53 protein-coding genes and 3 pseudogenes (1 of these 56 running past the window's edge) are annotated in these 56,726 nt (G+C 69.6%); 31 read left to right on the top strand and 25 right to left on the bottom strand.

The genetic code is table 11. The annotated features are described in order from the left end of the window. The 4 genes from NMK44_RS25490 to NMK44_RS25475 all read right to left on the bottom strand — a co-directional run. Nucleotides 1–670 carry the 5' portion of a glycosyltransferase gene (locus NMK44_RS25490; RefSeq protein ID WP_254747053.1) on the bottom strand. It extends 569 nt beyond the left edge of the window, so only the first 670 of its 1,239 coding nucleotides appear in the window; the start codon lies at nt 668–670; its stop codon lies off the left edge, out of view. Nucleotides 671–699: 29 nt separating this feature from the next. Beyond that, on the bottom strand, nt 700–9,036 hold the full coding sequence (locus NMK44_RS25485; protein WP_254747051.1) for a type I polyketide synthase: 8,337 nt from the start codon (nt 9,034–9,036) through the stop codon (nt 700–702). A gap of 206 nt (nt 9,037–9,242) precedes the next feature. Continuing rightward, entirely contained in the window at nt 9,243–9,911 is a 669-nt protein-coding gene (locus tag NMK44_RS25480; protein WP_254747049.1) for a DUF4232 domain-containing protein, read from the bottom strand. 194 nt (nt 9,912–10,105) lie between these two features. Beyond that, entirely contained in the window at nt 10,106–10,561 is a 456-nt protein-coding gene (locus NMK44_RS25475) for a GNAT family N-acetyltransferase (protein WP_254747047.1), read from the bottom strand. A 430-nt stretch (nt 10,562–10,991) separates the two neighbouring features. Between NMK44_RS25475 and NMK44_RS25470 the strand changes: the two genes are divergently transcribed. The 16 genes from NMK44_RS25470 (at nt 10,992) to NMK44_RS25400 (ending at nt 26,100) form a co-directional block, all read left to right on the top strand. Continuing rightward, complete coding sequence (locus NMK44_RS25470; RefSeq protein WP_254747045.1) at nt 10,992–11,540, top strand: GNAT family N-acetyltransferase; 549 nt, start codon at nt 10,992–10,994, stop codon at nt 11,538–11,540. A 178-nt stretch (nt 11,541–11,718) separates the two neighbouring features. Beyond that, a complete protein-coding gene (locus NMK44_RS25465) occupies nt 11,719–12,279 on the top strand; it encodes a DinB family protein (protein ID WP_254747035.1) in 561 nt (186 codons plus the stop codon). 157 nt (nt 12,280–12,436) lie between these two features. Further along, nucleotides 12,437–13,495 (top strand): hypothetical protein, encoded by a 1,059-nt coding sequence (locus NMK44_RS25460; protein WP_254747033.1) that lies wholly within the window; start codon nt 12,437–12,439, stop codon nt 13,493–13,495. Nucleotides 13,496–13,741: 246 nt separating this feature from the next. After that, a complete protein-coding gene (locus NMK44_RS25455) occupies nt 13,742–14,839 on the top strand; it encodes an RICIN domain-containing protein (protein ID WP_254747032.1) in 1,098 nt (365 codons plus the stop codon). Nucleotides 14,840–15,243: 404 nt separating this feature from the next. Beyond that, nucleotides 15,244–15,369, top strand: a complete 126-nt coding sequence (locus NMK44_RS42130; RefSeq protein ID WP_302888615.1) for a hypothetical protein — start codon at nt 15,244–15,246, stop codon at nt 15,367–15,369. A 274-nt stretch (nt 15,370–15,643) separates the two neighbouring features. Then, complete coding sequence (locus NMK44_RS25450; RefSeq protein ID WP_254747030.1) at nt 15,644–16,426, top strand: SagB/ThcOx family dehydrogenase; 783 nt, start codon at nt 15,644–15,646, stop codon at nt 16,424–16,426. Nucleotides 16,427–16,435: 9 nt separating this feature from the next. Then, nucleotides 16,436–17,524 carry a hypothetical protein gene (locus NMK44_RS25445; protein WP_254747028.1) on the top strand — a complete coding sequence of 363 codons (1,089 nt, stop codon included), beginning with the start codon at nt 16,436–16,438 and terminating at the stop codon, nt 17,522–17,524. After that, complete coding sequence (locus NMK44_RS25440; RefSeq protein WP_254747027.1) at nt 17,521–18,885, top strand: YcaO-like family protein; 1,365 nt, start codon at nt 17,521–17,523, stop codon at nt 18,883–18,885. The genes NMK44_RS25445 and NMK44_RS25440 overlap by 4 nt, the downstream gene beginning before the upstream one ends. After that, entirely contained in the window at nt 18,860–19,537 is a 678-nt protein-coding gene (locus tag NMK44_RS25435; protein WP_254747025.1) for a CPBP family intramembrane glutamic endopeptidase, read from the top strand. The genes NMK44_RS25440 and NMK44_RS25435 overlap by 26 nt, the downstream gene beginning before the upstream one ends. Beyond that, nucleotides 19,534–20,295, top strand: a complete 762-nt coding sequence (locus NMK44_RS42455; RefSeq protein WP_254747023.1) for a CPBP family glutamic-type intramembrane protease — start codon at nt 19,534–19,536, stop codon at nt 20,293–20,295. Before NMK44_RS25435 ends, NMK44_RS42455 begins: the two co-directional genes overlap by 4 nt. Continuing rightward, the gene (locus NMK44_RS42450; RefSeq protein WP_254747021.1) at nt 20,292–21,347 is read left to right on the top strand and encodes an ABC transporter ATP-binding protein; all 1,056 of its coding nucleotides are present in this window, start codon (nt 20,292–20,294) and stop codon (nt 21,345–21,347) included. The genes NMK44_RS42455 and NMK44_RS42450 overlap by 4 nt, the downstream gene beginning before the upstream one ends. 3 nt (nt 21,348–21,350) lie before the next feature. Next, nucleotides 21,351–22,100 carry an ABC transporter permease gene (locus NMK44_RS25420; RefSeq protein WP_302888613.1) on the top strand — a complete coding sequence of 250 codons (750 nt, stop codon included), beginning with the start codon at nt 21,351–21,353 and terminating at the stop codon, nt 22,098–22,100. A 3-nt stretch (nt 22,101–22,103) separates the two neighbouring features. Beyond that, nucleotides 22,104–22,898: a class I SAM-dependent methyltransferase gene (locus NMK44_RS25415; protein ID WP_254747017.1), complete on the top strand. Its 795-nt coding sequence runs from the start codon at nt 22,104–22,106 to the stop codon at nt 22,896–22,898. Nucleotides 22,899–23,194: 296 nt separating this feature from the next. Beyond that, on the top strand, nt 23,195–24,445 hold the full coding sequence (locus NMK44_RS42120) for an Ig-like domain-containing protein (RefSeq protein WP_302888623.1): 1,251 nt from the start codon (nt 23,195–23,197) through the stop codon (nt 24,443–24,445). A gap of 263 nt (nt 24,446–24,708) precedes the next feature. After that, nucleotides 24,709–24,966: a hypothetical protein gene (locus NMK44_RS25405; protein WP_254747014.1), complete on the top strand. Its 258-nt coding sequence runs from the start codon at nt 24,709–24,711 to the stop codon at nt 24,964–24,966. Nucleotides 24,967–25,194: 228 nt separating this feature from the next. After that, nucleotides 25,195–26,100: a universal stress protein gene (locus tag NMK44_RS25400; RefSeq protein ID WP_254747012.1), complete on the top strand. Its 906-nt coding sequence runs from the start codon at nt 25,195–25,197 to the stop codon at nt 26,098–26,100. A 65-nt stretch (nt 26,101–26,165) separates the two neighbouring features. Here the strand turns inward: NMK44_RS25400 and ppk2 are convergent, their stop codons facing one another. The 4 genes from ppk2 to NMK44_RS25380 all read right to left on the bottom strand — a co-directional run bounded on the left by ppk2 (nt 26,166) and on the right by NMK44_RS25380 (nt 29,102). Further along, nucleotides 26,166–27,044: a polyphosphate kinase 2 gene (ppk2, locus tag NMK44_RS25395; RefSeq protein WP_254747010.1), complete on the bottom strand. Its 879-nt coding sequence runs from the start codon at nt 27,042–27,044 to the stop codon at nt 26,166–26,168. Nucleotides 27,045–27,077: 33 nt separating this feature from the next. Then, the gene (locus tag NMK44_RS25390; protein WP_254747008.1) at nt 27,078–27,947 is read right to left on the bottom strand and encodes a universal stress protein; all 870 of its coding nucleotides are present in this window, start codon (nt 27,945–27,947) and stop codon (nt 27,078–27,080) included. After that, nucleotides 27,907–28,320 carry a universal stress protein gene (locus tag NMK44_RS25385; RefSeq protein WP_254747006.1) on the bottom strand — a complete coding sequence of 138 codons (414 nt, stop codon included), beginning with the start codon at nt 28,318–28,320 and terminating at the stop codon, nt 27,907–27,909. Before NMK44_RS25385 ends, NMK44_RS25390 begins: the two co-directional genes overlap by 41 nt. Nucleotides 28,321–28,430: 110 nt before the next feature. Beyond that, nucleotides 28,431–29,102 (bottom strand): CBS domain-containing protein, encoded by a 672-nt coding sequence (locus tag NMK44_RS25380; protein ID WP_254747271.1) that lies wholly within the window; start codon nt 29,100–29,102, stop codon nt 28,431–28,433. Between the two features lie 222 nt (nt 29,103–29,324). Between NMK44_RS25380 and NMK44_RS25375 the strand changes: the two are divergent. Together NMK44_RS25375 and NMK44_RS25370 are read left to right on the top strand one after the other, a co-directional pair. Beyond that, a pseudogene (locus NMK44_RS25375) lies at nt 29,325–29,486 on the top strand (DUF1918 domain-containing protein); the annotation flags it as partial. Between the two features lie 57 nt (nt 29,487–29,543). After that, on the top strand, nt 29,544–30,545 hold the full coding sequence (locus NMK44_RS25370) for an Acg family FMN-binding oxidoreductase (RefSeq protein ID WP_254747269.1): 1,002 nt from the start codon (nt 29,544–29,546) through the stop codon (nt 30,543–30,545). A 41-nt stretch (nt 30,546–30,586) separates the two neighbouring features. On the opposite strand, the gene NMK44_RS25365 is transcribed toward NMK44_RS25370, so the two are convergent. Both NMK44_RS25365 and NMK44_RS25360 read right to left on the bottom strand, forming a co-directional pair. After that, the gene (locus tag NMK44_RS25365) at nt 30,587–31,213 is read right to left on the bottom strand and encodes a cysteine peptidase family C39 domain-containing protein (RefSeq protein ID WP_254747004.1); all 627 of its coding nucleotides are present in this window, start codon (nt 31,211–31,213) and stop codon (nt 30,587–30,589) included. 95 nt (nt 31,214–31,308) lie between these two features. After that, a pseudogene (locus NMK44_RS25360) lies at nt 31,309–31,576 on the bottom strand (hypothetical protein). Nucleotides 31,577–32,069: 493 nt separating this feature from the next. On the opposite strand from NMK44_RS25360, the gene NMK44_RS25355 reads away from it, so the two are divergent. The 4 genes from NMK44_RS25355 to NMK44_RS25340 all read left to right on the top strand — a co-directional run bounded on the left by NMK44_RS25355 (nt 32,070) and on the right by NMK44_RS25340 (nt 35,378). Next, the gene (locus tag NMK44_RS25355; protein WP_254747002.1) at nt 32,070–32,411 is read left to right on the top strand and encodes a GYD domain-containing protein; all 342 of its coding nucleotides are present in this window, start codon (nt 32,070–32,072) and stop codon (nt 32,409–32,411) included. Nucleotides 32,412–33,098: 687 nt separating this feature from the next. Continuing rightward, on the top strand, nt 33,099–33,728 hold the full coding sequence (locus NMK44_RS25350; protein WP_254747001.1) for a DUF3159 domain-containing protein: 630 nt from the start codon (nt 33,099–33,101) through the stop codon (nt 33,726–33,728). Further along, nucleotides 33,725–34,591, top strand: coding sequence for an MBL fold metallo-hydrolase (locus NMK44_RS25345; protein ID WP_254746999.1), 867 nt, complete (start codon nt 33,725–33,727; stop codon nt 34,589–34,591). Before NMK44_RS25350 ends, NMK44_RS25345 begins: the two co-directional genes overlap by 4 nt. 154 nt (nt 34,592–34,745) lie before the next feature. Beyond that, the gene (locus tag NMK44_RS25340) at nt 34,746–35,378 is read left to right on the top strand and encodes a TetR/AcrR family transcriptional regulator (protein ID WP_254746997.1); all 633 of its coding nucleotides are present in this window, start codon (nt 34,746–34,748) and stop codon (nt 35,376–35,378) included. A gap of 64 nt (nt 35,379–35,442) precedes the next feature. On the opposite strand, the gene NMK44_RS25335 is transcribed toward NMK44_RS25340, so the two are convergent. Next, a complete protein-coding gene (locus NMK44_RS25335; protein ID WP_254746995.1) occupies nt 35,443–37,668 on the bottom strand; it encodes a serine/threonine protein kinase in 2,226 nt (741 codons plus the stop codon). A 301-nt stretch (nt 37,669–37,969) separates the two neighbouring features. On the opposite strand from NMK44_RS25335, the gene NMK44_RS25330 reads away from it, so the two are divergent. Continuing rightward, nucleotides 37,970–38,560 carry a TetR/AcrR family transcriptional regulator gene (locus NMK44_RS25330; protein WP_254746994.1) on the top strand — a complete coding sequence of 197 codons (591 nt, stop codon included), beginning with the start codon at nt 37,970–37,972 and terminating at the stop codon, nt 38,558–38,560. A gap of 55 nt (nt 38,561–38,615) precedes the next feature. On the opposite strand, the gene NMK44_RS25325 is transcribed toward NMK44_RS25330, so the two are convergent. Continuing rightward, nucleotides 38,616–39,248: a hypothetical protein gene (locus NMK44_RS25325; RefSeq protein WP_254746992.1), complete on the bottom strand. Its 633-nt coding sequence runs from the start codon at nt 39,246–39,248 to the stop codon at nt 38,616–38,618. Between the two features lie 25 nt (nt 39,249–39,273). Further along, nucleotides 39,274–40,197 carry an NAD(P)/FAD-dependent oxidoreductase gene (locus NMK44_RS25320; RefSeq protein ID WP_254746990.1) on the bottom strand — a complete coding sequence of 308 codons (924 nt, stop codon included), beginning with the start codon at nt 40,195–40,197 and terminating at the stop codon, nt 39,274–39,276. 97 nt (nt 40,198–40,294) lie between these two features. Here NMK44_RS25320 and NMK44_RS25315 point away from each other — a divergent pair, with 97 nt between their 5' ends. Genes NMK44_RS25315 through NMK44_RS25305 form a run of 3 tightly spaced genes read left to right on the top strand, consistent with a single transcriptional unit; the run spans nt 40,295 to nt 41,897 of the window. Continuing rightward, entirely contained in the window at nt 40,295–40,966 is a 672-nt protein-coding gene (locus tag NMK44_RS25315) for an SAM-dependent methyltransferase (RefSeq protein WP_254746988.1), read from the top strand. A 37-nt stretch (nt 40,967–41,003) separates the two neighbouring features. Further along, entirely contained in the window at nt 41,004–41,603 is a 600-nt protein-coding gene (locus NMK44_RS25310; protein ID WP_254746986.1) for a TetR/AcrR family transcriptional regulator, read from the top strand. Between the two features lie 39 nt (nt 41,604–41,642). Continuing rightward, the gene (locus NMK44_RS25305; RefSeq protein ID WP_254746984.1) at nt 41,643–41,897 is read left to right on the top strand and encodes a hypothetical protein; all 255 of its coding nucleotides are present in this window, start codon (nt 41,643–41,645) and stop codon (nt 41,895–41,897) included. On the opposite strand, the gene NMK44_RS25300 is transcribed toward NMK44_RS25305, so the two are convergent. The 4 genes from NMK44_RS25300 to NMK44_RS25285 form a co-directional block, all read right to left on the bottom strand. After that, entirely contained in the window at nt 41,887–42,384 is a 498-nt protein-coding gene (locus NMK44_RS25300) for a peptidylprolyl isomerase (protein WP_254746983.1), read from the bottom strand. The genes NMK44_RS25305 and NMK44_RS25300 overlap by 11 nt on opposite strands. Nucleotides 42,385–42,512: 128 nt before the next feature. Next, nucleotides 42,513–43,073, bottom strand: a complete 561-nt coding sequence (locus tag NMK44_RS25295; RefSeq protein ID WP_254746982.1) for a hypothetical protein — start codon at nt 43,071–43,073, stop codon at nt 42,513–42,515. A gap of 165 nt (nt 43,074–43,238) precedes the next feature. Further along, nucleotides 43,239–44,495 carry an FAD-dependent oxidoreductase gene (locus NMK44_RS25290; RefSeq protein WP_254746981.1) on the bottom strand — a complete coding sequence of 419 codons (1,257 nt, stop codon included), beginning with the start codon at nt 44,493–44,495 and terminating at the stop codon, nt 43,239–43,241. 37 nt (nt 44,496–44,532) lie between these two features. Beyond that, on the bottom strand, nt 44,533–44,820 hold the full coding sequence (locus NMK44_RS25285) for a putative quinol monooxygenase (RefSeq protein WP_254746979.1): 288 nt from the start codon (nt 44,818–44,820) through the stop codon (nt 44,533–44,535). A gap of 142 nt (nt 44,821–44,962) precedes the next feature. On the opposite strand from NMK44_RS25285, the gene NMK44_RS25280 reads away from it, so the two are divergent. After that, nucleotides 44,963–45,637, top strand: coding sequence for a TetR/AcrR family transcriptional regulator (locus tag NMK44_RS25280; protein ID WP_254746977.1), 675 nt, complete (start codon nt 44,963–44,965; stop codon nt 45,635–45,637). A gap of 202 nt (nt 45,638–45,839) precedes the next feature. Beyond that, a complete protein-coding gene (locus tag NMK44_RS25275; RefSeq protein WP_254746975.1) occupies nt 45,840–46,835 on the top strand; it encodes a fumarylacetoacetate hydrolase family protein in 996 nt (331 codons plus the stop codon). 134 nt (nt 46,836–46,969) lie between these two features. On the opposite strand, the gene NMK44_RS25270 is transcribed toward NMK44_RS25275, so the two are convergent. Together NMK44_RS25270 and NMK44_RS25265 are read right to left on the bottom strand one after the other, a co-directional pair. Beyond that, nucleotides 46,970–48,199 carry an FAD-dependent monooxygenase gene (locus NMK44_RS25270; RefSeq protein ID WP_254746973.1) on the bottom strand — a complete coding sequence of 410 codons (1,230 nt, stop codon included), beginning with the start codon at nt 48,197–48,199 and terminating at the stop codon, nt 46,970–46,972. After that, entirely contained in the window at nt 48,196–49,593 is a 1,398-nt protein-coding gene (locus NMK44_RS25265; protein WP_254747267.1) for an MFS transporter, read from the bottom strand. Before NMK44_RS25265 ends, NMK44_RS25270 begins: the two co-directional genes overlap by 4 nt. A 289-nt stretch (nt 49,594–49,882) precedes the next feature. Here NMK44_RS25265 and NMK44_RS25260 point away from each other — a divergent pair, with 289 nt between their 5' ends. Next, nucleotides 49,883–50,515, top strand: a complete 633-nt coding sequence (locus tag NMK44_RS25260; RefSeq protein WP_254746971.1) for a TetR/AcrR family transcriptional regulator — start codon at nt 49,883–49,885, stop codon at nt 50,513–50,515. A gap of 66 nt (nt 50,516–50,581) precedes the next feature. Further along, nucleotides 50,582–51,193 carry an SUKH-4 family immunity protein gene (locus NMK44_RS25255; RefSeq protein ID WP_254746969.1) on the top strand — a complete coding sequence of 204 codons (612 nt, stop codon included), beginning with the start codon at nt 50,582–50,584 and terminating at the stop codon, nt 51,191–51,193. A 109-nt stretch (nt 51,194–51,302) separates the two neighbouring features. Here the strand turns inward: NMK44_RS25255 and NMK44_RS25250 are convergent, their stop codons facing one another. Continuing rightward, nucleotides 51,303–51,668, bottom strand: a complete 366-nt coding sequence (locus tag NMK44_RS25250; RefSeq protein WP_254746967.1) for a darcynin family protein — start codon at nt 51,666–51,668, stop codon at nt 51,303–51,305. A gap of 28 nt (nt 51,669–51,696) precedes the next feature. Further along, nucleotides 51,697–52,590: an NAD(P)H-binding protein gene (locus NMK44_RS25245; protein ID WP_254746965.1), complete on the bottom strand. Its 894-nt coding sequence runs from the start codon at nt 52,588–52,590 to the stop codon at nt 51,697–51,699. A 102-nt stretch (nt 52,591–52,692) separates the two neighbouring features. Here NMK44_RS25245 and NMK44_RS25240 point away from each other — a divergent pair, with 102 nt between their 5' ends. After that, on the top strand, nt 52,693–53,658 hold the full coding sequence (locus NMK44_RS25240) for a LysR family transcriptional regulator (protein ID WP_254746963.1): 966 nt from the start codon (nt 52,693–52,695) through the stop codon (nt 53,656–53,658). A gap of 12 nt (nt 53,659–53,670) precedes the next feature. Here NMK44_RS25240 and NMK44_RS25235 read toward each other — a convergent pair whose 3' ends face one another. From NMK44_RS25235 to NMK44_RS25220, 4 genes and pseudogenes are all read right to left on the bottom strand, one after another. Continuing rightward, nucleotides 53,671–54,150, bottom strand: a complete 480-nt coding sequence (locus NMK44_RS25235) for a hypothetical protein (RefSeq protein ID WP_254746961.1) — start codon at nt 54,148–54,150, stop codon at nt 53,671–53,673. Between the two features lie 263 nt (nt 54,151–54,413). Then, entirely contained in the window at nt 54,414–56,039 is a 1,626-nt protein-coding gene (locus tag NMK44_RS25230; protein WP_254746959.1) for a monocarboxylic acid transporter, read from the bottom strand. Next, a complete protein-coding gene (locus NMK44_RS25225) occupies nt 56,036–56,389 on the bottom strand; it encodes a DUF485 domain-containing protein (protein WP_254746957.1) in 354 nt (117 codons plus the stop codon). The genes NMK44_RS25230 and NMK44_RS25225 overlap by 4 nt, the downstream gene beginning before the upstream one ends. 229 nt (nt 56,390–56,618) lie before the next feature. Continuing rightward, nucleotides 56,619–56,726, bottom strand: a pseudogene (locus tag NMK44_RS25220) (IS5/IS1182 family transposase); the annotation flags it as partial.

The following is a 56,726-nucleotide window of genomic DNA, read 5'->3' as shown; positions in this document are numbered from 1 at the left end:
CGGGAAGGACGGTCCGGAATTCCGCGACGGTGCGTCGGACCGAGCGGGCCGAAGGTGGGGGAACCGGGTAGAACCACTCGACCGGCGCGGGGGTGACCATACGAGGAAGCACGGGCGTGTCCTGCTCGTACTGTTTGTAGAGGGGAAGCAGTGCGGGCGCGATGTCGGTGTCCCAGAGGTCCAGGAGCACCGGCCCGAGGCCGTTGTCCGCTGCGAGCAGGGGCAGCCCCAGGACCTTGGCCGCGAGGTGCGCGCCGAGGTCGCTGCACTCGGCGATCACCAGATCGGGCCGTGCCCGTGTCCACGCGCTGAGCAGGTCACGGGCCTTCGCCTCGGCTTGTTCCGGCCAGAGGTCACCGAAGACATACCGGTTGAAGCGTGCCTTCCCCAAGCCCGTCCAGATCTCGCTCGCCGTCTGCTGAACGAGGGGATCACAGGTCCAGTTCGTTCCGGCGCCGTGGAACTCCACCCCGCGCCGCCGGGCTTCGCGGCGGAACATGACCGGGGCGTGGAGCGTGATGTGGTGGCCCTGTTCGAGGGCCGGCCGGATGACGTAGTCCAGCGCGGAGACATGTGAGGGTATCGGCTCGGCGGTGATGGCTATGCGTAAGGCCACGGACACTCCGGAGTTCTCGTCGATGTACGACGTGGTGATGGGATTGCGCCGCAAGGGGAAGGCACCGCACAGGCCGGATGCCCTCAGACCGGACCGGCCTCCAGCCACTGGTGGATGGCGAGTGCGGTGGTACGGGCGTGTTCCTCCAGCATGGTGAAGTGGTTTCCGGGCACGGTGACCTCGGTGTGCGGCAGGCTCCAGTCCGGGGCGGGTTCGGCGCCGGGCAGTGGGTCCCGGGCTCGTACGTACAGGGTGGGACAGGCGAGCGACCCGGGCTTCCAGCCCCTGAAGAGCTCGAAGTATCCGGCCATCGCGGTGAGCCGGTCGGGGCTGGCCGAGGCGAACTCCGCCGCCCGGCGCAGCATGTCCGACGTCATCGCGGAGAGCGCCTGGTCCCGGTCGCCGTGACCGGGAGGATAGGTGTCCACCAGGACGACGGCCGCCGGGGCGGCGCCCTCGGACTCCAGGCGCTCGGCCACGGCATGGGCCGCCCAGCCACCGGCCGACCGCCCCAGCAGCACGAGCGGGCCTCCGGTCGCGGCCGCGGCCGCGCGGACGGCGCTGGCCTGGGCGGTGACGAGGGCGTCCAGTGTGGCGGGCAGAGCCTCTCGGGTCTCGAACCCCGGGTGCCGCAGCGCGGAGACCGGCCGCAGCCCGCGCAGCCCGGCACCCAGACGTGCGTACTCCTGCGGTCCCGACACCGCGCTGAGCGCGGGGAGGCAGACCAGCCGGGGTCCCCCGCCGCCCGCTGTGAGCAGGACGGGGTCATGTGTCGCAACCGGCGCCCCGGTCCTGTCGAACACCGGGCGCAGGCGCGCGGCGATGGTGAGGAGCGCCATGCCGTCCCAGGTCTGTCCACGGGCACATGCGGAACGGAAGAGCGCGCCCAAGGAGTCCGGAGCTTCGGCCGTCCGCACCGGAGTGTCCGGCACAGAGGACACATCCGGACGGACCTGGGGACCGCTCACCGCTCCGTCGTCCGCCAATCGGCCCGGGGAGCTCGGAAGGCCGTCGGACGTGGCGCTCGCAGAAAATGGCTCGGCCGCGTACCGCCGCGTCAGCTCGGTGGCGAGCGCGCGTGGTGTCGGGAAGTCGAAGAGCAGCGTGGACGGCAGTGCCAGCCCCGTCCCTGCCGCGAGCTCATTGCGGAGATCGACCGCCGCCAGGGAGTCCAGTCCCAGGTCCGCCAGCAGGGCGTCGTCGTCGAGTTCGTTCGCCTCGTCCGCATAGCCCAGGACGCGGGCCGCCAGGGTCCGGACCGTGGTGAGCAGCATCTCGCCCTGCTCGCCGGGGGAAGCGGCCGCCAGCGCCCGGCCGAGTCGGTTCCGGTCCCTGTCACCCGCGTCGGCCGCGGGGGTCGGGAGCGGGCTCACCGCCGGGACGCTGCCGCGGAGGGCGGCCGGGGCGAGGCGGGCCGCCACCACCACGGGTTCGTCACCGGCCACGGCGGCGTCGAAGAGGGCCAGGCCCTCTTCGAGACTGAGCGGGCCGAAGCCGGAACGGGCCATCCGTTGCCGGTCCGCCTCGCCCAGGTGCGCCATCATGCCGTCGTCCTGCCGCCAGGGGCCCCACGCGATCGACGTGCCGGACAGTCCGAGTCGACGGCGGTGTCGTGCCAGGGCATCCAGCACGCAGTTGGCCGCGGCGTAGTTGGCCTGACCGGCGGAGCCGAAGGTACCGGCCACCGAGGAGAACAGCGCGAACAGGGCCAGGTCATGATGATGCGTCAGTTCGTGCAGGGCGAGAGCAGCGTCCGCCTTGGGGCGCAGCACCCGCCTCAGCCGGTCGGTGGTCAGCGCCGTGACGACGCCGTCGTCCAGCACACCCGCGGTGTGCACGACGCCGGTCAGCGGGTGGGCCGCCGGTACCGCGTCGAGCAGGGCGGCCAGCGCGGTCCGGTCCGCGACGTCACAGGCGTGCACGGTCACCTGGGCGCCCGCCTCACCCAGCTCCGCGACGAGTTCCCGGGCTCCCGGGGCGTCCGGCCCGCGTCGGCCGACGAGCAGCAGATGACGGACACCGTGGGTGGTGACCAGGTGCCGCGCCACCAGCATGCCCAGGGAACCGGTGCCACCGGTGACCAGGACGGTGCCCTCCGGGTCGAGCGGCCGTCGCGTCCGCCGCTCCGGTGCCTCCTCGGCCAGTGGCACCAGCTTCGGCACGTACGCCGTCCCCCGGCGTACGGCTGCCTCCGGTACCGAGGCAGCCAGCAGGGCGGGCAGGGCACTCCAGGAGTCGGGGTGTTCATCCACGTCGATCAGGGCGAAGCGGCCCGGGGCTTCGCGCAGAGCCGAGCGGATCAGCCCCCACACCGGTGTGTGCAACGGTACCGGCGCTGTCTCGCCGGACCGGCGATCACTTCCGTGACCGGCGGCGCCGTCCGCGGGGGCACCGTCGCCAACGGAGGCGATGGCACCGGACGTCACGAGGACGAGACGGGAGCGGGACAGGCGCGGTTCGGCGAGCCACTCCCGCACAAGCTCCAACGCCCGGTCCGCCGCCCGCAGCAATCCGGCGGCCTGGTCCTGCGCGTCACCGGTGGTCTCAGGCGGTGGGCACGGTGCCACGACGACGGCCGAGGCGGCATCGCACGCCGCCGGGTCGCGGTACACCGGAACGCCGGAGCCCGGGGGCGCGAGGGCGTCCACCGCGGGTGTGCCCGCCACGCCCAGAACCCCCCAGCGGGGCAACGTTACGGGTACGGACGGCTCGGTCAGCGGCACCCAGTCCGTACGGTGGAGAGCACCGGTGACGGAGTCCGCCGCCGCTGAGGCGGTACGCGGCACGGGCCGGAGCGTCAGCGAACGGACCGTCGCCACCGGTGAGCCCGTCTCGTCCGTCAGCTCCACCCGGGTCTGCCCGTCGGGCCCGGGGGCCACCCGAACCCGCACGCGCTGCACTCCGGGGGTGTGCACGCGCACACCGCCGAAGGCGAACGGCAGGGACAACCCGTCGGCCGCCTCCCCGGGCCCCCTGGTGACGAGGCCGTCCAGGGCCAGGGCGTGCAGCGCCGCGTCGAGCAGTGCGGGATGCAGGACGAATGCCGGGCCGTCCGCCTCCGGGCGTGGCGCTCGGGCCGCTTCGGGCAGTGCGACGTCGGCGTACAGCTCCTCCCCGTGCTTCCAGGCGGCGCGCATGCCGTGAAAGGCGGGGCCGTAGCCCAGCCCGCCGGCGGCCAGTTGCTCATACGGACCGGTCCCCGGACCGGCGGCGTACAGGGGCACCGCGGCCTTCGGCGGCCAGGACGCGTGCGGCCGGTGCTCGCCACCAGTGGCGGCTGCCGCTTCCCGGTCCGCGGTCGGCTGCGCCCGCGAAAGCGTGCCGACGGCGTTCCGGAGCCAGGGCCCATCACCCGCCGCGGTGTGCGGCCGGGAGTGGAAGGACACGACCCGTCGTCCCGCGTCGTCCGCGCCCGCCACCTTCGCCTGCACGACGACAGCACCGTCCGGGGGCAAGGACAGCGGCGCGGTCAGGACCAGCTCGTCCAGGACGGCCACGCCCGCCAACTCACCTGCGTACAGGGCCATGTCGACGAACGCGGTCCCCGGCAGCACGACCTCCCCGGCCACCCTGTGGTCGGCGAGCCACGGCTGGTCATGCACCGAGAGCACACCGCTCAGCAGCAACCCGTCGTCGGCGGCGGTGCGGGTGCAGGACCGCAGGAACGGATGGGCGGTGTCGGCCACCGGGGACACGGGCGGATGCTCCGGGTCGGTCTCCAGCCAGTACCGGCGGCGCTGGAAGGCGTACGTGGGCAGTGCGACACGCCGCCCGCCTCGCCCGGCGAAGACGGCCCGCCAGTCGACGGGCACACCGTGGGCGTGCAGCGCGGCCAGCGTCTCGAGCAGGGCGTCCGCTTCCGGCCGCCTCCCGCACAAAGTGGGCAGGACCAGCGGTGCCGTTCCCCGCTCGCCACCGCCCGCCTCGCGCGCATCCGGGCCGTCCGGCGCCGGTCGCCGCGCGGCGAGGCAATCCCGTACCAGGCCGGTGAGCACCCCGTCCGGCCCCAGTTCCACGTAGTGTGCCGCGCCTCGTTCACTCAGGTGGGCCACCGAATCGGCGAAGCGGACCGGACGGCGGACATGGTCCACCCAGAACTCCGGTGTGCACAGCTCCTCGTCGGTCGCCGCCCGGCCCGCCACGGCGGTGACCAGAGGCAGCAGCGGCGCGGCGAAGGACAGCCCCCGGACCACGTCCGCGAAGTCGGCCAGCACGGGGTCCATCCGAGCGGAGTGGAAGGCATGGCCGACCCGCAGCGGTGTCACCGAACGGCCCCGCTCCCGGAAGTGTGCGGCGGTCTCCCGCACCTCGGCCTCGTCGCCGGAGATGACCACCGAGGCGGGCCCGTTGACCGCGGCGATCTCCACCGCGCACCCGGTCGCGGAGAGGTGCTCTGCCACCTCGTCCGCGTCGGCGGCCACCGCCGCCATCGCGCCGCCCGCGGGCAGCGCGTCCATCAGCCGGCCCCGGGCCGCCACCAGTGTGCATGCGTCCGCGAGGGACAACACCCCGGCGACATGGGCTGCCGTCACCTCGCCCACCGAATGCCCGGCCACCAGACCGGGGCGTACCCCCCATGCCTCGAACTGCCGGAACAGGGCCGTCTCCAGGGCGAAGAGCGCGGGCTGTGCGAACCGGGTCGTCCGCAGCAGCGTGCCCGTCTCCGTATCGGGCCCGGCGAACATGACGGTCCGCAAGGGCACCGGCAGCAGCGGGTCGAGCAGGGCACAGCACTCGTCGAGCGAACGGGCGAAGACCGGGTGCACCTGCCGCGACTTGTACAGTTCACGGCCCATACCGGGGCGCTGGCTGCCCTGGCCGGTGAACAACAAGGCCAGCGGGCCGGAGTGGCGGGACGTACCCGTATGGACTCCGGGCCGGTCGTCGCCCTCCGCCACGGCCCGCAGGGAGCTGAGCAGTTCGGCACGGTCCCGGGCCACCACCACGGCCCGGTGATCGAAGACCGCACGCATGGTGGCGAGCGAGTACCCGAGGTCCATCAGGGATGCTTCGGGGGCGGCGACCACATGGTCGTGCAGCCGCCGCGCCTGGTCCCGCAGGCCCCGCACGCTCCTGGCCGACACCTGGATGGCCACCACGGCCGGTCCGGAGCCCGTCGCGTCATCTGGCACCGCTCCGGGTCCGACGCGGCCGCTCGCGGCCCCGTCGTCCGCCACGGCAGGCGGTGCGGTCTCCCCGTCGCCCGGAGGCTCTTCGAGCACCACATGGGCGTTGGTGCCACTGATACCGAAGGAGGACACCCCCGCCCGTCGCCGGCGATTCGTCGCGGGCCACTCCACCGCCCGGGTCAGGAGCGCGATCCGCCCCGGCGACCAATCGACACGCGGGGTCGGCTCGTCGGCATGCAGTGTGCGCGGCAGCACGCCGTGCCGCATCGCCTGCACCATCTTGATCACCCCGGCCACTCCGGCCGCTGCCTGGGTGTGACCGATGTTCGACTTCACCGAGCCCAGCCGGAGAGGAGACTGCCGCGCGTGGCGCCCGTACGTCGCGAGGAACGCCTCCGCCTCGATGACGTCCCCCAGCCGGGTGCCGGTGCCGTGCGCCTCCACCGCGTCGATGTCGCCGGGATCCAGCCCCGCGTCCGCGAGCGCCTGCCGGATCACCCGCTGCTGGGCCGGTCCGTGCGGTGCGGTCAGTCCGTTGCTCGCCCCGTCCTGGTTCACCGCCGAGCCACGCACCACGGCCAGGACCGGCAGTCCGGCGCGGCGCGCCTCGGACAACCGGCTCAGCAGCAGCATTCCGGCGCCCTCGGCCCACACGGTGCCGTCGGCGGACGCGCCGAACGCCTTGCAGCGGCCGTCCGGTGCCAGCGCCCGCTGACGGCTGAACTCCACGAACGACGAGGGCCCTGACATCACCGTGGCGCCGCCGGCCAACGCGAAGGCACACTCACCCCGGCGCAGCGACTGGGCCGCCAGATGCAGGGCCACCAGGGACGAGGAACACGCCGTGTCCACGGTGAGGGCCGGTCCTTCGAGGCCGAAAGTGTAGGCGATACGACCCGAGGCGACGCTTCCGGCGTTGCCCAGGCCGAGGTACCCCTCGACATGTTCGGGCGTCCTCGTCAGGCGGCGGGCGTAGTCGCTGTACATCAGCCCGACGTACACCCCGGTCGCCGAGCCGCGCAGAGTGGCGGGGACGACACCGGCGTACTCGAGGGCCTCCCACGCCACTTCGAGCAGCAGCCGGTGCTGCGGGTCCATGGCCAGCGCCTCACGGGGAGAGATACCGAAGAACCCGGCGTCGAAGCGGTCGGCGCCGGAGAGGAAACCGCCCTCGCGCACATACGTCCGCCCCGGTCGCCCGGGGTCCGGGTCGTACAGCGCCCCGGTGTCCCAGCCCCGGTCGGTGGGGAAGGGACCGATGACGTCCCTCCCGTCGGCCACGAGCCGCCACAGTTCGTCGGGAGACGTCACGTCTCCGGGATAGCGGCACGCCATCCCCACGATCACCACAGGATCGTCCTCCGGCCGGGCCTCATTCCGGGTGGCGGGCGCGGCACCGGCCGGCGCGGTGTCGTTCCGTTCCCCGAGGTGGGCGGCGAGCGCGGCGGCCGTGGGAAAGTCGAACGCGACGGCCTCGGAGAGCGGCAGGCCGGTCACCGCCGACAACCGTTCCCGCAGCACCGTCGCCGTCAGGGAGTCCATCCCCAGATCCCGCAGTGCCGTGCTCGGCTCCACCGCCTGAGGTGTACAGCCGAGCACGGCCGCCGCCTCACGCCGCACCAGGGTCAGCAGGTCCTCCGGCGGTTCCCCGGCGGCCTCCACGCTCAGCGCCCGCGCGGGAAGGCCGGCGAGGTCCCGCCGAAGGATCTTCCCGGAGGCGGTACGGGGCAGGTCCTCCACCGCCAACAGCTCGACCGGCACCTTGAAGCCGGAGAGTTCCGCGCGGCAGGCGGCGAGGATGCGTCCCCTGTCCAGCACCCCGCCGGGTCGGGCGATCAGATAGCCGACCGGCACCTCACCGAAAACGGGATGGGGGCGTCCGGCCACGGCGGCGTCCACCACCCCCGGAAGCCGCCGCAGCACCGCCTCCACTTCCGAGGGATGGATGTTCACCCCGCCACGAATGATCAGATCACTCGCCCGGCCGGTGACCGCCAGTTCACCGGAAGCATCGATCCTGACCAGGTCACCCGTGCGGAACCAGCCGTCGCGCAGTACCTTCGCAGTGGCTTCCGGTCTGCCGTGGTAGCCGGCCATCACCCCGGGCCCGCTGACCCACAACTCGCCCTCGCCCGTGTCCCGGCCGTCAGGGCCCCCACCGACCCGGACCCGGGTGCCGGGCAGCACCCGGCCGCATGCCCCGGACGCCGTCGTCTCGCCCGGCGCCGCCATCGTGACCGGGCCCGCCTCCGTGCTGCCGTAGTGCTCCAGATAGGGGACGCGGCAGATCGCCTCGAAAGACTCGCGGAACCCGGGCCCCGCCGCAGCACCAGCGCTGACGCAACCCCGCAGCGCGGGGGCGCCCAGACCGACGCCGTCCTCGCCTCGCTCCTCACCCCGGACCGCGTCGAGCAGCGCCGAATACGTGGTCGGGACCCCACCGAGCAAGGTGAACGGGTCCTCCGCACCCCGCAGTTCGCCGAGCACACCGGACACCGAGAACCGGGGCAGCAGCACCGCGCTCGCCCCCACCGCGGTCACCCCGAGGAAGCACACCACCTGGCTCATCGCATGATGGAGGGGCAACGGCCACAGCACGCGGTCACGTTCGGACAGGCCCAGGACACCGACGAGACCCGTCGCGACCGGCGACAGGCGGTTGCGCTGGGTGGACAGGACGCCCTTGGGCGCGCCCGAGGAGCCCGAGGTGTAGAGCAGCCAGGCCACTTCGTCCAGTGCGAGATCGTCCCGGGCCGGCGTCCGCGGCTCCGTAGCCGCCAGCTCCTCGTACCGCAGAACGCGGCCCGCGACCACGGCGGGCCGCCCCCCGGCCGCGCCGGCCTCACCCGTGCCTGCCTCGTCCGCCTGATCCTCTGCGTCGCCGCCCTCGGCCACCACCACGGTCAGCTCAGGCCGGAACAACAGCGTTCGCCGCCGTGCCGGACAGGCGCCGTCGGTGATGAGCACCCGTGCCCCGCTGTCCTCCAGCAAGCGGGTCAGCTCCTCCTCCGAGCTCCCGGGGTCCACAGGCACGCCCACACCGCTGGCCCGGGTGACGGCGAGCAGGCTCTCGACCGCCTCGACACGGTTGCCGAGCAGTACAGCCACTCGGTCACCGCGCGCCAGACCGAGTCCCACCAGGTGACCGGCCAGCCGTGCGGTCCTCCGTTCCAGCTCCCGGTAGGTCACACGCCTGAGCCGGTCCTGGAAACAGATCTTGTCCCCGAAGCGGCGGGCATGGTCCCCGAGGAGTTCCGGCAGCGGTTTGACGATGTCGGCGTGCGTACCCACTGCCTGACCTCCATGAGTCGACCCGTCGTTGAGGACGACGGCGTGATCCACCTGGTTGCCTGCCGACGGGGACGGTCGCCGTCGATGCGCGCGCTGTCGATCCGAAGGGAACGGCCCCCGCCGGGGTGGCGGGGGCCGTCGGCCGGCGGGCAGCCGCAGGGGGAGTCGACTGCCGGCGCCGGGGGATGGAGAAGGCTAGCTGCGTGTCACCAGTCGATGGCGTCGGAGCTGTCGCTCTGCCAGAAGGTGACCTGAGCGCTGTCGTCGATGTAGACCGAGCCGCCCGGCAGCGAGACGGAGGTGGCGGCGTCCGAGCCCTTGAGGTACACGCTCAGGTCGGTGACCTTGGTGCCATTGGAACCGGAGCCGTCGGCGCTGGAGGTGAGGATACCCGCGTAGCCGGACTTGCCCGGCGCGAGGGTGACGAGGGCCTGCGGCTTGGTCTCCTCCGCGACCGGCGTGGCCGCCTGGGCATCGTCGAACCGCAGCGAGGGCCAGTCGACGAGGCTGCAGGTGGTACCGGAGTTGTTGGTCGCCTTCAGCAGCATGTGGTTGACCGGACGCGACACCTTGGAGACGCTCATCGACATCTTGTCCGGGTCACACGTGGTGATCTTGGAGCCGGAGCCGCCCGCCGTGCCACCGCTCTTGCCGCCCGCGTCCTGGGCGCCACCGCCCGCGGGCGCGTCCTGCTCATCGCCACTCTGGGAGTCGGAGCCCGTGGAGGCGGCGGCCGAGTTCCCGGCGGAGCCGGAGCTCTTCCCCGCGTCCGCGTCGTCGTTGTTGCACGCGGCCAGGGTGAGGGTTGCGGCGATCAGCGTGGCACTGGCAATGGCGGTACGGACGGTACGGGCGTTGATGGTGGCGGTCGACATCAGAAGTTCCCTGTGGGTCAAGTGGTCGTCTTGCGGTACGTCTCAAGACTGTGCCGACCCGCTGGCGTACGGCTGCTGTTCCATTGCCAGACCGCTAACGTCTCACTAACGCGACGATCCACGCCGGTCGGTCCCGTTCGGACAGTGCGTCGGAGTGGGGTGGCACAAGCGTCATCGCCACGCCTCGACCATGGTCAGTTCAGGGGGCGCTCGTAGACGAGGAACCCCTCGTGGCAGGCCACCCGGTCGTAGAGAGCCCGGGCCGTCGCGTTGTCCGCGTGCGTCTGCCAGTAGAGCTTCTCGGCCCCGGCCCTCCTGGCCGCCGAGGCCGTCGCGTCGATCAGTGCCCTGCCCACTCCCCTGCCGCGCACGGCAGGAGTGGTGAAGAGGTCTTCCAGATAGCAGCTGGGCCGCGCGGACCACGTCGAGGGATGCAGGACGTAATGGCAGATGCCCACCAGCGCCTCGCCGGCCCACGCGCCCAGCCCGCCCATCGGCTCCGTGGGGTCGGCGAACCGGGCCCACGTCAGATCAGTGACCTCCGTCGGCAGGACCTGCTCATAGAAGTCCAGGTACGCCTGCCACAGCGGTTCCCACGCCTCCCTGTCGGCCGAGGCCAGGTGGCGCACCTCTACCCCGAAGTTCGACATGCCCCTACCTCGCTCGCCATCGCAGCACATGGGGGTGTGACGAAATCAGCATCCTCAGCACCCGTGAGCCACGATATCCGCACGACTTTGCGATCGGAAGTACGGAATCGCCCCGGACACCTACCGCGGCCGCCCCATCGCAGCCAGCCCTGCCAGTCGCGGGCTGCGGACCCTAGGTGAAAGCACGTGGCCGCTCCGGGGCGCGATGACCACGAAGACCAACTGCGGCTCACGAGGCCACTGAACGGCGGCGCCGGTAATTCGGTTGCTCCCCAGCATGACCGCACCCAGGATGTCTGCGATCGCATGCGCGACCCGAGTGGAGCATGCGCTAGGGAAATCCCTCGGAACGAACCAGCACGCTCGCCCGTGGTCTACGATCCGCCGACGGATGCGCATTCCACGGTGAATACCGGACAGGAATCAGCACGTGAGCCGTACAGGCACCTTGATCGAAACTCCGCGATTGCGTCTGCGCGTGTTTCGAGACGACGACGTCGACGTATTTTGCGAATATCGTTCGCATCCTGATGTGGCCCGGTATCAGGGCTGGTCGGTTCCTGTGTCGCGCGAAGCGGGGGCGTCCGACATCAGAGAATTCGGAGGGACGGACCCCGCTGCACCCGGATGGTTCCTGTACGCGATCGAGGCCAAGGCGAGCGGCCTGCTCATAGGGGAAATAGGCGTCCACCTCCATGAGAACATGATGCAGGCGGACATTGGCTTCACCCTGGCTCCCGCTCATCAAGGTATGGGACTTGCCACAGAGGCGACGGCGGCTACCGTCGATAGTTATCTCGCACGAGGCTTGCGCCGCATCTCCGCGGACTGCGACGCGCGGAACATCCGGTCCGCGGCCTTGCTCGAACGAGTCGGGTTCCGGTTCGAGGGCCTCCGCACATCGAACCGCTACGCCAAAGGCGAGTGGATCGACGAGCTGTTCTTCGGCATGGTCTCCGAATACCGACAAGCCACATGAAACCGTATCGGCGATCGCCTCTCGCCCGACACCTCCAGCTCACGACCGAAGCGCCGGACGCCGACGCCCTCGGAATCCTCGCCACCCGCGGTCACACCGAGCGGATCCGCAACACCAACCGCATCAACCTGCGAGAACTCGGTGGCGAGCGGGGCCGGTACAGACGATCATGCGACGCATGAGCGATGAACCCGCGCGATGGACCCAGGCAACCGTCTACCCCGACATGTGGGCCGACCCGGACAACGACCCACGCCACAGCCAAGAGCCCGGCCCCGAGGGCGAGCTCGCGACGCTTCAGGACTTCCTGGCGGGGTACCGCCTGACCCTGCGCATGAAGTGTGAGGGCCTGGACGCGGAGCAACTCGCCCGGCGCTCCGTTCCGCCGTCGACGATGTCACTGCTCGGACTGATCCGGCACCTCGTCGAGGTGGAACGGGACTGGCACAACTGGATCAGCACGGGAGACCCACTGCCGAAGCTCTACGGCGAGCGTGACGCGGACTTCCACGGAGCTGTCGGTGAACAGGCCGCGGTCGATTCCGCATTTGCCCATCTCGAGCGTGCGCAGGCCGTGACCGATGCCGTGCTGGCCGAGCACTCGGACCTGAACGAACGCGTGGGGAAGGACAAGATCGCCATCCGCGAGCTGATGGTGCACAGGATCGAGGAGTACGCCCGCCATTGCGGCCACGCCGACCTGCTACGCGAGTGCATCGACGGACGGGTCGGCCAGTAACGGTGGCCGGGGCACCGCACTCCCCGGGCGACGCATGCCCAGAGCCCTGGGCATGCGTCTCCGTCCATGACCGTCCGACCGCGTAGGCTGCGCCGCACCAGGGCAGGGACAAAGGCGAGGGGGCGCAGAAGTGGCAACGGGGGCAGGCAGGCGATGGGTGCCCAGCAGGCGGGCGCTCATCATCGTGACGCTGGTACTCGCGGTGGTCGCAGGTGGGGGCTATCTGACCAAGCCGCTGTGGCAGCCCTGGTGGTATGCCGAGACACTGTGCGGAGACCATGTCTCGGGCGATGACCTGGCCGAACTGCTGCCCAGAAAGCGTCTGCAAGCCGGCGAGGACACCTTCGGCTCCGGCCATGGACGCCTCGTATGCGCGGTGAACGAGGATGAGGGGCACTTCGTCCTGAGGATGGAGGCCCAGACCGATCCATCGGACGTCCGGACGGCGCTGGGCATGGAGTTCACCATCCCGACGACACCACGGTACGTGTTCCCGCAAGAAGTCCCGGGCTTCTACGGCAAGTTCGGCCCGGTCATCATCCAGAAGTGCCCCGGGCCGGGACATGATTCCCGGGGACACAAACGCCTCCTGATCACCCGGGTGGTCAGCCACGGCGTCGAGGACGACGCCACACCCGCGTCGTTGCGCATCGCCGTGTCCGTCGCCAACGGTGCGGACTCCGAACTGGGCTGCGGGGCTGACCCCCTGCCGCTGCCCGAGCGCGTGGTCGAACCGCGCACGATGCCACTGAAGCAAGCCGCGGGGACGATGTGCGGCTGGCTGACACGTGCGCCACTGCCGAAGAGCCCTTCCGGCGCGGGGTGGAGGGTCGCCGCGCCCACGCACAACGGTGCTCCGATCACCAACTGCTCGCTGATCGACCCCGAAACCGGCGACTCCGCGCTGGACCTCACCGGCTGGTACGGCGGCTGGACCGACACGCCCTTCGAGACGCTGCTCGGCGCCAATGTGGTGATTCCGAAGGGGCACGACTCCCGTGACGCGCTGATGAGCGAGGACTTCGGACGCGCGAAAGCCCGGTGTGGCGGAGAGTCCGCCAACTTCCTCGCCTACGGCGATGGGACGGACCGGAAAGCACTGTCCGCCACCCAGATGCGGACGCTGCTCAATGCGTTCGCCACGGACCAGACGCGGCGGCGCGGCTGCACCGGCCTCGATGTGCCGGACTCGACCGTCCACCCCAAGAGGGGCTGACCGTCTCGGCAGTGCCGCGGCCCGGCTTCACCGGCGTGCAGCTCGCCCCTGGGCCATGTGAAACATCGTCAAGGCCTATCGCTCAACCCGCGGAATCCGCAGGCAATTCGCGTGCTCAGACGCGTAATCCTACGCTGTTCTCATGATGCCTCCCCTATAGAGGATGGGAGCGCCGCCGATCGGTCCAGCCGCCTCTCCGGTGGCGGCCGTCACAAAAAGTCGGCGAACCCAAGGGAAGGTACGATCTTGATCGCCAAGCGGAATAGATGCAGCGCGCCAGGGCTGATGGCCGCATGCCTCGCGCTCGCACTCGCCGCAGTGCTGCCTCTGCTCACAGTCCAGACAGCTCGCGCGAACAGCGCGGCCGCCGTGACGGGGCAGATTTTTCGCACACAATTGACACCGCCCGACGAGAGCGGTGACGCTTCCGCCCTGACATGGAGCGATGACTCGTCAAACCTTGTCATCGACCAGACTCCGTCCGCCGCGAATTGGTCCCTCGACCCCGGTGCGGATGGAAGTTTCCGTATCCGTAATGAGAAGGACGGGAACTGTATCGACTTCACCGACAGCGACACATATCACCTCGGCCCTGCAGCCTGTGACTCCGGATCCGAGCAGCAGCGCTGGTACCTGGAACTCATCTACGGGACCACGACGCTGCTTCGGAACGCCGCTACCGATGAATGCCTGGACGTCAGCGGGGAAAACAACGCTGACGGCTCCGAGGTCGTTGCTTACTCCTGCAACAACGCAGCAGCGAACCAGCAGTGGTCCCCCGGCCAGTGGAACGCTGCCATGGGCGACCTCCTCACGCAGTACTCCCTGAAGCGGTGCGCAGCCAGTGACAGTGCCCTCACGTGCACATACGCCCAGGAGAGTGACAGTCATGCCGCGCTCGGGCCTGAAAAGTGCGTTTCCACCCTCTACGACAACACAGACGGTGCCAAGGAAGCGACGCCGACCGTCGCCTTTGCCGACACCACGGGGTGGAGCAACACCGTGGGAGGCTCTGTCACGGTGAGTGCCGATTTTGGCATCGAGAACTTCATCATCTCGAAGGTCACCACAGCGGTCTCGGTCAATTATTCACATCAATGGATAGGACAGAAGACGACGACCCAGACCTACCCCTACACCGTGCGGAAGGGCGAGTGGGGCTGGCTGACGCGTGCGCAGTTGATGAAGACGGTGACCGGAACCTGGACCTTCTCGAACGGCGACGAGACGTGGAGCGGGGAAGGAACGTCCACCATTCCGGCAGTGGACGGCACGGATGGGGAGCAGAGCGTCGTCAAGCCGCACTCGTCCCCCACGCCCCCCACCAACTGCCCGACGGCCTGACGCCCCAAGCACCTCACGGTGCATGACATCTGACCGCCCCCGCTCCGGCCACGCGCCCGACCGGGGGCGGTCCACGCGTTCCTGGGGCGAGGACGTGTCACGGGCAGTCTCCACGAGCGAGCGGCTCTCCGCGACCAGAGTTTCACCAGTTTTCGTTCGCGCCCCGAAGAGGGATGTATCGCAAAGGGCCCGTTCAAGGACGCCCCGGACATGCAGGCTGCCCGGAAGGGCCACGGACGACGTCTGCCCCGTTCGCAATTCCATTACGAAGGCGAACACTTCAGGAACAGGACTAGGGAATTTCCTCCTTCCCGCCTGTTCCCGGCATGTACCCAGACTGCTAATCTCCGAACCGGTCAGTAATAGGGCATCACTCTTCCCCATCCGAACGGAGGTGAAGCAACATGCTGAGTTTCTCCAGCCAGGTCGGCAGCACCGCCACCGGTGGCGCGTTCGTCCAGGTCGCTCCCGGCGCCAGCACCACATGCGGCGGCGGCAACTGCTCCTGCACGTCCTGCTGTAGCTGGTAGGCAAACCGTCGGGCGGGGCAGCCTGGCGGTTCCGCCCGACTCATCCGCGGGACACACGTCACCGCATATCAATCTCGATACCACTCCTTGAGTGAAGGGCCCGAGGATGTCACTCAAAGACTCCCAAGAAGCCGTCTCCGAATACCTGGATCAACAAAGCCATTTAGCGACGACGGGAGCATTCGGGCAGCAGCACACCTCGGTCTCCGTTTACAGCGGGAGCACGGTGGTGCGAGCGCCGGAGGCAGTGGTGCGGGGCCGGTGGAGCCCGGCCATGGAGGGGTTCGTCGGTGAGGAGCTCCTGCTCAACCACCGCCGGAGCGGCCGTGACCTGGGCATGCAGCTCGGTGTCTCGCGCTACTACGCCCATGATGCCGTGCTCTCCAGCGCGCACAGCGATCTGCGGGAGCGGGAGGACCGCGCCCTCGCGCTTCCGGGACCTCGCCGGCTGAAGGGCGGACTCACCTCGGTCGTGGAAGGCCGGCGCAGTGGCCGGCAGTTCTCGGGGCGGTCGGCGTCGCTCGACGAGCTGGCCACCGTGCTCTGGCACGGACAGGGCGTCACGGGCAGCCTGCCGGTCCCGACCGCCCAGGACGCCGATGCCGCGGTGTCGCTGCGCACCGTGCCGTCCGGCGGCGGCCTCTACCCGGTCCGGCTCGTGGTCCTCGCACAGCACGTCAAGGGGCTGGAACCGGGGGCGTACGAGTACCAGCCGCAGAGCCACACCCTGTACCCCGTGCACCGGACCCCCGCCCCGGTCGACCTGTCCGCGCAGCTGTGGACGGCGGACGTGGAGCTGGACAAGGTGGCCTTCGCGCTCGTGTACGTCTACGACCTCTACGTCAATTCGCAGAAATACGGCGACAGCGGGGTCGTCTTCGCCCTGATCGAAGTCGGCGGGATCTCCCAGAACATCCATCTGGCCCGCACCGCGCTCGGCCTGATCGCCTGCGACCAGGGCGGATACAACAAGCAGAGCCTCGAGAAGACGCTGGGGTTCGACGGTACGTCACGCCATGTCGTCCATTTCACGCTCATGGGACACGGAGAGGTCTGAGAACCCGCAATGACCGTTGCAGCTTCCGAGCCGGGAATCGTCCTGGCAACTTCCGTGCGGCTTCTGGCCGTCGAGCCGGGCGTCATCCGACTCCGCTGGGGGATATGGAACTTCTCCGAGGTGACCGTCGATCTGCGCGCGGAATCCCCGGGGGTCCGTGCCGCCATGACCGCGCTCTTCGACACGCTGGCCGCGGGCGAAACGGCCGACGGGACCTTCGACGGCGTCACAGGGCTCTCCCCCGTCGAGCGCGCGAACCTGAAGCTGGCGGTGACCGAGCTGCGGCAGGCCGGCTTCCTCGCCTACGACCGCCCCTCCGAACACGGCGCCGAGATGGCGCGGGCGCTGCTCGGGAACCTGGATCTCTTCGGTGCCGCCGAGTCGTCCAGGGCCACGGTGGCCTTCGTGGCCGACTCCCCCAGTGCCACCGCCTATGTGTCCCGTCAGGCCGAATCCCTCGGCAATCCGGTGGAGCTGCTGCCCGCCGAGTTCCTGGCCGAGCTGGGCGATGCCGATCTCACCTCCGGGATGGGGGGCCTGGCGGCGGCGGACACGCTCAAACGGCTGAGCGGGTACGTCGAGCACTGCGACTCGCTGATCGTCTCCATCAGCCAGGCCTCGATCCTGACACTGCGCAATCTCAACCGCCTCGCCTGTCATCTTGAGAAGCCGGTACTGGTGGGGCTGATCGACGGCCCGTTCGCCACGGTGGTCGGGGCCGAGAGCCCGCGCACCGGCTGTCTGGAGTGCTTCGAGCAGCGCTCACTCGCCCGTCTGGAAGACCACATCGGCTACCACGCGTTCGTCGGGGCCAACGTGCCCAAGGCGAACAGCGGGCCGAGCGGAGTCGAGTGGCTGCTGTGCGCGTTCCTTGTCAACGAGGCCGTCCTGTTGCGCTCGCTGGGCACCTCCCGCTTCCTCGGCCGTGCGCTGAGCATCTACCTGCCGACGTACGAGATGCAGGCTCAGGACGTCCTGCGCATCGGCACCTGCCCGGCCTGCGGACATGTCTCGCGGGACATCGTCGAAGAGATCAACTTCAGTAGCCGGGTCGTCATCGACCGCCATGTCCGCAACGCGCTCGGGGGAACGCGATGAGCCCCATCACGACCCGCGGCTACCCGGGGATGACCACCGCGCTCGACCGGTACGCGCGGATCGGTGGCAACCAGGGCGGGATCCTTCCCGGCATGCTGGTCTCCCCCGCCGCGGTCGCGGGCGAGCCCAACCTGCGGTCGGCGACCGCGGCGATGCCCCAGTACCACCGGCTGGCGCTGCAGGACCCCCATATGCAGATGCAGTACCACCTCGCCGGCTACGGGTCGACCAACGAGGAGGCGGTGACCCGGCTGACCGGCGAGTCGGTCGAGCGGTACGCCGCAATGATGGCGATGCCGCTCTTCCAGCACCGCATCGAGTACGCCTCCTACCGTTCGCTCTCCTCGCGCCACCGCTGTATGCCCTTGGAACTGCTCGGCATCTTCGAACCGGCGCAACAGGAGCGCATCGCGGGCATGATGCACCGCTACTCGCCCGAGCTACCGAAGGAGGATGATGTCATCGCGTGGATCGCCTGCCCGTCGCTCACCCGGCCGGGCGAGGAGGTCTATCTGCCCGCGCAGCTGGTCTTCCTGGGCTTCCGCAGCAACGCCGAGTACGGGGACAAGCTGTTCACCCCGTCCTTCTCCACCGGCACGGCCGCGCATGTCTCACTGGACAAGGCGCTGCTCAGCGCGCTGATCGAGGCCGTGCAGATCGACGCGTTCATCCTCAACTGGTACACGGACGCGAAGGCCCCCGTCATCGAGCCCGACGCGGACGGGCGCGAGCTGCTCGCGGCCGCCGGACTGGAGCCGGACGGGCCGTACGAGGTCCGGGCCACGTACCTGACCAGGCCCGAGCTGTCGCTGCCCAATGTGGGCGTCACCCTGGTACGGCGCGACCGGGAGCTGCCGTACATCGCGTTCGGGCTGCAGGCCGATCCGGATCCGCGCCAGGCACTGCTGCGCGGCGCGGCCGAGGCGACGGCCATCCTCGCCATCGGTATGTTCAGCACCGTCTTCGACCTCCCCCATGTGCACTTCGCACAGAAGAGCTCCGCGTTCACGGACCTCGACTCCAACGTGCTGTACTTCGCCGCCCCGCACGACGCCGAGCGCAAACTCGCCGCCGTCGAGAGCCGTACGGCCGGACACATGGACCTCGGCTCGGTGAACCCCTACGCCCCCGACGACGAGTCCGCCATCCGCACACTGCTGACCGAGCTCTCCGCGATCAGCGAATGGGCGGGCTACCTGGACATCACCCCGCCGGCGCTGGCGGACACCCCGTGGAAGGTGGTCCGGGTGCTCATCCCGGAGCTGCTCAGCATGTGCCTTCCCGGCTTCCCCGCGAGCGGCCATCCCCGGATGCGCAGCTACGGGGGTGTGACGCATGTGGTCCCCCACCCGCTCCCTTGAGGGACTGGTGCTGGTGGCGACGGTGGCGCCCGCCGAACTGGTCCGCATCACGGGATCGTTCCGCACCGGCCCGGACCATGCCCGGAACCGCGAGCGGACCGCGACGGTCGGCGTTCCCCTGGCGTACCTGGTCGTCACCGGGCTGGCGGTCGCCGTCGTGGCGTCCGGGCACCTCATACCCGATCGCCTCGGCGCATGGCGTACCGGTCCGCTCTGGCTCCTGATCGCGCTCGGGGCCGGGGTCGTCCTGGTCGGGGCCGAGTTCGCGCTCGGGGCCGTGCCGAAGCTGTTGCGCGGGGAGCGGAGCCTGCGCCTCTCCGTCCGGGGAGGCGCTCCCGCGGGACCCGGCTATCTGGCGTCGATCCTGCTCACCGCGGTGGCCGAGGAACTGCTCTACCGGGGGCTGTGGATCGGCGCTCTCGAAGAATGGCTGGGCCTGCCCGCCTGGGCGGCGATCTGCTGCGCGGCGGTCGGCTACGCGCTCGGACACCTCTTCTTCGGCGGCCTCATCATGGTCCAGAAGGCACTGTCCGGTGCGGTGTTCGGGGTCCTGCTGGTGGCTTCGGGCAGTCTGCTCGTACCGGTGCTCAGCCACCTCGGGCAGAACCTGACGGTCCACGCCCTGGCGGCGCGTCAGGCGGTGGACCGGTGAACGCGGTCCCCTACGCATGCGTGTGCGTCGCGACGATCGGTGGCTGGCTGGCGCTCTACCGGCTGCCGTTCGGGGATCCGGCGCGCCGTCGGCGGGTGGGGCTGTGGCTCGCGGACCGGACGGGGCTGCGTCCGGACGCGGCCTTCGCGCTCTTCGGAACCGTGCTCTACCTGCTGCTGGGTGTCGTGGCACTGGCGCTGCTCATGACCTTCGCCGGACTCCCGGTCCAGCGGCTCGTCGGCCGGCCCTCGGCCGACGCGCTGCTCGCCCTGCTGCTCGCGGTGTGCGGGACATCGAGTCTGAACATCCTGTGCGTCTCGCTGCTGTACCGGGCGAACCCACGGGTGGACGTGCCGGGGGAGATCACCCGGGTGCAGTGGATCTCCTCGATCCTGGCCCTGCCCCGGCACCTGCACTGGGTGGTCCCCGCCGTGGCCGCGCTGGTCGAGGAGCTGGTGTTCCGGGGCGCTGTCCTGCTGGGGATCGGCGCGACCGGTGGCGGCTTCCTCTTCGCTGCGACCTTCAGCACCGTGCTGTTCGCGGTCGGCCAGGTCGTCCTGGTCTCCACCTGGGTCCAGGCCTATGTGCTGGGTATGTCCAGCCTCGTCCTCGGCACGACCGGCAGCCTGCTGACCGCCGCCACCGGGAGCGTCCTGCCCGCACTGGTCCTGCACATGTCCTTCGCCGGCTTCTACACCAACCTGAGCGCCACCTCCCGTGCGCGCGCCTCGTCAGCACCCAGGAGGCTGAGCCTGTGATACCGAAGAACTCCGATACGTCCGCGCCCCGGCCGGCGGCGGCCGCGGAGGACGGCCCGGTGGTGCGGGTCGAACACCTGAGCGTCGCCTACGGTTCCCTCGTCGCCGTTCGCGATGTGTCCTTCCAGGTGGGCCCCGGGGAGATCCTCGGTCTTGTCGGACCGAACGGCGCGGGCAAGACCTCGATCGCCGAGTCGGTCGGCGGCCTGCGCGGGCCCGTCCGCGACGGCTCGATCTCCGTCTGCGGCCTGGATCCGCACCGCGACCGGCAGACCGCCAGCCACCTCATCGGCATGCAGTTGCAGGAGTCGCAGTTCCCCAGCCGCGCCCGCGTCGGTGAACTGTGCGACCTCTATGAAGCGCTCTACTCCGCCCCGGGAGCCGCGGCACGGCTGCTGGACACGTTCGGCCTCACCGATCGACGGCGCAGCCTCATCGCCGAACTCTCCGGGGGTATGCGTCAACGCCTCGCGCTGGCGCTGGCGCAGGTCGGCGATGTGCGGCTGGTGATCCTCGACGAGCTGACCACCGGCCTCGACCCCGAACAGCGCCGCGGAACCTGGCGCGCCGTGCTCGATCTGGCCGCGCGCGGTGTCGCGGTGCTGCTCACCTCGCATTCGATGGAGGAGGTGGAGGCGTTGTGCGGCCGGGTCGGGGTGCTGCGCGGCGGCGAACTGGTCGCGCTGGACAGCCCGGCACGGCTGGCCTCGGCGCACGGCGGACCGGCCACCGTCTCGGTCGATGTCGACGCGGCTCCCGGCATCGAGCGACAGTTCGAGGAACTCGGGCTGACCCGGCTGACCTCCGGGACGGACCGGCGCGTCGCGTACGCGGCGAGCTTCCCCACGGACTACGACCGTGTCCTCCAGCGGCTGGTGGCGGCCGACCTGCCGCCCTCCGCGGTGAGCCACCGCGCGCCGACTTTCGAAGACGCCTACCTCAGGCTGGTCGGCATCGGCATCGGCACCGGCACCGACACCGCCGGCAACGACCTTGCCGGAACCGAGAAGGACTCCGGCACGAAGGACTCCAGCGAGAAGGGCGGCGACTGACACATGCAACTGCTCTGGCAGGTCGTCAGGTTCGAATCACGGCGCATGATGCGGAATTTCGCGCCGGTCTTCTTCGCACTCGCCTTTCCGGTGCTGATGCTGTGCATGTTCGGCGGTATCTACGGCAACGACCCCTCCAGCCGTCTCGACGGACGGGGCACGGTGGACATGTCGGTGCCCGCCTACCTGGTCCTGGTGATCGCGGTCACCGGGCTGATGAGCTTTCCGCTCGGGCTGGCCGAGTACCGGGACCGCAAGGTGCTCAAGCGCTTCCGCGCGACCCCCCTGGGCCCCTCGGCCCTGCTGATCGCCCAAGGGCTGGTGAACATCGCGCTCAGCCTGCTGGGCGCCGTACTGCTGGTCGCGACCGGCTGGCTCTTCTTCGATCTGCACATGCCGGACTCGGCGGGCGCGGCAGTGGCGACCGTCGGTTCACTGATTCTGGTGACGCTGGTGATGTACGCGATAGGCGGGGTCGTCGCGGCGGTCGCCCCCTCGGAACGCGCGGCGACGGCCGTGGCGAATCTGCTCTACTTCCCGATGATCTTCCTCTCCGGGGCGACCATTCCGCTCCAGATCTTCCCCTCCACGATGAAGGCGATCAGCGATGCCGTACCGGCCACCTACGCCGTGAAGCTCCTTCAGCACGCCTGGCTGGACAGCTCGACGAACGTCGCTCTCGACGTCGGCGTCCTGGCGGGTCTGCTGGCGCTCACCGCCGCGGCCGCCGTACGGCTCTTCCGCTGGGAGTAGCCCGTGTCCGCAGGCCACGTACCCGCCACCGCCTTCCTGACCGCCACCGGCCGGGCCCGGGCGACGGCCGATCCGGACAGCGCGCTCGACGATCCGTTCGCGGCCCGGTTCGCCGACCTCTGCCCCGCGACCATCCGCGGAGTCACCCGGCACACCGCCGGGACGTCGGTCGTGGTGGCGCGCACGATGCTCATCGACCGCATGCTGGCCGAGGTGTTCACACGCGAGGACGTGGACGTCTGCGTCAACCTGGGTGCGGGCTTCGACGCACGGCCCTACCGCATGGACTGGCCGAGCCACTGCCGGGTGATCGAGGTGGACTCCGCTCCGGTACTCGACCTCAAGGACCGGCTCCTGCCGTCGGCCGACGCGGAGGTCCCCGTCACGCGGCTGCGCGCCGACCTGCGCGACACCGACCGGCTCGCCGGTCTGCTGCTGCCCCGCACCACCGGGCGGCGCTGTGTGATCCTCGCGGAGGGACTGCTGACCTACCTCCCGGGGGACGCCGTGCGGGAACTCGCCACTTCCCTGGCGCGCCTGGGCACGGGCGCGAGCTGGATCTGCGATGTCCTCTCCACTTCCTCCGCCCGCAGTCTCACCCAGGCCTCGCGGGCCGCCGGGACACCGCTGGAGATGCACGGCCTCATCGACCTGTCCGTCTTCGACGCCGCGGGGTGGCAGTGTGAGCAGCTGGAACTGCTCCCCTCCGCACGGCTGACGACCACGGCGCCCACCGCGAGCCGGATGCTGCCCGACAGTGTGCTGCGGCTGCGCCACGGCGAGGACATCGCGCCCTGAGCTCCTCGCGGGAGGAGACGCACGGCCGGACCGCCGTTCGGGTCGGCTGACGGCGCGGCGTCGGGGCGGCCTTCTCAGCCGGTGGTGACGATGTGCAGCAGCGGGGCTGCTTGGGCCCCGCACCGTCGAGCTGTATCCCGGCGCCAGGCGGCGCCCCCCTGCAGGAGGCACGCCGAGAGCCAGGGGTGCGGCAGCAATGAGGAGAACTGCACATGATCACTTCACATGGCACTGTCACCACGCGTCCTGCCCTCCCGTCCCTTCGCGCCATGACGGCGGGAACACTCGTGACGGGAATGTCCCTGGCCCTCGTGCCGCTCCTGGCCGGTCCCGCCGCCGCCCAGAGCTGCGCCCAGACCGGCAACCAGGTGGTGTGCACCTTCGTTTACACCGGTGCGGCCGAGACGTTCATCGTCCCCAATGGAGTGACGCAACTGCACGCGGACGTCAGGGGAGCTTCCGGCGGCGCCGGAGCCAGCGATGTCAATCCCGGAGGCACCGGCGGCGCCGGTGCCGAGGTCACCGGGACCCTGACCGTCGCCCCCGGTCAGACACTGCAGGTCAACGTCGGCGGGGCGGGCGGTGACGCGGTGGAGACCACGCCCGGCACCGCAGGCTACAACGGCGGCGGCGGTGGCGGGACCTCGGACAGCAGCAGCGGTGGCGGCGCCGGAGGGGCCTCGGACATCCGCTCCGGAGCCTTCGACCTGCCCTCGCGGCTGATCACGGCCGGCGGTGGCGGCGGCGGAGGGGGTACCGAGGAGCTGCCCGGTGGTCCCGGCGGTGCTGGTGGCCAGTCAGGGGCGAACGGGACCGCCGGCACCGGCGCTGTCGACACCACCGGTGGCCAGGGCGGTGGCGGAGCGACTCCGACCACCCCGGGCGCGAGCGGGAACGGAGGCGTCGGCGTCCACTTCAACGGCGACAACGGCCAACCCGGTGCGCTCGGCACCGGCGGAACCGGCGGCGGCGCGTCGATCAGTGCCGGCGGCGGTGGGGGCGGCGGCGTGTACGGAGGTGGCGGTGGCGGCGGTGGCGCCACCACCGACGTGACGTTCTCAGGTGGCGGCGGCGGTGGGGGCGGGTCGAGCGCCGGACCGGCCGGAAGCACCTTCACCACCGGTGCGAACACCGGAAACGGTCGCGTCGCCCTCACCTACACCCTGCCTTCCCCGCCCTCCCCCGTCATCACACACCTCAAGTCCCACCCGAACCCCTCCAAGAAGGGACAACGGGTCCATGTGGCTGACCTCGTCTGCCCGGCCACCAACCAGCCAGGTCTCCCCCGGCCGACCGGCACCGTCCGTTTCACCGTCGATGGAAACCGCGTCGGTACAGGTGTTCTGAAGCCCGCCCGACGCAACTGCGGCATCGCCACCCGCACCCTCAAACACCTGACCATCGGTGCCCACACCATCACGGCGACCTACTCCGGCGATGCCAACTACTCCTCCAACATCGACAACCCCGAACGGCTCACCCACATCGTCAAGCGGTGCCGCCACCACGGGCACGCCCCGATCCACGGCAACCACGGCTGCGCATAACCGCGGACGTCCACGAACGGGCCGGCCGACAGCACAGGGAGCACGCCCGTGACTGATCGTTCCCACAGCCACCACGCATTCCTCGCCCCAGCCGCTTAGGACCGGCCGGGACACACCCACTTCCCACAACCGGCCCCGCGCCGCCAGAGATCGGCGGCGCGGCCGGCCCCAGCCCGAAGGCCCGGCGCCTCAGTGGCGTGTATGCGGCACCCTCGCCGCGCCACCGTCCGGGCCCCTCAGGAGGTCCGGTCGTCGGGCGCCTCATGGGCTTCCCGATAACACTGACCGGCATCGCCGCCGGCTTGCACGCCCTCGCTCTCCTACCTGCCGACGGCCCCACCGAGGCCGAGGTACGAGCCGCCGCGCAGTCCCACGGACTGGCCCTCGGCTACCTGTCGGAACGAAGTGAACTTCCCCCGATCCGCCAGGGGATCATCATCGGCTACGGCCGCCCCGCCGATCACGCCTACCCCACGGCCCTGGACGCCCTGACCGCGACCTTCGCCACCTGCTTCGCCTGAAGCAGACCGGGAGCTCGGTGCCCCTCGGGCACGAAGGAGCATGATTCGCCTGCTGAGCCGGACGGCCGGACGGACCGGCTCGGCGAAGGTGCTCCGTCATGGCTGCCGGGTGATACCCCCCGGCCGTGGACGGGGGTCCGACCGGCCCTGCTAACGAACCCGCTCTGCCCATCCCGCCGGCCACCGCGAGGATGCGACGCTGGTGAGGGAGAGTGGCCCGCAGCGAACATGCCGGCCACCGGAGAGGCGGTGGACACCATGTCGTTCCCGCTGGTCGTGGGGGTTGACGGGTCGGACGCCAGTCTGCAGGCCTTGGACTGGGCGGTGGACGAAGCCGCGCGACACGGGTTGCCACTGCGGCTGATCTACGCGTCTCGGTGGGAGCAGTACGAAGGGCTTCTGCCCGCCTTCGATGCGGGCCGCTCCTCGGGGGCGATCGTGGCGCAGAACATCGCCACCACCTGTGCCGAGCGTGCGGCGGCACGCAACCCGGATGTGAAGGTGTCCGCCGAAGTACTCGCCGAGGACACGGTGACAGCACTGCTGGCGGAGAGCCGGGAGGCGTTCGCCGTGGTCACCGGTTCCCGTGGCAGGGGTGAGCTCGCGGACGCCCTGCTCGGCTCGGTGAGCCTGGCCGTCGCCGGACGCGCCGCGTCCCCCGTGATCGTGGTACGCGGTGCGCACGGCAATCTGCGCGGGGAGTTCGGGCGCGTGATTCTCGCCGTCGGTGACGTCACCGAAGGGTCGGAGGCCATCGGCTTCGCCTTCCGTGAGGCCCGGGCGCGGGACGCCGCGCTGCACGCGGTACGCACCTGGTGCCGGCCGGCGCAGGCACACGGCGGACCGTTGCGCTCTCATGAGGCGAAGAGTCTGCTCTACGAGGAACAGGCCGCGACCGTGCTCGGCGAGGCCCTGGACGAGGCGGAGGGTCGGCACCCCGGGACCGTATGCCATCGCGAGGTGATCGAGGGGCCCGCGCACCGGGTGCTGGTGAAGCTGTCGGAGCGAGCCGATCTGCTGGTCCTCGGCGCTCTGCGCCGTTGCGATCGCTCCGGGATCCAACTCGGCCGGGTCAGCCACACCGTGCTGCACCGCGCCGCGTGCCCGGTGGCCATCGTGCCCCTGCGGGTGTGACGCGACCCGGTAGCCGGCCGGCGCCTCAGCGGTGAAGGCCGAGACACCGGCGGTCCGGGCGGCGGTCACGGGCGGCGGTCCTCCTCTCCTGTGTCCGTCCCGGAGGCCGCGGGGTCCGCGGACAGGAGCGAGGCGGTGTGGTCGGGTACGTAGGTCTGCAGATGCCTGGGAGGGCGTTGGTAGCCGGTGTGTGCCGGACGGGGAGGCAGGGTCAGGTCCGGAAGCCGGACCTCGCGGTACGGCACGGTCGACAGCAGATGAGCGATCATGTTCATCCGGGCCGCGCGTTTGTCGTCGGCGTCGACGACGTACCAGGGTGAGCCCGGCGTGTCGGTGTACGCGAACATCTCATCCTTGGCCTGCGAGTACGCCTCCCAGCGGGTGATCGATTCCAGGTCCATCCCGGAGATCTTCCAGCGCCGTGTGGGGTCGGAGATCCGTCGTCGGAACCGCTGGTCCTGGACGGCGTCACTCACCGAGAACCAGTACTTCCGCAGCAGGATCCCGTCCTCGATCAGCATGCGCTCGAAGACCGGGCACTGGCGGAGGAAGCGCTGGTACTCCTCGTCGGTGCAGAACCCCATCACGCGCTCCACACCGGCCCGGTTGTACCAACTGCGGTCGAAGAGCACGATCTCCCCCGCCGCGGGAAGCTGACCCACATAGCGCTGGAAGTACCACTGGGTGCGCTCGCGGTCGGTCGGCACCGGTAGCGCGACGGTCCGCACCACGCGCGGGTTGAGACGTGCGGTGACCCGTTTGATCGCACCGCCCTTCCCGGCCGCGTCGCGCCCTTCGAAGACCACCACGAGACGTCGGCGCTCGACCCGCACCCACTCCTGGAGTTTCACCAGCTCGATCTGGAGGCGGCGGAGTTCCCGCTCGTACCGGGCGCGGGGCACCCGTTCCGGCCCGCCGTCCTCCGGTGGTGCGCTGTCCTGCATGGGATCCTCCCTTCCAGGCCGCCCGGCCGGGCCTCATTCGTAGGGGACGACGGCCACCGGGCAGTCGGCGTGGTGGAGGAGGGCGTGGGCGACGTGGCCGATGCGTGGTCCCACGACGGGGCGGTGGGCGGGCCGGCCGACCACGACCAACGCGGCCCGCGAGGCCGCTGTCAGCAACACCTCCGCCGCGTGGCCGCGTTCGGCCTCCTCGGTCACGGGGACGTCGGGGTATTTCTCACGCCACAGAGCGACGGCCTCCACCAGCCGCTTCCTCTCCGCCGCCTCCCCATGCGATGTCTCCTCTGCCGGGCCCTCGGCCCGCGGCTTGTGGGGGATGACCGGCGGCGGTGCACAGGCCCGCACCGCACGCACCCCGGTGCCGTGTGCCTTCGCGGTGGCGAACGCGAACTCGATCGGTACGGCCGACCCCGGGGGGTCCTGGATACCGACGAGGATGTCGCCCTCGCCCGGCTCGGTCTGCACCGTGGCGTCCTTGTGCACCATGACCACGGGGTGATGGGAGAGCGTGAGCACCCGCAGGCCCACGGACCCGAGCAGGAAGCCGCCGACCGCGCCGCGGCGGTGCGCTCCCAGCACCACAAGCCCTGTGGAAGCGCTCTCGGCCACCAGGGCTTCCACGGGAGTGCGGGCAACGAGCTCGGTGGCCACCTCGACTTTCGGGTACCGGTCACGCACCTGCTGCTGTGCCCAGTCCAGCAGTTCCTGTGCCCAGAGCCTGCGGGCCTCCGGGGCCTGCGCGGTACGGGCGGTCTGCGGCGGCAGCATCCAGGCGTGGACCAGCCGCAGCGGGGCGCCCCGCCGAAGTGCTTCCTCCGCGGCCCAGTCGACGGCGGCCAGGCTCTCAGGCGATCCGTCCAGACCTGCGGTGATGGGTTGTGTCATGAGGATCTCCGTCATCGGCGCCGGTTCGGAGGCTCGCCACGGGGTCCGGGCCTCGCGAGCCGAGCACCGCCTCGCGGGAACTCGCGGCTGCGGCCAGCAGGGGCTTCCCGGGGGCCTCCGCAACCAGCTCGTCGACCATGGCCGGGTCGGGGTGGAGCCGGGCCGGCTCGGTGTGCGCATCGTGCACGATCTGCTCCGCCCAGTGGTTCTGGTCCTCCGCCGCCGGACTCTCGGGCGTGGACGGTGAGAGCAGGATCCGGACGTGTGTCAGCCGCAGGGCCGGATCGCGTCTTCCGGCCTCGTCAGCGGCGCAGCGGGCGGCGGCCATGCTCGCGGCCGAACCGTCCGGACCCACCGTGACGACGTGTTCCATGGCAGTGCCCCATCGTGTGGAACGTCCCCGGGAGCGTGAGTACCCCGAAACCGAACAACCATCCTGTATGTCCAGAACCAGCCTCACCCCCGGCTCCGCGCCGGCGGTGGCTACGCGGCGCCACTCGCACCGGTGTCATCGGTCCCGTAGGCGATGCGCTCGGTGACCGAGACCACCCCGTCCACGCTCCGGCACAGCCGCACGATGACCGGGATCAAGCTCCTGTCCTCCACCGATCCGTCCAGCGTCACCTCGCCCCGGCACACCTCGACCGATACGGCCGAGGGAGCCAGACGCAGGGTCCGTCGCAGCAGATCCCGCTCGATCTCGTCCTGGATCGCGTCGTCGCGGCGGAGGAAGACCCGCAGGAGGTCACCGCGGCTGACGATACCGAGGAGCTCATCGGTCTCGTCCACCACGGGAAGCCGCTTGATACACCGGTCCGACATCACTCGTGCCGCTTCGACGACCGACCACTCCGGACGCGCACACACCACGGGCGAAGACATCAGCTCCTCCGCCCGGGCGCCCCGCGCCTTCGCGCGTTCCCACGCCTCCAGGTGCGGGACCGGCAGACGGCCGGACGGGTCGGCCTCACCGGCGGACTTGCGCAGCAGATCGGCCTCGGACACCACTCCGACGGGGTGGCCGGCCCGGTCCACAACCGGCACCGCCGTGACGTCGTGCTCCGTGAGCAGCTCCACGAGCTCCTTGAACGGCAAGTCCCGGGGGGCCTTGACCACCGGACGTGTCATGAGTTCTCCGACCGTTCTGTGGTGCATCTGGCCCGTTCTGTGGTGCATCTGGCGGCTCCTCCCTCGGACCCACAGCAGCCTCCATCACCGAGCCTGCCAGCTCATCCCGGTGACCGGATGAGTCCTATGGCTCCCTCCCCGGTCCACTTGGCCCGCGAGGGGGCCGAGTGGCCCACGCACGGGGTCTCTACGCCCCAGGACATCACCCACCCGGGGTGACAGATTGGAAGAGGCAGGGAGGCGGGATCGATGCATGCGCAAGTCGGCGACCAACTGATTGTCGAAAGCCCCACCACAGGTGCCGCCAGACGAGACGGTGAGATCGTCGGGCTCCACCATGACGACGGGACACCTCCCTATGACGTGCGGTGGTCGGACTCCGAGCAGATCAGCCTCGTGTTCCCCGGTCCGGACGCACACATCCACCACATCGCGCGCGAACGGGAACCCGGGGCGAGGAGCGGATCCATGGGGAAGCGCGCGGCCACCGGTGCGCTCTCCGAGACGGTGATCATGGAGCTGGTGCGGGATGCCACGGCCGCTCCGTCGATGCACAACGCCCAGCCCTGGCGGTTCCGGTACTCACAGCGCCACCGTGTCTTCCGCCTCATGGCCGACCTCCGGGGCTCGCTGCCCCACAGCGACCCCGAGTTCCGGGCCCTGCACATCGGCTGCGGTGCCGCCCTGATGAATCTGCGGGTGGCGGTCGCACACGAAGGGTGGCAGGCGGTGACCCGGTTGCTGCCCGAGCCCGCCGACCCGATGGTGCTCGCCTCGGTGACGCTCACCGATCCGCTCGGGGACGACGACGACCCGGCGGGCCTGTACCCCGCGGTGCACACCCGGCACACCAGCCGCCACCCCTTCGCCGAGAAGGCGATACCCGATCCAGTGCGCCGGGCACTCGTCGACGCCGCGCGAAAGGAGCGGGTCTCACTGGACTTCCCCTCCGGCTGGCACCTCCAGTCGGTGCTGGAGCTGATCCTCGAGGCCGAGACGCGCAACCTCACCGACGCCGACTCCGCGATCGACCTCGCCCGCTTCACACACAGCGCGGACGACGCACGTCCAGCCACCGAAGGGGTCCCGGAGGACGCCTTCGGACCCCGCCGCCGGGCCGGCAGGGCCCCCGTGCGGGACTTCGCGGGCAGCAAGACGATCCCCGGCCGCGAGACCGCCGATTTCGAGACCTCACCCCAACTGGCCCTGCTGAGCACCTCGCGCGACCGACCCGAGGACTGGCTGCGGTCGGGCATGGCGTTGGAGCGCGTGCTGCTGTTGGCCACCCTCGAGGGACTGGCGACCTCGTTCGTCACCCAGGCCCTCGAATGGCACGAACTGCGCTGGCCGCTGCGCGACCCGACCTCGGGCATGGGTTACGTACAGATGGTGCTGCGGCTGGGCTACGGCCGCCCCGGCACACAGACTCCCCGGCGGCCCGTCGACGACGTGCTGGACATCGAGTCATAGCCGTCGGGAGTGATGGCACCGCCAGCTGTCTTGAGCCCGGCTCACCCGGCGCCGAGGATGATGCCGCGGCCGGCGTAGAAGCTGTCCAGCCGCGCCCAGGGCACCGGGGCATCCTGCTGTGATGTGTTCGGGAATCCGGACGGATTGTGGATCAACAGGTTGTCCTCGGTAGCGCGGACCGCAAGGACCAAGTGACCACCTGTGTGCGGAGGCTCGGTGTGGGGGTGGCGAATGGACGGGTGCACGGACAACATGGCGAGCCGGCCACGAGCCAGCACGGCGGGAATCTCCGCAGCAGGCAGGTTCGGACGAGCCTCGGCGAACAGGCCGAAGCGGTCACCGACCCAGTCGGCGAACGGAGCATAGATGAGCCCGCGCAGGCCATCGCCCTGTTTGACGTAGGCTCCGGCCGCCACGCACTCCGCCGCGATCTCCATCGGCGCAGGGGCGACATACCCGAAGTGTTCGAGAGCCATACGCAAGCAAGCGACGCCGCACAGCCGCCAGGACCACCACTCATACTCCTCAGGAGTGGAAGCTCCGTACTCGGCCCAGGCCGGATCCTCGCCGGCCTTCAACTTGCCGGTCACAATGTCTTCCACGAGTGGGGCGGAAGCCCACTGCGCGTAGTAGGGAACCGACTGCACACTGAAGGTCACATCGCCCATGATCATGGATCCTCACTCGTGGTTTACGAACACCCCGGAGCGCCGCCTATCGCCGATGGGGTGCTGGATGCGGCCGCCGCGTTCTGTGCCCGCGGTCAGTCCACCGAAAGCAGATGGTCCAGTTCATCCCTGATCGCTTCGCGCAGCGGGTCGTGCTGCGGGCCGAGGGCGAACCGCTCGTCGGTCCAATTGGTACGGGGATGGAGCCACACCGGCCTGCCCACCAAGTCGGCCGGTTCCCAATCGAATCGCGGCCATACGTGCGCATGCAAGAATCCGTCCCGCGTTCAACCGCCGCAGCACAGCGGGGTTTTCACCGCGTAGGGCGGATCCGATCCGATCCGAGCGCCAGTCATCAGCCATCGCCAGAACCCTTCGCGCGTCGCGTATGTGCGCCGCGCTCCTTTCTGCTGCGGACTTCTCACTGGAATGGGTGTCCTTCTGTGCTCAATAACTGGGTGATCCGGCCCACCAGCCTGCCATTCGCTCTCCACCATTGCCTCCTCACCCGGCTGCCGCAGCGTGCGGTGGCCGGACACCTTGATCAGGTGCCGCCACCTGCGTCCGCCTTCGGTGACAGGACTCCCCCGTGGAGCAGGCAGGAGCCACCCCGGCACGGCCCTGGTGGTATCCCTCTCAGGCTCAGGAACACCTGCACCCTGACTTCAGGCTCAAACAGGTACCGGAGGCGGCGGTCTCGACCGCACCACCGTCGCGCGTGAATGCCGTGGGGCCCGGACGGCGGTCCGGGCCCCACGTGGGCCAGTCGGCGGGCCAGCTACGCCACCTGGGGCATTGGTTCACGGTGCTCGCAGCAACACCCCTCTCACGCGGTATGGAAAAGGTGCCGGCTGCGATGAGTGAGTGGGAGATGTACATGCCGAAGTACCTGGTGATGGCCAGTTACAGCGTTGAGGGCACCAAGGGGGTGCTCGCCGATGGAGGTACGGGACGCAGGGAGGCCATCAAGCGGGAGCTCCAGTCCTGCGGGGGAACGCTGGAGTGGATGTACTTCGCCTTTGGAGAACACGATCTGTACGTCGTCGTCGACATGCCCGACAACGTGTCGATGGCCGCCACCTCCATCGCGGCACGGGCAAGCGGCGCTGTGCACTCCAAGGCTGTTCCGTTGCTCAGCCCCGAAGATCTCGATGCCGCGACGAAGAAGCAGGTCGACTACAGGCCTCCCGGCGCCTGAACCGGAGGCTCCGCGATCTCGCAGCCCGGGGGCCGAGCACTGCCAGACTCGCGACTCCGGTGACTCGTCGATCCGTAGGACGTTGTTCCGGCCACTCTCACCGGGGGCCCGGCGGTGCAAGCTGTCCGCCCACCCGACGGTGCGGCCGCCGACATCGCGTACGGCCGCCATCGCAGAACCCGCACTGACCTGCGAATGATCGGCGATGGCTGCCGCCACTGGATCCCCCCTGTCTCCCCATCTGCCACCCGCCCGCTCCCGGAAAGTGAGCAACTCTCAAAAATGATGAAGTCATCAGCACAGATGACACATCATTCTCTTGAGGCTATCGTCATCTGTGAGGCAGACGGTTACGAGTGCTCAGCGCCCGCGTGACCACAGGACGACATCACCTCAGGAGTGAGCAATGACGCGAGCCCGACCGGTCGACGACGTACCTCAGGGTCTGACCCCATCGCGCCACTCCCATGGGCCGATACACAGGGCCTCCTCCCGGCGGCGCGGCTCGTCCGCCACATCGTCGAGCCCGGGCAGTGCCCGGATATGCCCACGGACGAACCCACACCGCGTCGCCACACACGGGACCGACCTCGGCCGCGTGGACCAGTCCGCCACCCGCTCCCGGCATGACGAAACCGAAGGTTCGGCCTTCCCGCTCCATTCCGTACGCGCCGACCTGCGCGACCGATGACCTTCGCCACCGCAGACGGGCTGCGCAAGACATTCGACGCCGGTGCGCCGATCGCCGCCTTCCTCGTCGGACATGGCCTGCGGGGGACGATCGCGGGTGCGGCCGCCGCCACCGCCGTCGCCCTCGTCATCGCCTGCTGGCGTCTCCTGCACGGCCGTCAGATACGGCTCATCGGCGTGTCACTGGGCATCGTGCTCATCCACTCCCTGTTCGCCTACCAGACAGGCGAAGGACGGGACTTCTTCCTCCCGGACCTGCTGATGAACGGCGTGTTGACCGTCGCCTTCGGCGGCTCCCTCCTCACCGGCCGCCCCCTGACCGGACTGATCTCCCGCTGGTCGGGGAGCGAGGTACCCACTTGGTACCGCGATCGGGACAGGCTGCGGCTGCACCGCAAGCTGACCCTGCTGTGGCTCGGACTGTGGTGCCTGCATCTCGCACTGTTGCTGCCGCTCTACGCCGCCGACGCAGTGGTCGCCCTCGGCATCGCGTCGATCACGACGGGCAAGCCCGCCGTCCTGGTCTGCGCGGTGCTGTCCTGGCGCGTCGTACGGCGCGGCGCCGCCTCTCCGGCTTCCCTCTCCCCTGCTGTCGCCACCGCGCAAGACAAGGAACCCCACTCATGACGACCACGGTCACCCTCACCGGAACCGGAGTGCCCTATCCGGAGCCGGGCCGTGCCGGCGCCGGTACGCTCGTACGCCACGGCGACATCGCCCTGCAGTTCGACACGGGCCGGGCCACCACACTGCGCCTGGCGGAAGCCGGTCTGCGCCCCTACGAACTCAGCGCGGTCTTCGTCACCCATGTGCACAGCGATCACGTGGTGGACCTGCCCGACCTCACCATGGTGCGCTGGGTGCAGAGCGCCGTCTTCCCGGCCGGGCCGCTGCCGGTGCTGGCCCCGGCCGGCGAGGCGATCAGCTTCCTGAACCGGATGCTCGACCCGTACACCGGCGACATCGAAGCCCGCATGGCCCATGTCCAGTCGGAGACGCCCTCAGCGGCCATCACATCGTTCCGCGTACCGGCGACGCCGCAGGAAGTGTGGCGCAGCGCGGACGGCTCGGTGACGGTGTCCGCGGTCGGTGTGCACCACGAGCCGGTGAAGGAGGCGGTCGCCTACCGGATCGACACTCCGGACGGCGCGGTCGTCGTCTCCGGCGACACCCGGGTCTGCGCGGAGGTCGAGGACTTGTGCCGTGGCGCCCAGGTACTGGTCCATGAGGCGTGCCGCATCACCGCGCTCGAGGAGGCGATCCGCGGCTCCGTCTTCGAGAAGATCTTCGACTACCACGCCGACACGGTGGCACTCGGCGCGATGGCCAAGCGCGCCGGAGTGCCACACACCGTCCTGACCCACCTGATCCCGGCACCGTCGACACCCGAGGACGAGGCGGCGTTCGAGCAGGACCTCAGGGAGGGCGGCTACGAAGGAAAGGTGTCGGTGGGCCGGGACCTGATGGGCTTCGAACTCACCGGGGAGTGAGACAGGCCGGGCGGTTCGGGCATGGCCCGAACTGCCCGGCCGCGCCGGTCGCGGTCTTCCGCCGTACGCTCCCGGATGGCTCTGTTGCACGACGCATGGGCATGCCACAGAACTGAGATAGCCATCAGAAGTGTGACTGGCTATGATCTCCGTCATGCCGACAGCTCAACAGCCCATGAACCGACTCGACCGGCGCAAGGCCCGCACCCGTCAGGCACTCATCGACGCGGCCCGCGCCTTCCTCGCCGAGCACGGCATGGCGGAAGTCAGCATCCAGGACCTCACGGAGGCCGCGGACGTCGGCTTCGGCTCCTTCTACAACCACTTCACCAGCAAGTCGGAGCTGTTCCACGCCGCCATCGCCGAAGTACTCGAAGAGCACGGCCAGCTTCTCGACGAAGTCACCGCCGGCATCGAGGACCCGGCCGAGGTCTTCGCCACCTCGGTACGCAAGACCGCTCGGCTGATCTGGACCCACCCCCAGATGGCCCGGATTCTCGCGCAGACCGGCCTGTCCTATCTGACGTCGGAGAAAGGCCTGGTCCCCCGGGCGTTGCGGGACATCAAGCGCGGCGTCGAAGCCGGCCGCTTCCACGTCGACAACCCCTACGTCGCCGTCGCCACCACCGCCGGCTCCCTGCACGCTCTGATCAACCTCTGGCTCGGCAACCCCGAGCTCGTGGACGAGGCCGCCTGCGACGAGCTCACCGAGCAGGTCCTGCGCATGCTCGGCATGACCCGCCGCTCCGCGCACGCCATCGTCAACCGCCCCCTCCCTCAGGGCTGAGCCGGCCAACCCCGGCCCCGCCCCGACGGACGGGTGCGCCGTCGGCGTCGCTCCGGTCGGCGTGTCAGTCGTACGCCTTCATGCACAGCAGGGTCGCACCGTCATCCACCTTCGTGGACCAGTAGGTATTGGAGTCGTACTGCCCGTGGCGGCAGACATCGGCGCCACCGCCGCTGGCCCGGTAGATGTCGGTGACGACCAGGATCTCGTTGTACGCCGCGGGGACCCGCCGGTCCGTGCAGTTAGGGGACGACAGCATCGCGACACTGCTGACATCGGTTCCCTGGCGCTTGGCGAGCAGGCAGTCGCCCTGGTGGTACTGGCCGGTGAGGCAGAGCGCGGACCGCTGGCCGCTGCTGGTGGAGTAGTACGACCAAGTGGCCTTGGCCGTGCCGGAGGTGCAATTGCCGGTGGTGCCGACAACCTTCACTCGGCTTCCGTAGCCGCAGGACGTCGTGTTCGGTTCGTCCTCGCTCCAGTCGTACTTCGTGAGACCGCCGTAACCGGTGTCGACCACGTCCAGGCAGTCGCCGTACGACACCGCTTTGAAGGCGGATTCGGTGGGGTCGGGCGTGGGAGAGCTGGTGGTCGGGTCGGGTTCGGGCGTGGTGTCGTCCGAGTCGCCGTACGACGAGCCGGAGGAGGTGTCGCTGTCGGTGCCACTGTCCCCGAGGCCGTCCCCGAGGCCGCTGGATCCACTGCCACTGGATCCGCCGCTGGTGGACAAGGTGGTCACCCGCGAGGTGGGGGTGCCCTTGGAGGTGTCGTCGTCCTTCTTCTCCCAGGGCTGCCAGATCAGGATTCCGATCACGAGCGCGGCCACGAGCACGCCGCCCCAGCCTTCCGAGGAATCCGATGTCTTGGCCGGCTTCGACGTCGCTCCAGGCTTCGGGACGGTCTTGGGCGTCGAGATGGTGCTGGTGCTCTTGCCCGTCGCCGAGGTCTGGGTCTTCGCCTGCTGTAAGCGTTCCTGCTCCTTGCGCTTCTTCTCTCGCTCCCGTTCCTTCTGTTCCCTTTCCTTCCTCTCACGCTCCCTCTGCGCCTTCTCCTCCTTCTCCTTCCTCTCCCGTTCCCTGCGTTCTCTCTCCCTGCGCTGCGCCGCTTCCTTACGCGCAACTTCCCTGCGCCTGCGCTCCTCCTCCGCGCGGCGCGCGAATTCCCGCGCCTCCGCCTGCTCCCGCTCCTCGGCCTGCGCCCGCACCAGGGCGTCGCGCTGGCGTCGCAGGGCCTCCAACTGCTCGCGCATCCCGCTAATGGCCTCGTCCGCGCCCTCCGCGGTACCTCCGGCCTCGACCCGGGTCGGCGCCTCGGCGGCGTCGAAGTCCACCGCTCCCGCCTGGAGTTGACGGCCCTGCTCCGCGTACTCCTCGATCAGCTCCGTCCAGGGCCGCGGAAGCCACCGGTTGTCGCCCCGGCCCCCCGTCGTCCGGTCGAGATGATCCAGAGCCTCCTGGAGCACCACGGACGGAGCGGGACGCCTTTCGGGATCGACTTCCAGCAGGGGAAGGACCAGCGGTTCCAGTTCCGGCGGCAGCCCGCTGACGTCGAGCTCGCCGCGCTGGACGAGAGCCAGCACCCCGATGGAATGGTCGGTCTGCGCATACGGCGGCCGGCCCACCGCGAGGAAGAAGAGCGTGGCGCCCAGGGAGTACATGTCGGACGCCGCGGTGGACTTCCGTCCGCACGCCTGCTCCGGTGATGCGAACGCGAAGGTGCCGATGGTCGTCGTGGAGCTGGTGTGGTCGTGAGCGTGCGAGATGCCGAAGTCGATCAGACGGGGACCATCATGGGGCAGCAGGACGTTCAGGGGTTTGACATCCCGGTGGACGACTCCCAGACCGTGCAGTTCCTTGAGCGCTCGCGCGGCTTCGGCGGCCACCCACCGCACACCATCGACGGGCAGCGTCCCGGCGCTGACAACGAGCTCGGCCAGGCTCGGCGCCGGAATGAACTCGATGGCGAGCCAGGGGCGTTCCGCCCTGGGGTCGGCGTCGAGCACCGTGGCCGTGCAGGCACTGTCGACGCGCCCCGCCAGCTCCACCTCGCGGGCGAACCGCTCCCGGTCCGGCCTGCTCACGACGCCCTCGGCCAGGAGCGTCTTGACCGCGACGAGCCCGTGGTCCACGACGGTTCCCGTGGGCCCCGCGACGCCGGCGGGGGTTCCGGGCGCCTCCTGCCGGGCGAGATAGATGCGCCCCATCCCGCCGGTGGCGATCCGCCGCAGCAGCCGGTAGGGACCCAGTCGCCGCGGATCGCTGGATTCGAGTGAAAAGAGCTTCATCCCGGTCATGCGGCGTCACTCCTCATATGCGTCCCCCGTCCATGCCGTTGTCCGGATGTGCCGGATGGCCCGACGCGCCAGTGCGAGTGCCGCACGGCGGCGAACGGGCGCGGGCCGCGCCGCCTCCGTTGGCGGACACGGTTCGTCACGGCAGCGGAGGCATGCGTACGGCGCGGGACCAGTCTGATGTCCCCTCACCCGGCAGTGGAAGTGGTTTCTGGAAAATATTCCAGAACGGTTGACTTATGCTGGCCGAGGCGAGGACCCGGAGTCCTCCATTCAGCACCGTCGGACCGGGGACGTGTTCTCGATGAGCCCGAAGCAGCAGCGCGGCGAGGCCACCGTCGAACAGGTTCTGGACTCCGCGCTGCGCATCTACACCTCCTCCGGTGAAGCCGGCCTCACCGTCGGCACGATCACCAAGAGCAGCGGCGTCAGCGCCGGGAGCGTCTACCACCATTTCGGCAGCCTCCAAGGGGTGCTCAGCGCACTCGCCCTGCGCTGTCTGGGCCAACTCCTGGAGGAACTCGCCACCGCGCTCCAGGCGACGGCCGATGCGCGCTCCGGGGTCCGGGCCGTCGTCCGGGCCTACCTGACATTCGTCCGGACCCACCCGGACGAGGCCCGGCTGCTGCACTCCGCCACGATCGACCATGAGTTCATGTCCCGGGGCGATCAGATCCGGGACTCCCAGGAGGCTCGCCTGACACTCTTCGCGCTCTGGATACACGCACGTCAGGACGCAGGCGAGCTCGCCGCCCTGCCCGGACCCCTCATCGAGTCCCTCGTCCTCGGCCCGACAACGGCGGTCGCCCGCCGTTGGCTGACCATGGGAGACGTCGACATCGAGGAAGCCGCACGGACACTGCCCGATCGCATCTGGCACTCGGTCAGCCCCTGACCTGCATACGGTGCGAACAGGGGCACGATGCGGAGACAAGCCCGGACCACAGTGTCTACCGCTCGTGCGTGTGGGGGCGGAGGCGGAAGAGGTAGGCGGTGGCGGGGTGGGTGTAGGCGGCACCTCTGCCGGTGGTGTGGAGTTGTTCACGGGTGGGGTGGGGCGGGCGTTTGGGTTGCAGGAAGCGGTCGAGGTCGTCGGTGGTGAGGCGGTAGCGGCCGGAACGGTGGTGGACGACGGCGGCGAGCCGGTAGCGGGGGTCGAGGTGGGCGAGGCCGGCGTCGGCGTGGCTGTTGTTGGCCAGGAGCCAGCCTTCCGGGCGCAGGCAGCGGGTGGCAGGTTCGGAGACGGGGCCCGCGTACAGGGAGATGACCAGATCCCACTCGGCCGCGGAGAGATCCGTGAGGGTACGGGTGTAGTCGCCGGGCACGTACGCGATGCGGGGGTGTTCGGGGTATTGCTTGTGCCGGGTGGCGTGGTGGGTGGCGCCGGGGCCCTGGAAGGCTTTGGAGGCGCGGGTGTCGGCGTCGAGGTATGTGACGTCGGGCCAGATGCAGGAGGGGGCGAGGTCGAGGTAGCTGCCGGGGTACAGGACGCGGCGGGCTCCGGTGTGGGCGGCCACGGCCTGGTAGAGGGCGCTGCGGTCCCCGATGCGCTCGATGTAGTCGGTGAAGTCTCGCTCGGTCACGGAGGGATCCGGTGGGTCGGGGCGGTCAGGCCGGGTGGGCGAAGTGGATGGCGTCGGCAGCCGTGGCGCCGGCTCCGGCGGCGTTCATGGCGCCCTGTTCCCAGGCGGTGGTGAGGTCGCCCGCCGCATACAGGCCGGGGACGCTGGTCTGCTGGTCGGCCCCGACGATGACGAATCCATCGTCGTCAAGGACGAGGCCGAGGGTGTCGGCGAGGTGGGTGACGAGCGGGACCTGCCGCTGCGGCGGGGCCCACAGCAGGGTCTGCCTGTCGATCCGAGTGCCGTCGGCCATCTCCACCGCGTACAGCTCGCCGTCGTGGTGATGCAGCCGGGCGATCTCCCCTTGCACGAGATCGTTGCCCGCGGCCCGCAGGGCTCGCCGGGCCTCCTCCGCACGGTCCATACCGGGCGGGGCGATGGCGATCACGTCGGCGGACCAGGCCCTGAATCCGGTGGCGGCCCTCGCGGCATAGTCGGCGTCGTCGGCGACCAGGCCCCAGGTGCGCCCCGCGTTCTCCCAGCCGACGCAGAACGGGCAGTGGATGACGGTGCGGCCCCAGCATGCGGTGAAGCCCTCGACGTCTTCCGGGTGGATGTCCACGACGCCGGTGGCCAGCAGGACGGTCCGGGACCACGCCTGCGTGCCGTCGCCGAGCACCGTACGGAATCCGCCCTCCGGCAGCGGGGCGATGTCGTCGGCGCCGGTGTCCCGGCGCTCGGCCAGCCCATAGGCGTCCAGCTCGGCCCAGGCCCGCGCACGGACCTCGGCCGGGGTGGCACCCTCCAGCCCGATAACGCCGTGGACCCCGCGGGAGGCCGCGTTACGAGGCGCGGCCGGGGACTCCGCGACCAGGGTCCGGTGGCGGTAGCGGGTCAGGGCCAGAGCCGCGGTGAGTCCTGCGGGCCCGCCTCCGACAATCACGGTGTCGTACGGCGCGATGTGGTTCAAGGGGTGCCTCCAGGGTGGGCTTGACGAAAACGAATGACCAGCGGTCATACTACTGACCAACGGTCATTCGATCGCTTCCCTTCCCTCAGGAGGAAACGTGACGCAGCACACACGCTCCACCCCCGACCAGCCCGCCGCACCGCATATCGACTTCGACTGGGATGACATCTACCGCGGTGACGGCAGCGACAGCGCCGCCTCCGACACGCTCCTGCTGACCCCGGCCGAAAGTCTCACGCCGGGACGGGCCCTGGACCTGGGCTGCGGCGCCGGCGGCAACGCCCTCGCCCTCGCGGAGCGCGGCTGGCGAGTCACCGGCGTGGACATCTCACCCCGGGCCATCGCCGGCACCAGGACCACCGCCTGCACCCGCGGCCTGGACGACCGGATCGAACTCGCCGTCGCCGACAGCGCCACCTGGCGGCCCGAAACCACGCACGGCTTCGTCCTCAGCTCCTACGCCCTGCCACCCCGCGGCCCCGCCCGCACCGCCACCCTCACCACCCTGGCCGCGGCCCTCGCGCCCGGCGCGGTCCTGGCCCTGGGCGAATGGGACGAGGAGGCCTGCGACTGGGGGAAGCCCGGGGACCTGGCCACCCTCGATGAGCTGACCGAAGCCTTCACCGGCCTCGGCCTGCAGATCGTGCGGGCCGAACGCAGGCAGGTATCCGTGCACCAGCACCCCGGCCACGAGCGGGAGCCGGCCGAGGACCACGCCGTGATCGTGATCGCCCGCAGGCCGCATGACACCCTGGAGGCCACAGACTGACCGGCCGCCAGTCAGTCCCCACCCTTGAGGAGAGCCCGTGCCCGCGGAGAAGTCCGCATCAGCCCAGCCGACCGGACGCTTCCAGCCGCCGGATGTCCGCCGCCGTCAGATCCTCGATGCCACGGCCGGCCTGCTACTGGACGACGGCTACGAAGCCCTGACCATCAGCAAGGTCGCCGCCCGCGCGGGTGTCGCCAAGGGCACGGTCTACCTCTACTTCGACTCCAAGCAAGAACTGCTCGCCGCCCTCCAGGCCGAGATGTGGGACCGCATGCTCCAGCAGCCCACCGCCCTGCTCCAGCAGGCGGAGCTGACCTGGACCGAACGCCTCGACGGACTCGTCGCCGCGTGGATCACCGCCGAGCAGGACCACCACGAGCTCTACCACCGGCTCTTCCATGAACTCGGCACAGCGGCGGGCGAGGAACCCATGAACGCCGCCCGTGACCTGCTGGTCACCCTCCTCAGCGAAGGCCACACAGCCGGAGAGTTCGACGTCGCCGACCCCGAACTGACCGCCGACTTTCTCACCCACGCCTACGCCGGCCCCTGCCACCAGCACTCCGGCAACGACGTCACCCTCGCCGTCCAGGCCCTCTTCCGCCGCGTCGTCGCCGCCCGTCCAGACAGGTCGTAGACGCTCTGGAGAGGGCCGTGAGGAGTTCGACTTCGTATCGTGGTGCGGCAGGTTCTCGGCGATGGTGGGGCGAAGTCCATCGCCGTGACGTACTCGGGCTTGGCCATGTTCCCGGTGCCGGCACGGGCGGTCCTGCACCTCGCGCAACCCATCCTGGTGGGCTACGTCGCCGCCTCGGCCGCGGCGGCCGGGCCCATCTCCGACCGCGGCTGCCACGTCGCGGGCCGGGAGGCGGGCAGCCAGCCCCGCGCTACCAGCGGGCTGGCTGCCGATGTCCCCGGACTCAGCCGGTGACGACGCCGCTCTCCTCGATGATGACCTTCTTGGCGGGCGCGCCGGAGTGGCTGCCGAGCGCCTCGATCGCCTTGACGACGTCCTCGCCTTCGACGACCTCGCCGAACACCACGTGCTTGCCGTCCAGCCACGGCGTCACCACGGTGGTGACGAAGAACTGCGAGCCGTTGGAGTTCGGGCCGGCGTTGGCCATGCTGAGCAGGAAGGGCTTGTCATGCTTGAGCTGGAAGTTCTCGTCCGCGAACTTCGCACCGTAGATGCTCTTGCCGCCGGTGCCGTTGCCGTTGGTGAAGTCACCGCCCTGCAGCATGAACTCGGGGATGACGCGGTGGAAGGGTGCGCCCTGGTAACCGAACCCGTTCTGACCGGTGGCCAGCTCACGGAAGTTGCGTGCCGTCTTGGGCACCACGTCGTCGAAGAGACGGAAGACGATGCGACCGAGGTCCTCACCGTTGGCCGAGACCTTGAAATATACGTTGTCACTCATACCTCAGATTCTCCACAACGGATCAAGCTAAGTCGAAACAGCCCCTCCGTACGGGTCGACGGTGGTTCCGGCGAAACCCGGGCAGAGCGGGCAGGCCCGCCCCGCCCCGTCGGCTCACCGCTTGGCGGTCACCGCCCGATCGGCTTTATGGAGATGATCCTCTCCGCATCGCGGGAACCGAGCACGGAGAGCTTGGTCTCCGTGCCATCACCCCAGGTCAGCGTGGTGACGGCGGAGTAGTTGTTGCCATTTCCGTTGTCGGTGACGGTCCACTTCACCGGCACGTTCTGTGAGCGCAGAACGCCATCAGCGTTGTGACTCCGCTCCCAGTCCATCAGCGACTCGTCCAGCCGCGGGGAGAGGTAGTGCCTGCGGAGCACGGTCGACAGCGCGCCGCTGCCCTCGTCGTTCCTCGCGTCCTTCCGTGCGTCGATGTACGCACCGAAGAAGTCGCTCACCCTGGTGAGCGGAGAGGTGGGGCTGCCGGACACCTTCTCCGGGAACGCCTGCTTCGTATTGCCCTGGGCGGCCTTGGTCTTCGCCGCGGCGGCCTGCGCCGCCACCGGCTGCCGGTCCGACCGGTCCGCCTCGGAGGCGGAACTCGGCATCGCCGCCACGGTCAGCGACACAAGCGCGGCGGCTACTCCCCCGGTCGTCACCAGCTTGACGCGGGTCATCTTCTTGCTCATCCCCATGGCTTCCTCTCCCCGGCTTCCCCGCCCCTGCCGTGCGGTCCGATGGACCGTCCCGCCTGACGTGAAGCCCACAACTGCATGAGGCTGCCGGACGGACTCCGGCAGCGCTTGCTCTCAATGGGTTCACGTCCGGCGGCCCAGGAACGTTACCGATCAATTTCAGATCTGGCTGCGAGCCGCGGTGAATGCCTGTTCGGCGATGTCGATCTCGTCGAGCTGCTTGAGGATCTCGCCGGGGGTGCCCTCGCCGACGACTTTCTGAAGAAGCGGGGTTCGATCGAAGATCGCGTCGCGAACCAGGCGCAGCGGAGCGGGGGCGTGGTGGAAGACCTTGCCGAGCGCCCAGGCGGTCTGGGACTGGCGGGAGGTGTGGGGCTTGCGCGGTGTCTCGAACGCCTGGAGGGCTTCGGCGACGGTGGTGTGGTCGGTCAGGTCGCGACCGGCGAGTCGACGGCCGAGGAAGTAGCCGTCCTCCGTGGCCATTCCGGCACCATAAGCGGCGTACGGCGAGGTGGGGTGGGCTGCGTCACCGATGACCGTGATGCGCCCCTGGGACCACTGCCTGAGGGGCTTGCGGTCGCGGATGGGCCAGCTCTGGACGTGCTGGGGGTCGGTGGCGGCGATGAGGGACGGCAAGGGATCGGGGAAGGGGACGGCGAGCCGCGTCGCGGCAGCGTGGAGGTCCGTGGGCACGGGCGTGTCGACGGGGTGGGCGTGCAGAACCCACCACTGGAAGCCGTCGCGGCCCTTGCTGCGGATGGAAGTCCAGGCGCCCTGCACGGTGCGGCTGTGAGTGAGAACGCACAGGCCGCGGGTGGCGGTAGGGGGCTCCTCGAAGGTGTAGCCGCCGTAGAGCTGGAGGTTGTGCGGGCGGATCGGCGTCTCTCCCCATATGGCGCGGCGGGTCAGGGAGTTGATTCCGTCGGCCCCGATGACGACATCAGCCTCGTGGACGGTGCCGTCGGCGAGGTGCAGGCGGGCGGAGCGCGTGTCCTGCTCGATGCGCTCGACGCGGCACTCCGTGTGCAGGACACCTTCGGGAAGGGCAGCAGCGAGGCGCTCGTAGAGGTCGGGCCTGAGCAGGCCGATGAAGCCGCCGCCGTAGTCGCGGATGACGTGCTCGGGCAACGGGACGCGGACGCGCTGCCTGCCCTTCAGGTTGCGGAAGATGCTCTCGCACGGGGCGCCGAGATCGTCGATGTCCACGCCGAGCAGACCGAGTGCCTTGATGGGAGCCGGCCACAGGTTGAGGATGTTGCCTGCCGGACGCGCCTGGGAGTTGCGCTCGAAGAGGGTGACCTGGTGGCCGGCCTGGTGGACGGAGAGGGCAGCGGCCATGCCGGCGGGGCCGGCGCCGATGATGGCGACGCGGCCGGGGGCCGGGGCGCTCGGGGTGGGCGAAGGGGTCGGGGACATCGCGGCTCTTCTCTGCAAGTGATGGTCGGGGCGCAGGTCAGTCGATGGTCGTGTGGAAGGTCATGACGGGTTCGCCGTCGGTGAGGCCCTGCACACACGACAGGAACTTGCTGGTGTGGTCGTGGGCCATATGAGCGTCCAGCGCGGCGCGATCTCTCCAGATCTCCGTGCAGGTGATCTCGGAAGGGTCCTCCAGGGCGGCGGCGAAGGCGTAGCTCAGACATCCGCTGTCGCCCCGGGACTCGCGGGCCATCTCCATGGCTGCGGAGATCAACCGGTCACGTGCGCCCTCCGTGGCGCGGGCACGGCTCAGCACGATCAGCATCCGCCCTCCTCCTTGAAACCGTAGTGCGTACTACGGTTATTAGAGCGGCTGATGAGCGGCCCTTGTCAACAGGGGCGAGCAGGATTTCCCCGGCGTCCGGTCCGGGAGCCCGGCGAGCCACGGGACCGGGGAGAATGAGGGCATGGCCACCTCAGCAGCCCGCAGCGGCGATCTGGAGATCCGCGAACCCCGGCAGGAGCGCACCCGCCGGGCCTGGGCCAGAATCCTGGACGCCGGAGTGGCCCTCGTGGAAGAGGGTGGCTACGAGGCGTTCACGATCGCCGCCCTGTGCGAGAAGGCGCAGGTGCCGCCGAGAGCGCTGTATGACCGCACCACCAACAAGGACGCGCTGTTCCTCGCCGTCTACGAGCACGGGATCGCGCGGATCACCGCCGAGGAGCAGGTCTTCCGCGACCCGGCGCCCTGGGTGGATCTGTCGCCTGCTGCTCTCGTCACGGCGGCGGTCTCCGAACTCACCGCACTCTTCCGGCGCCACGCAGCATTCCTCAAGCCCGTCGTGCTGCTCTCCGGCGTCCATCCCGAGGTTCTGCGGCGCGGCCGGGCGCATGTGCATTCGCTCGCCGACGCCTTCAGCGGCCTCCTGCTGGAGCACACCCGGGAGGGGATCACCCAGCCCGACCCGGAGCAGGCTGTACGCCAGTGCTTCGCCACCGTGTTCTCCGCCTGCGTCCTGCGCACTGCCCACGGAGCCGACTTCGCCACCACCGAGGTCGACCATGACACCTTCACCGCCTATCTGGCGCTCACGGCCCGCCGCGCCCTGCTCGCCCACGACGGCCCGACCGCCGACAGCTGACCCGGGTCGGCGGAGCGCCGGCGGGAGCTGGGCGACGGCTGGACTGAGGTGCAGACAGGCGATTTGCACGGCGCTCCCTCTAGGACGGACGCCTCCCACCTGGGAAAATCTATGCGATGGATGACAGTAATCCATAGAATCCATTTCCCTGATTGCGATGGGAGGGCTCAGATTGGTCTCAGGCAACCAGGAGGACATTCCGGTGGAACCTCGATCCGCGTCCGAGCTCTTCGCCGCGCCCTTCGCGCTCTCCACCCTCGCGGACTCCGACGGTCCCGCGTTCCCCGCGCTCGTCGTCCCCGACGGTGAAGCGGTGGACCTCCGCGGCGTGTTCGGCAATCCGCGGCTCACCGTTCTGGATCTGTTGGACGGCTGGGACGAGAACCTTCCGAGGCTGCGGGCCCTCGCCTCGGACGAGACGCTCGCATGGACCGGCCTCGGCGGCCTCCACGTGTGCGCACCCGTCGCCCCGCGCCAAGTGCTGCAGTCGGGCTCCGACTTCCGGCAGCATGCGATCGACCTCGACCTGGACCGCCGGGTCCCGGGCGACAAGCGGCCCGACGAGGAGCGGCATCGGGGAGCCGCCGAGATCACGGCTCGGCGGCCTGCCGAGGATCTCCCCTACGTCTTCATCGGACTGCCGAGCGCGATCACCGGTCCCTACGACGACGTCGTGCTGCCCGCCTGGGCGGAGAAGCCCGACTGGAAACTGGAACTCGCCGTCGTCATCGGACGGCCGGCGCACCGTGTCTCCGTCGAGGACGCCCCTCGGTACATCGCCGGATACACGATCGCCAACGACCTCACCGACCGTGCCACCGTATTCCGCCGCGACATGGGGGCGATCGGCACCGACTGGCTGCGCAGCAAGAACGCACCCGGCTTCACCCCGCTCGGCCCGTGGATCGTCCCGGCCGAGTCGATGGCCCACCCGGACGACCTGCGGGTGACTCTCAAGCTCAACGGCGAGACCCTGCAGGACGAATCCACTACGGACATGACCTTCAAGGCCGCCCGCGTGGTGTCCTACACGTCGCAGACCGCGCAGCTCCTGCCCGGCGACCTCGTGCTGACCGGCAGCCCGGCGAGCAAGGGCATGCGCTGGGGACGGCTGCTGCGCGACGGTGACGTCATGGAGGGCACCGTCACCGGCCTCGGCGTCCAGCGCACCCGCTGCCTGGCGGAGGCATCCTCGTGAGGCGCCACCGGACCACGCCGGCGCACGCCGTGCTCGACACCGACCCCACCGCCGGGAACCGGGGCTTCTCGCACGGCATCGGCGGCGTCGACCACGGTCGGGCATGGAACGCGGCGCGGCGCGCGAGCGCGAGCTCATGTCACGGGCATGAATTCGGGCAGGGCGAGAGCCGAATGAGCCGGTCGTCCCTCCCTGGGTGGCATGGCGCTGAGATTGCGCAGCATGGTGTTGCGCTGCTCCAGGGCCCGGGCGGTGGTCGGGAAGAGCGCGGCATCGCCCTCGCCGACCTGCTCCTGGTTCACGGTCACGAACCCACGGGTGTTCTGCTCGTAGGCGGCGAAGCCCGCGGCGTGGTCCCGGCCGGCCAGCGAACCGGCGAGCATGTAGGCGCCGACGAGCGCGAGGCTGGAGCCCTGTCCGGTGAGGAACGAGGGTGCATACGCGGCGTCGCCCACCAGCGCGACCCTGCCGCTGGACCAGCGGGGCAGACGGATCTGGCTGACCACGTCGAAGAACAGGTCATCCGCCTCACGCATGGCGGCAACCATCCCCGGAACCTCCCATCCCGCGTCAGCGAAGACCGCGGCGACCAGGTCCCGTTGGGCTTCCGGGTTCCGGAACGCGTCGAACGGTGGTTCCGGGCGGGCGAAGTTCAGGAAGGCGTGTACTTCGTCCCTGTTCCCCACGGCGTAGAGCGCCGCGGCCCTGCCCGGGGTGTTCCACATCATGAGCTCGTGGGAGAGCCCGAAGGTGTTGCGCATGGTGAACCCGGCGAAGCAGTAGCCGAGGTACCGGTGGAACTGCTCTTCGGGGCCGAACAGGAACTCGCGGGTACGTGAGTGCAGACCGTCCGCACCGAACACCATGTCGAACGTACGCCTGCCGCCCCCGCGGAAGGTGACGTCGACTCCGTGGCCGGACTGGTCGAGGGTGTCGATGGAGTCGTCGAACACGAACTCCACGTCGTCACGGACCGCCGCGTGGAGAGCGTCGGTCAGATCCCCGCGCCGCACCTCCAGGTCCTCTCCCGCGACACCGCCGGTGACCGCGTGCGGGTTGACCGAGGCCACCACGCTGCCGTCCTCTTCGAGGAAGGTCAGCCGGCGCACGTCGACGTGTGCGTCCCGCAGTCGCGGCAGGATCCCCATCTTCCGGACCACTTCGAGTGCGGTGCCACGCACGTCGATGGGGTAACCACCATCACGAAGTGTGCTCGCCTTCTCGACCACCGTGACCGCGAATCCGTAGCGGTTCAGCCAGAACGCGAGCGCGGGCCCCGCGATGCTGGCCCCGGATATCAGGGCCGTGCGCCTCGGCGCGGTACGGACATCACGGATATCCCTGAGCTGATCGGTGCGGGTCATTCCTTGACTCCTTTGCTCATGGTGCGGGTGACAAGCAGGGACAGGGCCGTGACGGCAGCGGCGATGACGAAGCCGGTGACGAAGGCCGATTCGGCCGGGACATCCGACCCGGAGGGGGTACCGGCGGTGAGGATCGCCGCACTGATCTGCGCACCCACGGCAAAGCCGAGCACGCGAGTCACCAAGACGAGGCTGGTGGCGATGCCGGTGTCACTGTGCTCGACGGATGTGGCGGTGTTGGTCACCATCGCCGTGACGCACAGGCCGTTGGCGAGCGCGATCATCGCCTTGCCGAGGATGAGGTGCCAGACCTCGGTGTGCACGGCTGCCAGGGCGATCAGGGCGATGACCATGATGACGACCCCGGTGGTGACCATGGCACGTGAGCCGAAACGCCGTGCCCCGATGCCACTGATCGGCCCGGCCAGCGACGCGGCCACGGCGCCGGGCAGCAGGAAGAAGCCGATCTCGGTGGCGCTGGCCCCGAATCCGTACGCGTCGGCGGGCACATCGAACAGCTGCGGGACCAGATAGACCGCCACCGAGGTACCGAGGCAGATCACGAACGTCAGCACGCATGACTTCCACACCGCAGGCCGTGCCAGCATGCGCAGATCGACCATCGGCGAGGCCGCACGACGCTCAACGGCTATCCAACCGGCCACGAAGGCTGCCAGCACCACGATGAGGAAACCGAGCACCAGCGGCTGTGAGCCGATGTCGGGCGCCACCGCGAGTACGAGCATGAGCGTGACCAGCGTTCCGCTCAAGAGAACCAAACCGGGCCAGTCGACCCCGGCGTCGTCCGACCGGCCGGGCGGGTCGTGCGGCATCAACCTGTTCACCAGCAGGGTGGACCCGATGACCGCGAACGTCGGCAGCGCGAACATCCAGTGCCGTGAGAGCCCTTCGGCGACGGGGCCGGCCGACAGCGTTCCCGCCATCCCGCCCCCCACGAATAACCCGCTGACCACTCCGATGGCCACTTTCGCCTCGCCCGCGGGGAGATGTTTGCGCACCAGGATGAACGACAGGGGCAGCGCGCCCACCATCGCGCCCTGCAGTACCTGACCGAGCAGCAGCACCGGCAGGTTCGGCGCCATGGCGGACACCAGGCCACCGGTGCACACCACCGCCATGAGCCGGATCAGGACCCGTTTTCCGCCGTAGCGGTCGCCGAACTTGCCTGCGACCGGTGTGATGAGCGCGCCGGTGATGAGGAGCACGATGCTGAGTAACGCCCCTTCGGACGGACTCATGTCCAGCTCGCGTTGCAGGAGCGGGAGCGTCGGCGTCACCACCGACTCCAAGGCACCGGTGGCGACTGCCAGCATGCCGAGGGCGCCGACAGCGGCCCTCCCGATACGAACCGGTGGAGCGAGAGTTGCGGTCATGGACATCCTTTCCGTTACTGCGGGGCGAGCAGGGCGGGGTGAGGGCCGGCCGTACGCGTAGCGCTGCCGTCGTGCCGGGCCCGGCGGGGACACACGGGCGGGGTGTGCGTGGTGCGTGGTGCTTCTTCCGCGGACAGGTCCGGAGGCGTCCCGCGGAGTGAACTCAGGTAAGCGGTGACGGAGGTGACGCGTGCACAGCTCCGCCGGGGTGGAGCCGGTGTACGAGTGCGGCGCGCCCCGAGCCATTATTACACTACACCGTGCAGTGTAGAACGGTTAGGATGTGCCCATGCCGACCACAAAGACGCTGCGCGAGGGGTCCACGCTGAAGCGGGCCGCCATCCTCTCGGCAGCCCGGGAACTGTTCCTCGCCGATGGCTTCGACCGCACCAGCGTCGACGCGGTCGCCGCCCGGGCCGAGGTGTCCAAGCGGACGGTCTACGACTACTTCGGCGACAAGCAGACACTGCTGCGGGCGGTCGTCGACGCCATCGGCCAGTCCCTGATCACCACGATCCGGCGCACCCTCGACGACACCCTCACCGACCCCACCGGGGCAGCCGACCTCGAGGACGCCCTGACCGCGTTCTCGATGCGCATCGCGACCGACATGCTCGGCTCGGCGGAGTACACGACACTGCAACGACTGGTCCGGGCTGAATCCGGCAACCTGCCGCACCCGGGGTACAACTCCATGGCCGACGCCCCCGACGAGGCGATCGCCGAGCGGTTGGCCGCTTTCGCCGCGGCCGGGCTGCTCGACGTCCCCGATCCCCGGCTCGCGGCCGACCAGTTCATCGCACTGACCTTCGGTGTGGCGCTGGACAGGCTCGGTTCCGCGAACGCCGCGGAGGACTCCCGCGTCCGGCCGCTCATCGTCGAGGGAGTGCGGACCTTTCTCCGGGCGTACCGCAGCGCGTAGGCGATCGCTTCCCTCCATGGAGAGTCCCGCGACGCGTGTGCCGCCGCGGAGTTCGGAGTTCCGGCAGTGCTTTTCGATGTCACCCGCAGCGGGCTCGTCGACGTCTTCGGTGAGGGCCGGATCGTGACGCTGCCCGCCGCCGCCTTCCCGTCCTCCGCCGTGGACAGCGAGGGCGCCTGCCTCCTTCGGACCGTCGGTGTCCCCACCGGGACGCTCTGGCTGCGTGAGCCCGACGAGGACACCGGCCGGCCGGCCCTCGTCCAGGACGTCGTCGACGTCGAGGACTTCGAGGACGCCTCGGAGGACGCGGGCGAATGGCCCGTCATCGGCTGGCTGCTCAACGCCCACCTCGCCCTCGACCCCGGTTCCGGCAAGGTGCACGCTTTTGACGCCGACGTGGAGACCGTGCGGGAACTCCACACGGATGTCTCCTCCCTCGTCCAGGTCTCCCTCCGGTTCCAGCGTCTGCTCGAGGAGTTCACCTTCAGCGGCGACGACGGCGATGAGGAGGCCGACTTCGAGCGCCTGGAGCGCGAGGTCGAGCGCATCCGCCACGAGACGAGCAGCATTGACCCGCTCCCCTTCCAGGACGACGAGACCGTCTGGTCGGTGGTGGGCGATGAGATCGCCGCGGGCCGGCGTTTCAAGGGCAACAGCCCGGGAGCCCGCTCGCTCTAAGGGTGACCGCGGGCCGATGTCGCCCACGACCGTGGTTCTCCTTGCTCCGATGCCCTCCGGCCGGTGGTGGCCAGAGGGCATCGGATCGGGCGGGCGGGACGGCAGTGTGTCAGGTGGTGATGGTGGCGACGGGTTCGAGGCCGTAGCTGCGGGCGTAGCCGTTCTCGGTACCGACGAGGAGGTCGACGATCTCGAAGTAGCGGTCCCAGAAGGGGGTTTCACGCAACGCGTCGATCAGGAGCTGGTAGGCGTGGTGGTCCTCGGCCTCCCACACCCAGACGTCGGTGACGCGCGCGGAGTAGAACTCCGTGTCGTAGAAGCGTGACCGGACGCCGGTGGTCCTGGCCTCGATCGCGGGCAGGACCTGGGTGGTGAAGGCGTCGACGCGTTGCTGGACGGTCAGAGCGAGCCACTCAGGTGTCGTCTTGACGAGCATGAACGCCGTGACCGGCGGTTCGGTCATATCAGCGGGCATCAGGGTGCCTCCGAGATGGCAGTGGGCTTCAGGAGAGGACGGCGGGCTTGAGGGTCTGTTCGCACCACTGCTCGAAGCTGGTGGGGGAAGCGGTGTCCGGGGTACGGGCGACGCCGGCGTCCAGGCCCTGGTCCTTGGCTCGCTTCATGTCGACCATGGCGTGGACGAATGCCTCGTTGAGGCCGTAGCCGACGAGGGTGGTGTGCAGCTCGTCGGGCGACTGGCGTTCGTAGCGGACGGGACGGCCGAGCTGTTCGGTCATGATGCGGGCCACTTCGTTGGGGGACATGTCCCGCGGCCCGAGGACCGGGACGCTGCCGATCCCGGTCCATGAGCGGTCCAGGAGCAGGCCGGCCGCTACGGCCGCGATGTCGGCGGTGGCCACGAACGGGGCCTTGCGGTCGGCGTCGGCCGAGTCGGTGAAGACGCCCTTCTCGCGGATCGAGTCGGACTCCTCCAGGAGGTTCTCGAAGAAGGACGGGTTGGCCAGGGCCCGGTAGGCGACGCCGCTGTCGGCGATGAGGTCGTCCAGGGCGAGGGAGGCGGTGACGAGACCGGCCCGGCCGGCGAGCGGGGTACCGCGGCCGAGTGCGGAGACGCCGACGACATGGCCGACGCCGTGGGCGGCGAACGCCCTGACGGCGGGCCCGCTGAAGCCGCTGTAGGCATCCTGGGGAGTCAGGGCGGCGTCCGGAGGAACGAGCCAGAAGACGGCGTCCGCTCCCTCGAAGGCCCGGTCGACGACCGCGGCGTCTCCGTGCGAGCCGACGATCACCTCGACGCGTCCATGCGCCGCGTCCGGAAGCCGGGAAGGGTCGCGCACGATCACGCGTAGTTCCTCGCCTGCGGCGGGGGCGGACTCCAGGAGCCGGGAGAGCAGATGACGGCCGATGTTCCCGGTGGGAGCAGTAATGACGATCATAAAAACCTCGCAGGTCGCGCTGTTCGGTACACCCCCATCCTGTGAAGGACAACAGTGTTGCCACAATGGGAACTTCGGCAAGGAATCATTGACTGAAGTGGAATGATGCTGGTGAACAGCCCGGATTCGGCCCTCGATGCCAATCTCGCCATCGCGTTGGACGCCCTGCTGGCCGAGCACAGCGTCACCAGGGCCGCCACCCGCCTGCACACCTCGCCCGCCGCCATGAGTCGCACGCTCGCCCGTCTGCGCCGCACCTTGCAGGATCCGCTGCTGGTCCGGGCCGGGCAGGCCATGGTGCCCACCCCGCGTGCGGAGGCCCTGCGCGAGGAAGTCGCAGCCGTGGTGCAGCGCCTCGAAGCCCTGCTCAGCCCCGACACCGGCGTCGACCCCGCCACCTTGCGCAGTACATTCACCCTCCAGACCGCCGACCTGGTCGGCTCGGCGCTGGCCCCCGGGCTGCTGCGCCTGGCCGAGCAGGAGGCACCGGGGGTCTCGTTCCGGCTCCGGGCTGAGGAGTTGGAGGCCGGCCCCGCGCTGCGCGACGGCCGGATCGACCTGGAGGTCGGGTCCATCGACCATGTGGACCCCGAGACCAGGGTCGAGGAACTGGTCAGCCTCCGCATGGTGGCGGCCGTCCGGCCCGGCCATCCGCTGGCCGAAGGCCCCCTGACCTCGGCCCGGCTCGCCGCCGCCCAGCACGTCGCGGTCAGCCGCCGCGGCCGGTTCACCGGTCCCCTCGATACCGCCCTGGCCGAGCAGAACCTTCATCGGCGGGTCGGTATCGTCCTCCCCAGCCACCTGGCCGCCATGACCCTCGCCGCTCGCAGCGACATGGTGTGCCTCGTCCCTGCCGCGCTTCCCGGCGCCGCCCCCTCGCCCCTCACCGACGACGCCATCGGCCTCGGACTGCGCCTCCTGGACATCCCCCTGACGCTGCCGCCCATTACCGTCGGCATGGCCTGGCATCCCCGCCACGCAGCCGACAGAGCCCACCACTGGCTCCGCAACGCCATCCGCCGAACGCTCCGCACCTCCGGGAACACCACCACGCGACGGGGCGTGTGAGCGGCGGAGTGTCTACCCGGTGGCGACACCGGGATCAGCTGCGGCAACTCCCTCGGCCAGCTTCTTGAGCGTCAGAAGCTGCTTGCGCATCATGATGAGATCTCCCCAGGCGAGGAGCCGTCGGAGCAGCCTTCGGCCTGCCGTTCCGCCCGTCTCGACGACCACCTTGACGACCAGACGGGATCCCTTGCCGCGCGGGCGCACGGTGTAGCTCACGGCCATGTGGCCGTACCGCCTCGCGTGGGCTTCGGGGAGGACACCGGTGATGTGTGCGTCAGTCGTGAAGCTCGCGATCTCGAAGACGAGGAACTGCTGCCCGACGGACAGGTCCGGCAGCCTGGAGAGAAGGACGCGTGGGCTCTTCCGCCCACGGAAGTCGATCCAGTCGTAGCTGTACGGAGCGATGGTCAACTGACGGAGCCAGCCGAAGACGACGTGGGGTGGTGCCGCGACGTCGACTGCCCGTGTCCAGCCCTCGGAACGGGTTCTCACCAGCCGGTCACACGGATACGGCGCACGCTGCTCCGCCCTTGTCGCACCCCAGAATCGCCCGCTCACATCCATGCCACGACCCTATAAGGGCCCCTGATCACCCGCCAGGTCGAGCGAGGCCACCTCAAACACGGCGATGGCGCGCCCACCCGTGCGGGAGTGGCGCGCCATCGTGGAAGGCGGGTGTTCGCAGCTCCCGCCGCGATGGTTGCCCCGGGCTGGAAATCGACCTCGCGACGGACCGTTCGAACAACGTGTGTCCGTCAGTGGGCTCCGTGTCCGGTGAGGGAGCGGACCTCCAGTTCCGCGTACTTCTCGGGGTCCGGTTCCTCCTTGGAGACCATCGTGCCCAGCCAGCCGAGCAGGAAGCCCAGCGGGATGGAGATCAGACCCGGGTTCTCCAGCGGGAACCAGTGGAAGTCGACATCCGGGAACATCGAGGTCTCCTTGCCGGAGACCACCGGCGAGAACAGCACCAGGAAGACCGACGACACCAGCCCGCCGTAGATCGACCACAAGGCGCCCTGGGTGGTGAACCGCTTCCAGAACAAGCTGTAGAGGATCGTCGGGAGATTCGCCGAAGCCGCCACCGCGAACGCCAGCGCCACCAGTCCGGCCACATTCAGATCCCGCGCGAACACTCCCAGCGCGACCGCCACGATTCCGATGCCGACCGTTGCCCAGCGGGCGGCGGAGATCTCCTCCTTCTGCGATGCCTGGCCCTTGCGGATGACATTGGCATACAGATCGTGCGCGAAGGACGACGAGGAGGCCAGGGTGAGCCCGGCGACCACGGCCAGGATGGTCGCGAACGCCACCGCCGAGATCACCGCCAGCAGGATCGCCCCACCGGTGGAATCCGCGCCACCACCGATCTCCTCCGCCAGCAGCGGAGCAGCGGTGTTGCCCGCCTTGTTCGAAGCGATGATGTCATCACGGTTCAGCAGAGCCGCGGCACCGAAACCCAGCGCGATCGTCATCAGATAGAAGCCACCGATGATGCCGATCGCCCAGTTCACCGACTTCCGCGCCGCCTTCGCCGTCGGCACCGTGTAGAAGCGGATCAGGATATGCGGCAGCCCCGCGGTCCCCAGCACCAGCGCAATACCCAGAGAGATGAAGTCCAGCTTGGAGGTCGCGTTGACCCCGTACTTCTGCCCCGGCTCCAGGAACTCCTTGCCCAGACCACTGTTCTTCGCCGCCTCCCCCAACAGGTCGGAGACATTGAAGTTGAACTTCAGCAGCACCAGGAACGTGATCAGCAACGTGCCCGCGATCAGCAGGACAGCCTTGACCATCTGCACCCAGGTGGTTCCCTTCATCCCGCCGATCGAGACATAGAGGATCATCACCACCCCCACCAGGACCACGATCAGGATCTTCCCGGCCTCACTGGTGATCCCCAGCAGCAGCGAGACCAGCACCCCCGCACCGGCCATCTGCGCCAGCAGATAGAAGATCGACACCACGATCGTGGAAACACCCGCGGCCGTACGCACCGGACGCTGGCGCATCCGGTAGGCCAGGACATCGCCCATGGTGTAGCGGCCGGAGTTGCGCAGCGGCTCGGCGACCAGCAGCAGGGCCACCAGCCAGGCGACGAGGAAGCCGATGGAGTACAGGAAGCCGTCGTAGCCGGCCAGGGCGATGGCTCCGGCGATACCCAGGAAGGACGCCGCGGACATGTAGTCCCCGGAGATCGCCAGACCGTTCTGGAAGCCGGAGAACTGGCGTCCGCCGGCATAGAAGTCGTTGGCGTCCTTGGTCTGACGGCCCGCCCACACCGTGATGGCCAGCGTGGCCAGGACGAAGACGCTGAACAGCGTGATGATCAGAGGCCGGTTGTCCGAAGTGCTCTCAACCGCCAGCAGGTGACCCGCGGTGCTCATACCTCACCCTCCATCCGGGCCTTGATGGCCTCCGCCCGCGGATCCAGCTTCGCCGCGGCATGCCGGGAGTACCACCAGGCGATCAGGAAAGTGGTCAGGAACTGGGCCAGCCCGAAGACCAGCGCCACATTGATGTTGCCGACGACCTTGGCCGACATGAAGCCGCCCGCATAGTTCGACAGCAGCACGTACAGCAGGTACCAGGTGACGAACGCGACGGTCAGCGGAAACGCGAACGAGCGGTGGGCGGTACGCAGTTCACCGAATTCGGCGCCCGCCTGCACCTCGGTATAGGACGGGCCAGTGTGCCGCTGATCGCCGGGGCGATCGTTGGCTTGAGCGGTTTGCACGGTATCTCCAGGAAAGTGATTGGTTCAGCCCCTGGATCGTAGGCAGACCCCCCACCACACCGGTGACAGTGCGTGACGACTCTGCGGAAACGACTACAGATTGACGTGCACAGTGCACCTGAAGGGCATCACACACGTCTTCACCTACTTCCCACCGTTGTCAGACCACTGTCAGCCGACCATGGAGGAGCCTCGCCCCCGCCCCTCCCCCTAGGCCGTTTCTTACGGATCACCTCGCGGCCCAGATGTGGATGGCCGCGAGGTGGAGTGCGGCCTGGTAGACGGTTGCGGTCTTGTCGTAGCGCGTGGCGAGGCCGCGCCACTGCTTGAGGCGGTT

This window comes from Streptomyces cucumeris (assembly GCF_024295805.1).
GTDB classification, from domain to species: domain Bacteria; phylum Actinomycetota; class Actinomycetes; order Streptomycetales; family Streptomycetaceae; genus Streptomyces; species Streptomyces cucumeris.
The sequence above is the reverse complement of the archived record's forward strand: the minus strand, read 5'-3'. Positions and strand labels throughout refer to the sequence as shown.

Bases quoted from the DNA above. Each gene is read 5' to 3' on its own strand.
- NMK44_RS25480 (WP_254747049.1), bottom strand. From the start codon at position 9,911: ATGTCGACCGCCACCATCAACGCCCGTACCGTCCGTACCGCCATTGCC.
- NMK44_RS25475 (WP_254747047.1), bottom strand. From the start codon at position 10,561: ATGTCGAACTTCGGGGTAGAGGTGCGCCACCTGGCCTCGGCCGACAGG.
- NMK44_RS25465 (WP_254747035.1), top strand. From the start codon at position 11,719: ATGAGCGATGAACCCGCGCGATGGACCCAGGCAACCGTCTACCCCGAC.
- NMK44_RS42130 (WP_302888615.1), top strand. From the start codon at position 15,244: ATGCTGAGTTTCTCCAGCCAGGTCGGCAGCACCGCCACCGGTGGCGCG.
- NMK44_RS25450 (WP_254747030.1), top strand. From the start codon at position 15,644: ATGGAGGGGTTCGTCGGTGAGGAGCTCCTGCTCAACCACCGCCGGAGC.
- NMK44_RS25445 (WP_254747028.1), top strand. From the start codon at position 16,436: ATGACCGTTGCAGCTTCCGAGCCGGGAATCGTCCTGGCAACTTCCGTG.
- NMK44_RS25440 (WP_254747027.1), top strand. From the start codon at position 17,521: ATGAGCCCCATCACGACCCGCGGCTACCCGGGGATGACCACCGCGCTC.
- NMK44_RS25435 (WP_254747025.1), top strand. From the start codon at position 18,860: ATGTGGTCCCCCACCCGCTCCCTTGAGGGACTGGTGCTGGTGGCGACG.
- NMK44_RS25420 (WP_302888613.1), top strand. From the start codon at position 21,351: ATGCAACTGCTCTGGCAGGTCGTCAGGTTCGAATCACGGCGCATGATG.
- NMK44_RS42120 (WP_302888623.1), top strand. From the start codon at position 23,195: ATGTCCCTGGCCCTCGTGCCGCTCCTGGCCGGTCCCGCCGCCGCCCAG.
- NMK44_RS25405 (WP_254747014.1), top strand. From the start codon at position 24,709: ATGGGCTTCCCGATAACACTGACCGGCATCGCCGCCGGCTTGCACGCC.
- NMK44_RS25400 (WP_254747012.1), top strand. From the start codon at position 25,195: ATGCCGGCCACCGGAGAGGCGGTGGACACCATGTCGTTCCCGCTGGTC.
- ppk2 (WP_254747010.1), bottom strand. From the start codon at position 27,044: ATGCAGGACAGCGCACCACCGGAGGACGGCGGGCCGGAACGGGTGCCC.
- NMK44_RS25390 (WP_254747008.1), bottom strand. From the start codon at position 27,947: ATGACACAACCCATCACCGCAGGTCTGGACGGATCGCCTGAGAGCCTG.
- NMK44_RS25385 (WP_254747006.1), bottom strand. From the start codon at position 28,320: ATGGAACACGTCGTCACGGTGGGTCCGGACGGTTCGGCCGCGAGCATG.
- NMK44_RS25380 (WP_254747271.1), bottom strand. From the start codon at position 29,102: ATGCACCACAGAACGGTCGGAGAACTCATGACACGTCCGGTGGTCAAG.
- NMK44_RS25370 (WP_254747269.1), top strand. From the start codon at position 29,544: ATGGGGAAGCGCGCGGCCACCGGTGCGCTCTCCGAGACGGTGATCATG.
- NMK44_RS25365 (WP_254747004.1), bottom strand. From the start codon at position 31,213: ATGGGCGATGTGACCTTCAGTGTGCAGTCGGTTCCCTACTACGCGCAG.
- NMK44_RS25355 (WP_254747002.1), top strand. From the start codon at position 32,070: ATGAGTGAGTGGGAGATGTACATGCCGAAGTACCTGGTGATGGCCAGT.
- NMK44_RS25350 (WP_254747001.1), top strand. From the start codon at position 33,099: ATGACCTTCGCCACCGCAGACGGGCTGCGCAAGACATTCGACGCCGGT.
- NMK44_RS25345 (WP_254746999.1), top strand. From the start codon at position 33,725: ATGACGACCACGGTCACCCTCACCGGAACCGGAGTGCCCTATCCGGAG.
- NMK44_RS25340 (WP_254746997.1), top strand. From the start codon at position 34,746: ATGCCGACAGCTCAACAGCCCATGAACCGACTCGACCGGCGCAAGGCC.
- NMK44_RS25335 (WP_254746995.1), bottom strand. From the start codon at position 37,668: ATGACCGGGATGAAGCTCTTTTCACTCGAATCCAGCGATCCGCGGCGA.
- NMK44_RS25330 (WP_254746994.1), top strand. From the start codon at position 37,970: ATGAGCCCGAAGCAGCAGCGCGGCGAGGCCACCGTCGAACAGGTTCTG.
- NMK44_RS25300 (WP_254746983.1), bottom strand. From the start codon at position 42,384: ATGAGTGACAACGTATATTTCAAGGTCTCGGCCAACGGTGAGGACCTC.
- NMK44_RS25295 (WP_254746982.1), bottom strand. From the start codon at position 43,073: ATGAGCAAGAAGATGACCCGCGTCAAGCTGGTGACGACCGGGGGAGTA.
- NMK44_RS25290 (WP_254746981.1), bottom strand. From the start codon at position 44,495: ATGTCCCCGACCCCTTCGCCCACCCCGAGCGCCCCGGCCCCCGGCCGC.
- NMK44_RS25285 (WP_254746979.1), bottom strand. From the start codon at position 44,820: ATGCTGATCGTGCTGAGCCGTGCCCGCGCCACGGAGGGCGCACGTGAC.
- NMK44_RS25280 (WP_254746977.1), top strand. From the start codon at position 44,963: ATGGCCACCTCAGCAGCCCGCAGCGGCGATCTGGAGATCCGCGAACCC.
- NMK44_RS25270 (WP_254746973.1), bottom strand. From the start codon at position 48,199: ATGACCCGCACCGATCAGCTCAGGGATATCCGTGATGTCCGTACCGCG.
- NMK44_RS25265 (WP_254747267.1), bottom strand. From the start codon at position 49,593: ATGACCGCAACTCTCGCTCCACCGGTTCGTATCGGGAGGGCCGCTGTC.
- NMK44_RS25260 (WP_254746971.1), top strand. From the start codon at position 49,883: ATGCCGACCACAAAGACGCTGCGCGAGGGGTCCACGCTGAAGCGGGCC.
- NMK44_RS25250 (WP_254746967.1), bottom strand. From the start codon at position 51,668: ATGCCCGCTGATATGACCGAACCGCCGGTCACGGCGTTCATGCTCGTC.
- NMK44_RS25245 (WP_254746965.1), bottom strand. From the start codon at position 52,590: ATGATCGTCATTACTGCTCCCACCGGGAACATCGGCCGTCATCTGCTC.
- NMK44_RS25240 (WP_254746963.1), top strand. From the start codon at position 52,693: ATGATGCTGGTGAACAGCCCGGATTCGGCCCTCGATGCCAATCTCGCC.
- NMK44_RS25230 (WP_254746959.1), bottom strand. From the start codon at position 56,039: ATGAGCACCGCGGGTCACCTGCTGGCGGTTGAGAGCACTTCGGACAAC.